This window comes from Nonomuraea sp. NPDC050227 (assembly GCF_044459705.1).
Taxonomy (GTDB): domain Bacteria; phylum Actinomycetota; class Actinomycetes; order Streptosporangiales; family Streptosporangiaceae; genus Nonomuraea.
The window spans coordinates 280,198-337,868 of the sequence record NZ_JBITJF010000002.1; the positions used below are offsets into that span (position 1 = coordinate 280,198).

The window sequence follows — 57,671 nt, forward strand, 5'->3', positions numbered from 1 at the left end:
CGCTGGCCGGCCAGCAGCGTCTCGCGGGCGTCGGCGTCGGCGCCGAGCCGCCGGTACATCGCGGCCAGCTGCTCGTAGGCGCCCGGCAGGTAACCGTCGGGGTCGGCACGCAGCCAGCGCAGCCGCCCGGCGGCCGGCAGCATGGGGTCGAGCACCTCGTACGACAGCCCGTCCATGCGCATCGCCCGCGGCCACCCGGCGGGGTCGTCACGCAGGACGCCGATCCGCGCGTACCGTAACTCCACCACCCCCTCGACCGGCGCGGCCGTGCGCAGCGCCAGCTCGCGGGCCTCCAGCCGCCAGCACTTCAGCGCCACCTCGCCGGGCGCCGACAGGGTGGCGTCGTCGAGGCACAGGCGGCTGCCGACCTGGGCGCTGGTCAGCCTGATCCGGCCGCGGGCGGAGAAGCCGTCGCAGAGGTTGAGCACCTTGCCCACCGACAGGCCGTTGGCCGACAGCGCGGCCCCGCCGGGGTTGACCAGGGTCGCGCCCTCGAAGTGCGCCGGGCCGGTGACCGTGGCGTCGAGCAGGCTGAACTCGCCCTCGGCGCGCAGCCCCCGCCAGGCCAGCAGCGAGCCGTTCACGGTGAGGCCGTCGGCGGCGACCACCACGCCGCCCGGGGCGCTCAGCCGCGCGCCCTCCAGGCCGAGGGTGCCGCCGATGACCGAGCGGCCGAGGCGCACCTGCCCCTCGGCCGTCAGCCCGGCCAGGAAGAGCCCCGCCTCGGCGTTGAGCCCGGTGGCGCGCAGCGCGAGCCCGCCCGGCCGCCGGATGCGCGAGCCGCGTAACGTGAGCGGGCCGGACACGCGGGCGAACCGCAGGCTGACCTCGCCGTCGGCCTCCACGTCCCGCGCGAACAGCCCGACCTGGACGATCACGTTGGACGCCTCCAGGGCCGTGCCGCCCGGCGCGTTGAGGCGGGCGCCGTCCAGCTCGACCGCGCCGCCGATCCGGGCGGAGGCCAGGACGAGCGTGCCGTCGCAGGCGAAGCCGTCCTGGGCGCGCAGGTGACCGGCCACGTCGAGGTGCTCGCCGTTGAGCGCCGTGCCCGCCGGATGGCTCAGGCGGGCGCAGTTGAGCACGAGGTTGCCGCTGATCCGGCCGCCGGGCAGCCGCAGCTCGCCGGTGACGTGGCTGCCCGCCAGCCGCAGGTTGCCCTCGACCTGGACGTTCGAGGCGGTCAGGCCGGGCAGCAGCGAGCCGCTGAAGCTGAGGAAGCGGGTGCGGGCGTGGTAAAGGTCGGGGGCGGCGTCGAAGGCGCAGCCCTGGAAGGTGACGGGGAAGGGGAGCTCGGCGAACGCCAGGTTGAGCGCGCCGGTGATCCGCGCCCCCGCCAGGATAAGCCGCGGCTTGGCGGCGGGCTCGTCGAACCCGCCGAGCAGCAGCCCGGCCAGCACCTCGCCCCGGACCGTGCGGCCGGGGCCCCAGGACGCGGCCGTGGCCGGGTCGTCGGCGGCAGGGTCGCCGGTGCGCAGGTCGACGGCGCGGCCGTGGGCGAGCGCGGCGGCCACGGCCCGCTCGGCGTCGTTGAGATCGGCGATCGGCACACCGCCATCATCGCCGACCCCGCCTCAGGAGCGGACCTCAAGGCCCGGGGCCTCAGGAGCTGGCCTCCAGACCCGGGGCCTCAGGAGCGGACCTCCAGGCCCAGGGCCTCGGCGATGACCGTGGCCTGGAAGGGGTCGATGACCGCCTTCTTGAGCGTGACCGTGTGCGGGTCGAGCGTGCTCAGGTCGCTGCCGCGCAGGTCGCAGCCGGTGAGGTCGGCGCCGTGCAGCCAGGCCCCCGACAGGTCGGCCCGGCGCAGCTCGGCCCCGGCGAGCCGGGCCCCGGTCAGGTCGGCCTCCCGCAGCCGGACGCCGTGGAAGGCGCTGCCGCGCAGGTCGGCGCCGGGCAGCCCGGTGTAGGACCAGTCGCCGCCGTCGACCTTCAGCAGCCCGAAGGTGCAGCCGTCGAACACGCTGCCGGTCAGCTTGCACCCCCTGAACGTGGCGTCGAACAGGGAGCACCGGCTGAACAGGCAGTTGAGGAAGCGCGCGTCCTCGTGGGTGGAGACGTTGAGCCGCACGTTCCTGAACGTGCACTCCTCGAACGACGCCCCCTGGTCGACCAGCTCGGTCAGGTCGACGCCCTGGAACAGGACCCGGTGGAAGGTCTCACCGGCGATCTCCGTCCTGTCCCAGTCGTCGGCGTGGATCGTCGTCTCGATCGGGGGCGCGGGCACCCCGTGCTTACGGTCGGCCATGCGAACAAACTAGCGGATCACGCCTTGTTCGCGATGGCCGTGATGAGCGGCTGGACGAGCTTGGCCGCCAGCGGCCCGAACGCCGCCAGGATCAGCACGTACGCCGCCGCCAGGGCCCCGAGGTCGGGATGGGCCCCGGCGCCCACCGCCAGGCCCGCGATGACGATGTTGAACTCGCCGCGCGGGATGAGGGCGATGCCCGCCCGTGCCTGACCGGCCTTGCCGATGCCCGCCCGTCTGGCCGCGTACGCGCCCGTCAGGAGCTTGGTCACCATGCTCACCAGCGCCAGCAGCGCGGCCAGCCCCGCCACCGGCAGGATCTTCGCCGGATCGGTCTGCAACCCGAAGAAGACGAAGAACACCGCCGCGAACAGGTCGCGCAGCGGCGCGAGCAGCGCCTGCGCGTCGTGCGCGAGCTGCCCCGACAGCGCGATCCCGACCAGGAACGCGCCGACCGCCGCCGAGACCTGCAGCTGCTGGGCCAGCCCGGCCACCAGCAGCGCCAGCCCGACCACCTTCAGCAGCAGCACCTCGGAGTTGGGGCTCGACACGAACGCCTCGATGAAGCGTCCGAAGCGCAGCGCCACGACGAGCACGACGCTCACCGTGCCGAGCGCGATGCCGACCGAGATCGCCCCGCTGACCAGGCTCAGGCCCGCCAGCAACGTGGTGAGGACCGGCAGGTAGACCGCCATGGTCAGGTCCTCGAACACCAGCAGGGACAGCACCGTCGGCGTCTCCCTGTTACCGATCCAGCCCAGATCGGACAGCACCTTGGCGGTGATGCCGGAGGAGGTGGCGTAGGTGACGCCCGCCATGGCCACCGCCGCGACCGGCCCCCAGCCCAGCAGCAAGGCGCAGATCGCGCCGGGGGCGGCGTTCAGCACGAGGTCGACGATGCCGGCCCGCGCGTTGCTCGTGAGGCTGGTGACCAGTTCGTCGGCGTTGTACTCCAGACCGAGCGTCAGCAGCAGCAGGACGACGCCCAGCTCCGCGCCGACCGAGATGAACTCCTCGCTGGTCGCCAGCGGCAGCACGCCTCCCGTGCCGAACGCCAGACCGGCGATGAGGTAGAGCGGGATCGGTGAGATGCCGACGCGCAACGCGAGCGCGCCCAGAACCCCCAGACCCAGAAGAACAGCACCGAACTCGAGAAAGATGACCGCGGTTTCGTGCACCCGCGGTCCTACCCGTCAGCCAGGATGCCGGCGACGTCCGCGGTGCTGTCCGCGCTTCCCACCACGACCACGACGTCGCCCTCGCGGAAGACGAAGTCGGGGCCGGGGCTGGCGAACACCTGGCCGCCGCGGACCACGGCGACGATGGAGGCGCTGGTACGGGTCCTGACCCGGGCCTCGCCCATGGCGCGCCCGGCGTAGGGGGAGCCGGACGGGATGGGGAGCTGGACGCTCACCAGCCCTTCGACCTGCTGGTGCAGCTGGTTGAGCCGCTGCACGATGCGGGGGGCGCCGAGGAGCTCGGCCAGGGCGTCGGCCTCCTCGTCGTTCAGCTTGACCGTCTGACAGGCGCGGTCGGGGTCGTCCTTGTCGTAGATCACCAGGTCGCGACGGCCGGTGCGGTGCGAGACGATGCCTACCCGCTGGCCGGCGCGGGTGGTGAAATCGTGCCGAAGCCCGATGCCCGGCAACGCTGTCTGCTCAACCTCCACCTATCCCACCCATCCCAAAAAATACGCATATTTCTGGACAACACTACCAACGGTCTCCGCCCGCTTGACCTCCTCGTATCCAGCCCTCGCATGCCGTCCGGCGGTCTCCGGCCGCCCGCGGCGTCACCCGTCCGGCCCGCGCGGGAACAGGAGGCGCGGGCGGGACGCGGGTGGGAAGATGCCGGGGACGTTGCCGCGGGAGAGGCGAGACGAAGCCATGCCGACCACTTCCTCCATCCGGCTGCTGCTCGTGGAGGACCACGCGATGGTGGCCGAGGCCATCGGCCTGGCGCTCGGCCGGGCGCCGGGCATCGAGGTCGTGGCGCAGGCGGGCACGGTCGCCGCCGCCCTCGCCGCGGCCGCCCGCCGCCGGCCCGACGTCGTGGTGCTCGACCGGCGGCTGCCCGACGGCGACGGCGTCGAGGCGATCAGCCGGTTCGCGGCGGTCGCGCCCGGGGCCCGGGTGCTGGTGCTCACCGGGGAGGCCACCGCCTCCGTCGCCGCGCGGGTGGTGGAGGCGGGCGGGGCGGGCCTGCTGGTGAAGTCGTCCAGGCTGGAGGAGCTGGAGTCGGCGGTGCGCGAGGTGGCCGCCGGCGGCGTGGTGTTCGCGCCGGGCCTGCTGCCCGGCGTGCTCGACCGGCTGACCGGCCGGGTGCGGAGCCCGGGTGCGGCGCTGACCGCGCGCGAGCGCGAGACGCTGCGGCTGCTGGCCGAAGGGGCGAGCACGGACGAGATCGGCGCGCGGCTCGGCGTGGCCCGCAACACCGCGCGCAACCACGTCCAGCACGTCCTGGAGAAGCTCGGGGCCCGGTCCAAGCTGGAGGCCGTGGCCGTGGCGCGCCGGGAAGGGCTGCTCGACTGACGCAGACGCACCAGAGGGCGCCCCTCATCCGCACCGGTAGAGGTGGTTCCACTGCGTCTCGTGATCAGTCCTTTACTGCCCGACAGTAGGAGGATGGGCAGTTTCGCTGCGCCGTACCAGGTGGACACCCAGCTGCCGGAAGAGATGGGCAGCATCACCGCGGCCCGACAGAGAGCACGTGAGGTGCTGGCCGCGTGCGGCTACCGCGGGCGCCGCGAGGACGTCCTGCTCGTGGTCTCCGAGCTGGTGACCAACGCGCTCGTGCACGGCGACGGCCCGCCCGCCTTACGCATCCGCTGCACCCCCTCCCACGTGCGGATCGAGGTGCGCGACTGCGGCCACCGCCTGCCCGAGCCGCGCGAGCCCGGGCCGGACAACGGCTGGGGCCTGCACGTCATCGAGCTGCTGTCCACCGGCTGGGGCGTCTCCCGCGCCGAGGGGGGCGGCGAAGGCGGCAAGGTGGTGTGGTGCGAGCTGGCGCCGCACGTCGTCGCGCCCGCCCAGGAGCGCTCCAGGGCATGATCGAGTTTCGGTCTGCCGCCGGGCCGTGCGAAGCTGCAGTATGCCCGGTCAAGACAGGCAGTCAGAGGACATCCAGCTGCTCGTCCGCAGCGTCGTCGACTACTCGATCTGTCTCCTCGACCCCGCGGGCCATGTGACCAGCTGGAACGCCGGCGCCGAGCGCATCAAGGGCTACCGCGCCGAGGAGATCATCGGCCGGCACTTCTCGGTGTTCTACCCGCCCGAGGACGTCGCGGCCGGTCGTCCGGAACAGCTGCTGGGCCGCGCGGCGGCGGCCGGCCGGGTGGCCGACGAGGGCTGGCGCGTCCGCAAGGACGGCGCCCGGTTCTGGGCGCGCGTGGTCATCACCGCCCTGCGCGACGAGCGGGGCCTGCTGCGCGGGTTCGGCAAGGTCACCGGCGACCTGACCGAGCGCCGCCTGGCCGAGCAGGCGATGCGCGACAGCGAGGAGCGCTTCCGCCTGCTGGTCCAGAACGTCGTCGACTACGCCATCTTCATGCTCGACGCCCAGGGCCGGATCGTCAGCTGGAACGCCGGCGCCGAGCGCATCAAGGGCTACCGCGCCGAGGAGATCATCGGCCGCCACTTCTCGGTCTTCTACCCGCCCGAGGACGTCGCGGCCGGCAAACCCGCCATGGAGCTGGAGGTCGCCGTCGCCGACGGCCGGTGGGAGGAGGAGGGCTGGCGCGTCCGCAAGGACGGCACCAGGTTCTGGGCCAGCGTGGTCATCACCGCCCTGCACGACGACCGCGGCGAGCTGCGCGGGTTCGGCAAGGTCACCCGCGACCTGACCGAGCGCCGCAACGTGGCCCGCGCCCTCGACGAACGCGGCATGCTGCTGGCCCACCTGGTCCGCGCCCAGGAGGTCGAACGCCGGCGCATCGCCTACGACGTGCACGACGACACGATCCAGTCCATGGTCGCCGTCGGCATGCGCCTGCGCGCGATGGAGAGCGGCCTCGCCGGTGAGCGGGCCGCCGAGGTGCGCGGCATCGGCGAGGCCGTCGAGGCCGCCGTCGCCCGCCTGCGCGACCTGACCTTCGAGCTGCGCCCGCCGGCCCTCCACGAGGAGGGCCTGGTCGAGGGCCTGGCCGGCTACCTGCGGCAGGTGACGGCCGGCACCGGCCTGTCGTTCGAGATCGACCACCGCCTCGACGCCGACCCGCCGCCCGAGGCCGCCGTCACCATCTTCCGGATCTGCCAGGAGGCGATCACCAACGTGCGCAAGCACGCCCGCGCCACCTCGATCAGGCTCTCGCTGGTCTCGCTCGACCGCGGCGTGCACGTGCGCGTCGCCGACGACGGCGCCGGGCTGCCGCCGGGCGCCGAGGGGCCGCTGCGCCACTTCGGGCTGATCGAGATGCGCGAACGGGCCGAGATCGCGGGCGGCTGGTGGAGCCTGACCGACCGGCCGGGGGCCGGGACCACCGTGGACTTCTGGGTCCCGGCCGTCCCGCACGCCTGACCGTCGCTCAGCTGCGGGGGAGCACCTCCAGGGACTGGCGGGCGATCTCCCACTCCTCGTCCGTGGGCACGACCAGCACCGCCACCTCCGCGCCCGGCGGCGAGACCGCCCGCTCCCCGGCCGGGCCGGCCGCGTTCAACGCGGGGTCCACGGTGATGCCGAGCCGGTCGAGCCCGGCCAGGGACTCCGCGCGGGTGGCCGCGTCGTGCTCGCCGACGCCGCCGGTGAACACGATCGCGTCCAGGCGGCCGAGCAGGGCGTAGTACGCGCCCACGTACTTGCGGATGCGCCGGGTGTAGACCTCCAGGGCCAGCCGGGCCTCCTCGTCGCCGCGGGCCCGCACCTCGCGCATGTCGAGCGTCCCGGCCAGGGCGCGCAGGCCGCCCTCGTGGCTGAGCGCGCGCTCCACCTCCTCGCCGCCCATGCCGCGCACCCGCGCCAGGTAGCCGGCGATCGCGGGGTCCACGTCGCCGGAACGGGTGCCCATCACCAGCCCCTCCAGCGGGGTCAGCCCCATGGAGGTGTCCACGCTGCGCCCGCCGGACATCGCCGTCGCGCTGGCGCCGTTGCCCAGGTGCAGCACGACCAGGTCGAGGCCGGCCAGGTCGCGGCCGAGGAGGGCGGCGGCGCGGCGGGAGACGTAGGCGCACGAGGTGCCGTGGAAGCCGTAGCGGCGCACGCCGAGCTCCCGCCAGGCCCGCGGCACCGCGTACGTGTACGCCTGCGGCGGCAGCGTGAGCTGGAACGCCGTGTCGAACACCGCCACCTGCGGCACGCCGGGGAACGCCGCCCGCGCCACCCGGATCCCGGCCAGGTTCACCGGGTTGTGCAGCGGCGCGAGCGGCGCCAGCTCCTCGATCGCGGCGATCACCTCGTCGTCGACCAGCGCCGGGCCGGTGAAGCGGGTGCCGCCGTGCACGACCCGGTGCCCGACCGCGACCGGCTCCAGCTCGGGCCCGGCCCGCGCGAACGCCTCCAGCATCGCCGCCAGCCCCTCGGCGTGCCCGGCGAACCGCTCCTCCCGCACGTACGGCGGCCCGCCGTCCGCGTGGTGCGTCAGCCGCCCCCGGTCCTCGCCGATGCGCTCCACCAGCCCGCGCGCGGGCCGCTCCCGGGTGCGCACGTCCACCAGCTCGTACTTGATGGAGGAGGAGCCGGTGTTCAGGACGAGTATTCGGCCGGCCATGTCCACGACCTGATCTCCGCCGGGTCCTCGCCGTGCTCCCTGGTGTACGCGCGGGCCCGCAGCCGCGCGTCGCTCATCCGCTGACGCAGGTGCGCGGCCTTGGAGCCGAGCCCCGGCACCCGGTCGATGACGTCGATGACCAGGTGGTAGCGGTCGATGTCGTTGAGCATGGCCATGTCGAACGGCGTGGTCGTGGTGCCCTCCTCCTTGTAGCCGCGCACGTGCATGTTGGCGTGCCCGGTGCGGCGGTAGGCGAGCTGGTGGATGAGCGAGGGGTAGCCGTGGAAGTTGAAGATGATCGGCCGGTCCACGGTGAACAGCGTGTCGAACTCGGCGTCCGGCATGCCGTGCGGATGCTCCGACCGTGGTTGCAGCCGCATCAGGTCCACCACGTTGACGACCCGCACCTTCAGCTCCGGCAGGTGCTCGCGCAGCAGCGCCGCGGCGGCCAGCGTCTCCTGGGTCGGCACGTCGCCCGCGCAGGCCAGCACGACGTCCGGCTCGCTGCCCTGGTCGGTGGAGGCCCACGGCAGGATGCCCAGGCCCCGCGTGTTGTGCGCGATCGCCTCCTCCATGGTGAACAGGTCCAGCACCGGCTGCTTGCCCGCCACGATCACGTTGACGTAGTCGCGCGAGCGCAGGCAGTGGTCGGCCACCGACAGCAGGGTGTTGGCGTCCGGCGGCAGGTAGACCCGCACGACCGACGCCTTCTTGTTGACGACCACGTCCAGGAAGCCGGGGTCCTGGTGGCTGAAGCCGTTGTGGTCCTGCCGCCACACGTGCGACGACAGCAGGTACGTCAGCGACGCCACCGGCCGCCGCCACGAGATCTTCTGCGACGACTCCAGCCACTTGGCGTGCTGGTTGAACATGGCGTCGATGATGTGGATGAACGCCTCGTAGCAGTTGAACAGGCCGTGCCGGCCGGTCAGCAGATAGCCCTCCAGCCAGCCCTGGCACAGGTGCTCGCTCAGCACCTCCATCACCCGGCCGCCCGGGGCCAGGTTCTCGTCCGTGGGCAGCAGCTCGGCCTCCCACGCCCGGTCGGTGACCTCGAACACGTCCTGCAGCCGGTTGGAGGCGGTCTCGTCGGGGCCCAGCAGCCGGAAGTTGCGCGGGTTCCCGGCGATCACGTCGCGCAGGAACCCGCCGAGCACCCGCGTCGGCTCGGTCAGCTGGGTAGCCGGGGACTTGACCTCGACCGCGTGCCGGCGGAAGTCCGGCAGCCGCAGCGGCTGCAGCAGCTCGCCGCCGTTGGCGTGCGGGTTGGCGCTCATCCGCAGCGGCCCCCGCGGCACCGTCGCCAGCACCTCCTCGACCGGCTTGCCGTCGGAGCCGAACAGCTCCTGCGGCCGGTACGAGCGCATCCACTCCTCCAGCATCGCCAGGTGCGCCGGGTTCTCCCGGACCCCGGCCAGCGGCACCTGGTGGGCCCGCCAGGTGCCCTCGACCGGCTTGCCGTCCACCTCGCGCGGACCGGTCCAGCCCTTCGGCGTGCGCAGCACGATCATCGGCAGCCGCCGGTCCTGGCCGTCCTTGTACTCGGCCAGCTCGTCGAAGACGGTGTCGAGGGTGGCGGCCATCTCCTCGTGCGAGGGGCCGACGAGGTGGGGGCGGTAGCCGTACCCCTCCATGAGCTTGAACAGGTCCTGCTCGGGGATGCGGGCGAGCACGGTGGGGTTGGCGATCTTGTAGCCGTTCAGGTGCAGGATGGGGAGGACGACGCCGTCGCGCCGGGGGTCGAGGAACTTGTTGGAGTGCCAGCTCGCGGCCAGCGGGCCGGTCTCGGCCTCGCCGTCGCCGATGACGCAGGCGACCACCAGGCCGGGGTTGTCGAACGCGGCGCCGTAGGCGTGGGCCAGGGAGTATCCCAGCTCGCCGCCCTCGTGGATGGAGCCGGGGGTCTCGGGCGCGACGTGGCTGGGGATGCCGCCGGGGAAGGAGAACTGGCGGAACAGCCGCCGCATGCCCTCGACGTCCTGCGAGACGTCCGGATAGCGCTCGGTGTAGGAGCCCTCCAGCCAGGCGTGCGCGACGGCGGCGGGCCCGCCGTGGCCGGGACCGGCGATGTAGATCATGTCCTGGTCGCGCTCGGAGATCACCCGGTTGAGGTGGGCGAAGCAGAAGTTCAGCCCCGGGGTGGTGCCCCAGTGGCCGAGCAGCCGCGGCTTGATGTGCTCGGGGCGCAGCGGCTCGGCCAGCAGCGGGTTGTCCAGCAGGTAGATCTGCCCGACGGACAGGTAGTTGGCCGCCCGCCAGTACGCGTCTATGTGGTCCATGCCCTTGCCCATTCCTCCGCAGGCGGTGCTGAATCCCCGGGCTGCCGATAATGTGCCGTCACATGGCGCTGCGCAGTTCCCTCTGGTACTCCGGTGACGACAGGAACTCCTACATCCACCGGGCCTGGATGCGCCGCGGCCTGCCGCGCGAGGCGTTCGAGGGCGAGCGGCCGCACATCGCGATCGCCAACAGCGCCTCCGACCTCGCGCCCTGCAACTCCCACCTCGACGAGGTCGCCCGCGGCGTCATGAACGGCGTGTGGGCGGCCGGGGGCGTGCCGCTCGACCTGCCGGTCCTGTCGCTGGGCGAGACGAACGTGCGCCCGACCGCCATGCTCTGGCGCAACCTGGCCGCGATGGCCGCCGAGGAGCTGCTGCGGGCCAACCCGATCGACGGCGTGGTGCTGCTCGGCGGCTGCGACAAGACCGTTCCGGCGCTGCTCATGGCCGCCGCCTCGGTCGACCTGCCGGCGCTCGTCGTGCCCGGCGGGCCCATGCTGACCGGCCACTTCCGCGGCGTGCCGCTCGGCTGCGGCACCGACGTGTGGCGGCTCAGCGAGGAGGTGCGGGCCGGCACGCTCTCCCGCGAGGCGTTCCTCGCCTCCGAGTCGTCCATGATCCGCAGCCGTGGCCACTGCAACACGATGGGCACCGCCTCCACCATGGCCTGCATGGCCGAGGCGCTCGGCATGACGCTGCCCGGCACGGCCGGCACCCCGGCCCCCGACAGCCGCCTGCTGGAACGCGCGCACGACAGCGGCCGGCTGGCCGTCGAGCTGGTACGCGCGGGCCGCCGCCCCAGCCACGTCATGACCAGGGCCTCCTTCCTCAACGCCATCGTGACGCTGGCCGCGATCGGCGGCTCGACCAACGCGGTCGTGCACCTGCTGGCCATCGCCGGGCGGCTCGGCGTCGAGCTGAGCCTCGACGACTTCGACCGGGCCGGCGCGGGCGTGCCGCTGCTGGCCGACCTCCAGCCCGCCGGCCGCCATCTGATGGACGACCTGTTCCGGGCGGGCGGCCTGACCGCCCTGCTGCGGGAGGTCGAGGACCTGCTCGACCCCGCGGCGATCACCGTCACCGGCAGGCCGCTCGTCGAGCACCTGGCCGGCGCCGAGATCTGGGACGACACCGTGATCCGGCGGCGCTCCGACCCGCTGCTGCCCGACGCGGGCATCGCCGTGCTGCGCGGCAACCTCGCGCCCGACGGCGCCGTGATCAAGCCCGCGGCCGCCTCGCCGGAGCTGCTGCGCCACCGCGGCCGGGCGATCGTCTTCGACGGCGTCGAGGACGCCCGCGCCCGGCTCGACTCGCCCGGCCTCGACGTCGACGAGACCTCGGTGCTGGTGCTGCGCGGCTGCGGCCCCAGGGGCTACCCGGGCATGCCGGAGGTCGGCAACCTGCCGCTGCCGCGCAAGCTGCTGGCCAGGGGCGTGCGCGACATGGTGCGGGTCAGCGACGCCCGGATGAGCGGCACCGCGTACGGCACGGTCGTCCTGCACGCCTCGCCGGAGGCGGCGGCCGGCGGCCCGCTGTCGCGGGTGCGCACCGGCGACCCGATCGTGCTCGACGTGGCCGCCAGGAGGCTCGACGTCGACGTCCCGGAGGCCGAGCTGGCCGCCAGGGAACCGGTCATGACCGGCCACGCCCGGCCGGTCCGCGGCTGGGAGCGCCTGTACGTCGACCACGTCACCCAGGCGCACCTCGGCGCCGACCTCGACTTCCTGACGGGCTCCTCCGGCGACGCCCCCGGCCGGGAGTCCCATTGAGAGCAAAGAGTGCCCGGCGCCGTGCGCGGAATCTTCCCCGTGGGGTACGGGGTTCCCTACGGGAGCCCGGCTCAGCGGATCTCCCGCGAGTGCGGGACGATGTGATCAGGTTTGACGACGTATGAGGAGGAAGCGGTGAACGGCGACATCAGCCAGAGCCAGGAGTGGGCGGCTCTGGGCAAGCATCACGAGGAGCTGGCGGGAAAGCAGCTTCGTGAGCTGTTCGCGGAGGACCCGGGCAGGGCCGGGCGGATGACGGTGAGCACCGGGGACCTCTACCTCGACTACGCCAAGCACCGCGCCACCCAGGAGACGATCGACCTGCTGGTGGCCCTGGCCGAGCGGGCGGGCCTGCGCGAGCGCATCGCCGCGATGTTCGGCGGCGAGCACATCAACGTGAGCGAGGACCGCGCCGTCCTGCACGTCGCGCTGCGCATGCGGGAGAACGCCAAACTGGTCGTCGACGGCCAGGACGTCGTGGCCGACGTGCACGCGGTGCTGGACAAGATGAGCGCCTTCGCCGACCGCGTCAGGTCCAAGGAGTGGAAGGGCGCCACCGGGCAGCCGATCAGGACCGTGGTCAACATCGGCATCGGCGGGTCCGACCTCGGCCCGGCCATGGCCTACGAGGCGCTGCGCGACTACGTGGACGCCGGCGTCGAGGCCAGGTTCGTCTCCAACATCGACCCCGCCGACATCCTGGGCAACCTGCGCGACCTCGACCCGGCCACCACGCTGTTCGTGGTCGCCTCCAAGACCTTCACCACGCTGGAGACGCTGACCAACGCCAGGGTCGCCCGGTCCTGGCTGGTCGGCGCGCTGGGCGAGGACGCGGTCGCCAAGCACTTCGTGGCCGTCTCCACCAACGCAGAGAAGGTCGCCGAGTTCGGCATCGACACCGACAACATGTTCGGCTTCTGGGACTGGGTGGGCGGCCGCTACTCCTACGACGGCGCCATCGGCCTGTCGCTGATGATCGCCGTGGGGCCGGACCGGTTCCGCGAGATGCTGTCCGGCTTCCACAGCATGGACCAGCACTTCCGCACCGCGCCGTTCAACGCCAACATGCCGGTCCTGATGGCCCTGCTCGGCATCTGGTACACCGACTTCTTCGGCGCCGAGACCCGCGCCGTGCTGCCCTACAGCCAGCGGCTGCACCGCTTCCCGGCCTACCTCCAGCAGCTCACCATGGAGTCCAACGGCAAGTCGGTGCGCGCCGACGGCAGCCCGGTGACCGTCCCGACCGGCGAGATCTTCTGGGGCGAGCCGGGCACCAACGGCCAGCACGCCTTCTACCAGCTCCTGCACCAGGGCACCCGGCTCGTCCCGGCCGACTTCATCGGCTTCGCCGAGCCGTTCGAGGACCGCGAGGGCATGCACGACCAGCTCACCGCCAACCTGCTCGCCCAGACCAGCGCGCTGGCCTTCGGCAAGACCGCCGAGGAGATCGCGGGCGAGGGCACGCCGCCGGAGATCGTGCCGCACAAGGTGATGCCGGGCAACCGGCCCACCTCGACGATCCTGGCGACCAAGCTCACGCCGTCCACGCTGGGCCAGCTCGTCGCGCTCTACGAGCACATCGTGTTCGTCGAGGGCACGATCTGGGGCGTCGACTCCTTCGACCAGTGGGGCGTCGAGCTGGGCAAGAAGATGGCGCTCGACGTGGCGCCCGCGCTCACCTCCGACGAGCCGCCGCAGACCTTCCCCGACTCCTCGACCGAACAACTCGTGCGCAGGTACCGCGAGCTGCGCGGAAGGCGGGCCTAGAGATGGGGCGGGCGGGCGCGCTGGTCCTGTTCGGCGTCACGGGCGACCTCGCGCGCAAGATGCTGCTCCCCGCGCTCTACCACCTGACCGCCGACGGCAGGCTCGACCTGCCGATCATCGGCGTCGCCAAGACCGACATGGACCTCGACGCGCTGCGCGAGCACGCCCGCGAGGCGTGCGGCGGCGTCCAGGACGCGGCGTTCGAGAAGCTGGCCGGCAACCTGCGGCTGGTGGCGGGCGACTACCGCGACCCCGAGACGTTCGCGAAGCTGCGGCAGGAGGTCGAGGGCAAGGGGTTCCTCGTCCACTACCTGGCGGTGCCGCCCGCGCTGTTCTCCGTCGTCGCCGAGGGGCTGGCCGGCGCCGGGCTCAACCACGAGGCCAGGCTCGTGGTGGAGAAGCCGTTCGGGCACGACCTCGACTCCGCGCGCAGGCTCAACGACGAGCTGCTGAAGTACTTCGACGAGGACCACCTGCGGCGGGTCGACCACTTCCTGGGCAAGGAGCCGGTCGAGGACCTCATGGTGTTCCGGTTCGCCAACATGCTGCTCGAACCGCTGTGGAACCGGAACTACGTGCGCAGCGTGCAGATCACCATGGCCGAGGACTTCGACGTCGCCGACCGCGGCGGCTTCTACGACGCCAACGGCACGGTCCGCGACGTGGTCCAGAACCACCTGCTGCAACTGCTGGCCATCCTGGCGATGGACCCGCCGCCGTCCATGGACGCCCGCGCCCAGCTCGACGAGAAGTGGCGGGTGCTGCGCGCCGTCCAGGCCGTCGACCCGGCCCACGTCGTGCGCGGCCAGTACGACGGCTACCTCGACACCCCCGGCGTCCGGCCCGGCTCCACCACCGAGACGTTCGTCGCCATGCGGCTCTACATCGACAGCTGGCGGTGGGCGGGCGTGCCCTGGTGCATCCGTTCTGGCAAGGCGCTGCCCACCACCGACCTGGAGATCGTGGCCGAGCTGCGCAAGCCGCCGGTGACGATGTTCCGCGGCGGCGACGTGCCGCCGGGGCCCAACCTCATCAGGTTCCGGCTGCAGCCCGACGCCGGGGTGACCTTCGACGTGCTGGCCAAGGAGCCCGGCCGGCAGCGGACGATCCCGGTGCCGGTGAGCGTCGACTTCACCAAGGTGCTCGGGCCGATGGAGGCCGCCTACGAGCGCATCCTGACCGACGCCGTCAGCGGCGACCCGCGGCGCTTCGCCCGGTTCGACCTGGTGGAGGAGTCGTGGCGGATCGTGGGCCGGCTGCTCGACCTGCCCGACCAGCCGCTGCCGTACGAGAAGGGCACCTGGGGGCCCGAACCGGCGGAGAAGATCCCGCCGGGCGGCTGGCACGAGATCTCCACCACGTTCGACTAGCGGCCGATCCGGGTGAACGATGGGCCCATGGACATCAAGGAGCTGTTGGAACAGTCGAAGGACGCCGTCACCGTCAGGCGCGTCTTCGGTGAGCCGATCCACCATGGCGACGTCCTGGTCATCCCCGTCGCCCGGGTCGCCCAGGGCGGCGGGGCCGGTCAGGGGCAGGGCCGGGACGAGAAGGGGGAGGAGCTCGGCAGCGGCGGCGGTGGCGGCTTCGGCTACAGCGCCACCCCCGCCGGGGTGTTCGTCATCAAGGACGGCGACGTGCAGTGGCGTCCGGCCGTCGACGTCAACCGGATCGTGCTCGGCGGCCAGCTCGTCGGCCTCGCCCTGGTGCTGACGATCCGGACCATCTTCAAGAAGTGGCGTCACAGGAGGTAACGGGGGCACATCATCTGACGTGCTCATCGATCTGCTCGACGCGGGGCTGCCCGGCCACGAGGCGCTGCTGCCCGGCTCCAACCTGCCGGTGCGGGTCGCCCCGCTGGGCGGCGGCACGTCGCTGGTCCGCTTCCCGCCCCGGTGGAGCCGTCCCGGCCGCGGCCACTACCTGGCGGGGGAGGAGTTCGTGCTGCTGGAGGGCGAGCTGCGGGTGTCGGGGGTGGCGTACCTGCCGGGGGAGCACGCCTGGCTGCCCGCCGGCGCCCTGCGCCACTCCGGCGCGGCGCCGGCGGGGGCGCTGGTGTGCACGTTCTTCGACGGCGAGCCCACCTGGGTGTCCAGCGACCTGGACGAGCCCGACGGGCCCAGCCTGCGCACCCCGCTGGTGAGCGTCGTCGTCCCCGAAGGCGGGCTGCCGCTCACGTCGCACTCCGTGCTGCTGGACACGCCCGTCCCGCTCGACCACCCGGCCGAGATGATCACGGTGCCGAGCTGGACGTGGGAGCTGTCCACCTTGATCCCCGAGGGCCGGGTGCTCGTAAGGTGGACGCCATGATGACCTCTTTGACGCAGTTCGTGGGGTTCGGTGCCCTGGTGCTGGTCGGGGCGATGTCGCCCGGCCCCGACTTCGCGGTCGTGGTGCGCCGCTCGGCGCTGTCCGGCCGCGGGCACGGCATGGCCGCGGCGGCCGGGATCGCCGTGGGCGTGGCCGTCTGGGTGATGGCCGCCGGCACCGGCGTGGCCGCGCTGCTGGCCGCCTCGGCCACGGCCTTCACCGTGGTCAAGATCGTCGGCGCCCTCTACCTGCTCTACCTGGGGGTCAAGGCGCTGCGCGCGGCCCTGCGCACGGGCGGCGCGCTCGACCTCGGCCTGCCCGCCCCCGCCGACCGCGGCCCGTGGGCGGCCTTCGCCGAGGGGCTGCTGACCAACGTGCTCAACCCCAAGGCCGCGCTGTTCTTCGTGGCCCTGGTGCCGAACTTCGTGAGCGAGGGGGCCGCGTTCGGCGACACGCTGCTGCTGTCGGCGGTCGCGCTGGCCGGCACGATGGTCTGGTTCCTCACGGTGGCGAACGTGGTGAGCACGCTGCGCCGGGTGTTCGCCCGGCCCGGCGTGCGCAAGGCCGTGGACGGGCTGACCGGCGCCGCGCTCATCGGCCTCGGCGTCAACCTGGCCGTCGCCGGCCGCCCTTGACCGGCCCCTCCACGGCCCGGCCATGAGCGGCGCGCGGCCGCGTCAGGAGACGGCGACGCCGAGCAGGTGGCCGAGGCCGAAGGTGACGGCGGCGGCGCCCGCGCCCAGCCCGAGCTGGCGCAGGCCGCCCAGCCACCACGGCCGCGCGGTCATCACCGCCACCGCCGCGCCGAACCCGAACAGCGCCACCATGCTCAGCGCCAGCGCCAGGAACAGCCCCGACGCCCCGAACAGGAACGGCGCCAGCGGCACCAGCGCCCCCGCGGCGAAGGCGAGGAACGACGAGCCGGCCGCCAGGTAGGGCGAGGGCAGGTCGTCGGGGTCGACGCCCAGCTCCTCGCGCACGTGCACGCGCAATGCCTGCTCCGGATCGGCCGACAGCCCTTCGGCGACCCGGCGGGCGAGGTCGGCGTCCAGGCCGCGCGACCGGTAGAGGGCGGCCAGCTCGGCCCGCTCGCCGTCGGGGTTGCGGGCCAGCTCGCGCCGCTCCACGGCGATCTCGGCCCGCATCAGCTCGGTCTGGGAGCGCACCGACGTGTACTCGCCGGCCGCCATCGAGCAGGCCCCCGCGACCAGGCCGGCGAACCCGGCGAGCACCGCGCCGCGCCCCGCGCCCGCGGCGCCCACGACGCCGGCGATGAGCGCCACGTTGGAGACCAGGCCGTCCATCGCCCCGAACACCGCCGGGCGCAACCAGCCGCCGGTGACGTCACGGTGGCTGTGGTGCTTCTCAGGAGAGTAGGGCCGGGCAAGCTCAATGGTCATGACAATCCTCCCCTTATTGGCAGTTCGTCAGGGAATCTAGGCCCTTCCGGCATGATCCGCAACGAAGGAGAGGCTAGCCTGATCTGCGGTTTTCCCGCCGCGTCACCGCCCGTGCACGCGCGACCACGTGCCCGGGGGCGGAAACGCGAACGTCCCCCCGGAGCCCGCGGCGCGCGGGAGCCGGAGGGACGCGGACGGGGTCAGGCGGGCGCCGGGCTGACGGGAGCCGGCTCAGCGGAACCGGGCTGGGCGGCACCGGACCGGGCGGCCCTCGGGCCGTTGACGATCGCGTCGCAGTCGGCGATCGCGTCCTCCAGCAGCCTGCGCAGCAGCGCGTCGGGGTCCTTGATGCACGCCTGGACGATGCCGACCACGGCGAGCTGCACCGCGTTGGGCGCCGCGTACCGGCGGAAACCCTTCTCGGTGATCTTGGCGGCCCGGCTGAAGCGCCTGGCCTGCTCGGCCGCGTGCGGCACCTGCTCCATCGCCCTGCGGCTCAGCTCGCTCAGCCGGCCGGACGGCGCGCCGTCGAGCCTGGCCAGCATCTCCTCGGCCGCCAGCACCGACACCGCGAGCGCGAGCTGGCGCTCGGCGGCGGCGACGGGCAGGGCCGTGGTCGCGCAGCGCAGCGCGATGTGCGCGTCGATCCGCAGGTCGTCGCCGGCCAGCCCGATGATGGACGGCACGAGCCCGACCAGCTGGGCGCGGCTCTCGTCGCCGGTGTTGTCGTTGACCAGGCGGGCGAGCGCGGCCAGCAGCGGATGGGTGCAGGCCGGGTGGTCGCTCCACCGCTCGCCGGCCAGGTAGGACGCCAGTTCCATGAAACAGGCGCCGCGCTTCGGGTTGCGATGCCTGCCGCGGGACAGGACCGGCATGTGATCAAGGTGATTGTCCACGGGGTGCTCCATGCTCCACGCGATCGCCGTCCAGCCAGTTTGCGCTGTCGGGCGCGTCAAAGCCAGTGATCGGGCATCTTCCACAGGAATGGTTCCCTCAGGCGATGCGATCATTCCTCAACCGCTATTCATGGTTATGGCACCAAAGAATTTAATTTATGAGGAATTTTCGGCATTTATGACGAAAACAGCGGCCGTACGGGCCGGAACCGTCAGCGTGCCGGCCGCCGGGTCGTAGGACGACCGCCTGACCACCTCGTCCGCCGACGCCGCCTGCACCGGGTGCAGCGCCACCCGGCGGCCCGGCGGCACCCCCGGCGCCCGCGTGCAGGGCGACGGGGTGGGGTTGAGCACCACGACCACCGCGTCCCAGCGCGGGTCCAGCCCCGCGGTGTCCACCCGCATCACGATCACGCCCTCGCCGCCGGCCGGGAACGACAGCCGCCGCCGCACCTCCTCCGCCGTGCCCAGCGCGAACGCCGGGGTCGAGGCCCGGATCCGCAGCAGCTCCCCGAACGCCGCGCGCGCCGCCCCGATCGCCGCGCAGCCGGGACGCAGCGCCGGGTCGGCCAGCAGCGGCCGGGCGTACGGCCAGGCGGCCTCGTTGTCCGCCCGCGGCGGCAGGCCCGCGCCGAACCCGTTGCCCGCCGAGCAGTCCCACAGCAGCCGGTTGAACCAGTCGCCGGAGTCGTAGGAGTTGCGGTCGAGCGACTTCGAGCGCAGCCGCTCGCTGCCCGCGTGCACGAACGCCGCCCCCTGCCCCAGCAGCACCGTGGCCAGCGACAGCACCTGCATGCGCACCCGGTCGGCCATCGGCGTGCCCGCGGGCAGCTTGTAGGCCAGCGCGTCGAACAGCGTCTCGTTGTCGTGCGCGTCCACGTACGACACGACGTCGTCCGGCCGGGCGGCGTAACCGGCGGCGGCGCCGTTGTGATCGACCTCCGAGCCCGCGCGGCCCGAGGGCAGCACGTAGTCGCGCAGGCCGCCGGTCAGGCCCAGCATGACCAGCTCGGTGCAGTGGCGCAGGCGTTCGCGCTGCTGCTCCGCCGAGCCGTTGGCGGGCGCGCCGTTGGGCGCGCCGGCCAGGCCGGAGCCGTACCCCTGAACGCGCGGGTCGGCGTCGAACGGGCCGCCGCCGCGCACCGCGTCCCGCAGCCGGTCGTCGAACGTGCCGATGCCGGTGCCGGCCATGTTGGCCTGCGTGGCCTGCTCGAACCTGGCGTCGCCGGCCACCTCGCCGAAGCTCCAGCCCTCGCCGTACAGGATGATCGAGCGGCCGTCCACGCCGTCGCGCTCGGGGGTGAGCGCGTCGAGGGCGGCGCGCACGGCCAGGATGTTGGCCTTCGGGTGGTGGCCCATGAGGTCGAAGCGGAAGCCGTCCACCTTGTACTGCCTGGCCCAGGTGCGCACCGAGTCGACCACCAGCCGGCCCATCATGGCGTGCTCGGGCGCGGTGTTGGCGCAGCAGGTGGAGGTCGCCAGGGAGCCGTCCTCCAGCAGGCGGTGGTAGTAGCCGGGCACGATCGGGTCCAGCACGTCCGCCGAGTGGGTGTGGTTGTAGACCACGTCCATGACCACGCGCAGCCCGGCCTCGTTCAGCGCGGCGACCATGGCGCGGAACTCCCTGATCCGCTCGTCCGGGTCGGTCGCGTACGAGCCTTCCGGGACGGTGTAGTGCAGCGGGTCGTAGCCCCAGTTGAAGGAGTCGCGGTCCGCGGTGAGCGCCACGATCTCCTGCTGCCGTTCGGAGTCGGGCGGCAGGGCGGCGAGGTCGCAGCCGGGCTCGGTCCGGTCCGACCGGCGCTCGGGGATCGTGGCCACGTCGAACACCGGCAGCAGGTGCACGTGGGTGAGCCCGTCCGCGGCCAGCGCGCGCAGCTCGCGCATGCCGTCGCCGTCGTGGCGGAAGGCCGCGTACGTGCCGCGCAGCTCCTCGGGCACGGTGGCGTCGGAGGCGGAGAAGTCGCGTACGTGCAGCTCGTAGATGACCGCGCGGTCCAGCGGGACCGGGGCGGGCTTGGCCAGCCGGTCCCAGCCGGGCGGCTTGAGCGCGGGGTCGTCCAGGCTCACCAGCCTGCTGCGCACCCCGTCGGGCGCGGCGGCCAGGCTGTAGGGGTCGGTGACTTCGTTCGTGACGACGCGGCCCGCGGCGGGGGAGTAGACGGTGACGCGGTAGGTGTAGTCCTTGCCGTACCAGGTGGGCAGGCCGCGGATCGACCACACGCCGGTCTCCTCGTCCAGCCGCATCGCGTGCCGGCGGCCGCCGAGCGCCAGCTCCACCCGCCGTGCGGTGGGGGCCCAGAGGGCCAGCCGGGGCAGCAGCCGTCCGGACGGCCCGAGCCCGGCGCGCACAGCCCCGGCGTAGACGTCGTCGAGCACGCCCGGGATCTGCACGCCGGTCGCCGCGGCCACCGCGCCCGAGCCGTCGCGGGCCACGGCCACCACCTGGCCGCGCAGCGCCTCCTTCACCAGCCCGGCGTCCTCGGGGCGCAGCTTGAGCGCGGTGCCGCCGGCCAGGTGCGGCCACGCCCGCATCCGAACCTCGTCCAGCGCGCCCGGCGTGAGCGGGACGGTCACGGCATGGCCGGTCAGTCGGCCGTCGTGGCAGGCGATGCCGCCGGCCGGGGCGCAGGCCAGCGCGTGCGTCAGCGACGGATCCACCGTCCAGACGACCGTCTCCCTGTCGATCCAGTGGGCCCGCGCCTCGCCGTCGCCGATCGCGGTCACGTAGATCATGGTGCCCGCCCGGCGGCGGCCCATGCGAGGACGCCGCGCCGGGCGGCGCAACCCGGTCAGGGGCCGGACGCAGGCCCTAGCTCTCGGTGACGTCGGTGCCGTCGGGCATCAGCATGGCCGTGCAGGCGTATTCGGCGTCCGCCCGGCCGTGGCCGCCGAAGGAGCACGCCTTGGCGGCGACGTTCCCTCCCGGGCTGAAGGCCATCGGCGATTCCAGCGCGTGCACCGCCGCGAGCACCGCGAAGGCAAGCCCCCGATGTGCGGAAATGCGGCTTCCCACAGGGGTCTGGCTGCCAGGAGAGGGCCGGATGACCCGCCTCCGTTTTCGTGACCGTTCCATTACTTTGCGTAATCAGTGACTTTGCGTGATCCTGGGCTCATGGACGGATTCCTGGACCCCACCTGCGGAGGCATGACCGAACTACGTGTGCACGGCGTCTCCGGCACCCCGCCGGCGAGCATCCTCAACCATCCCCACCCCCGCCAGATCGCCGGCGACGCCACCACCGGCTTCTACCGCCGCTGGTGGCCCGGCGGCCGGCCCGACGGCGAGCAGGACGACCTGCCCGGCGTCCGCCACCGCGAGGCCTACGCCTGGGGCGGCCTCACCTCGGGTGGCAGGACCATCGCGCTCTGGCTGCTCCTGCTGCCCTTCTCCCTGGCCAACCTGTCCTACTTCATGCTCCCCAGACCTCCGGCCGGCGCCCGTCTGCGGCACGTGGCCGAGGCGGCGCAGCGGCTGTTCGCGCTGCTGCTCACCGGCACCCTCGTGGGCGCGGTCACCCGGGCGAGCGTCGACCTCGTCGGCTGGCAGTGCACCGCGGCCGGCCGGGCCTGCGCCCGCGAGAGCGCGCCCGCCTGGGTCCACTGGATGAGCGAGTTGTGGGGCGCCGACCCGTCGCGGCGGCTGGCGGTCGCCGCGCTGGCGCCGTTCGCGGTGGTCGTGCTGCTGTGGTGGCTGGCGCGGCGCACCTGGGAGCGCGACGAGCAGACCGGCATCCCGCACGACGGCGGCTCGCGTCCCGGGCCGTTGCTGGCCCGGCCGCGGTTGTGGCACGGCGGCGCGCCCGTGTGGCGGTTGCGGGCGGTGCACGTCGCCTTCGCGCTGGGGTCGATCGGCCTGGCGGTGTCGGCGCCGTTCGTGGGCGACCCGCGGGGGCTGGCGCTGACGGCCGCCAACGCCGCCGTCCAGGTCGCCGCCGCCGTGCTGGCGGCGCTGCCCGGCATCGCCAGGCGGCTGGCCCCCGGCGAGACGGTCCCGCCCTGGCTCACCGGCGCGTGCCGGGCGCTGCGGGTGGCCGGGCCGCTGGCCTTCGTGGCCACGATCGCCGCCGCCCTGGCCGGGATGTCGCCCGCGCTGCCGGGGCGGCAGCTGCCCGGCATCGGCGTTGGAGCGTTCCAGTTCGCGCTGACTGTCGGGCTCGGGCTGTTCATCCTGGTGGCGACGTTCGTCCTGGCGCGCATGGACCGGCCGGCCGAGACCGGCGACCCGATCGAGCGGCGGGCGATGTGCGGCATGGCGGCCTGGTTCACGCTGATGGTGGCGGCCGGCAGCGCCAACGTGCTCGCCCTCGGCCTGCTGTTCTGGACCGCCACGTTCTTCGGCGTGCCCGCCTCGGTCGCCGAGCCGGGGCCGGTCGACCGCAGGCTCTACCTCGACGACCCGGTCTGGTGGACGGCCGCGCTCGTGCCGCTGCTGGTGATCGGGTTCGTCGCCGTGGCGGCCGAGCTGTGGCTGGCCCGCGGGTCGGCCGCCGCCGCGCTCACCCCGAAGCTGACCCCCTACTACGGCGCCTACGACCGTGACGTGGCCGGCAAGTGGGCGCTGGCCGCGCTCACCGACCGCGCCGGGCTCGTGCTGGCCGTGCTCACCGGCATCGGCGTGGCCGGTTCCGGCGCGGTGACCGTGATCTACCGGTTCCACCTGTTCGCCCCGGTGGGCGGGCTGGCCGGGCTGCTGGCCTCGATCGGGAGCTGGGCCATGACGGCGATCGTCGTCGGCCTGGTCCTGCTGGGCCGCCGCACGTACAGCGACACGCGGCTGCGCCGCACGGTCGGCATCCTGTGGGACGTCTCGACCTTCTGGCCCAGGGCCATCCACCCGCTGGCGCCGCCCTGCTACACCGAGCGGGTGATCCCCGAGCTGCTCGCCCGGGTCAAGACCCTGACCAGGACCGCCGACGACGAGGTGGTGCTGTCCGGCCACAGCCAGGGCAGCGTGCTCACCGCCGCGCTCGTCCTCCAGGTACGGCCCGAGCTGCGGCCCCGGGTCCGGCTGCTCACCCACGGCTCGCCGCTGCGCCGCCTGTACGCCGCCTTCTTCCCCGCCTACTTCGGCACCCCCGGCCTGTCGGCGATGCGCGACGCCGTCCGCTGGACGAACCTGTACCGGCTGAGCGACCCCATCGGGGGGCCGGTCTTCCGCCGGGTCGACCCGTTCGGGCCGCGTCCGGCGGGCGAGGGGGAGCGGACCGTCGACCGGTTCTGCTGGGACCCGCTCCAGCCGGGGCCGGGCGAGCCGCTGCCCGAGGCGCGCTGGCACTCCGACTACTGGCTCGACCCGGCCTACGAGGAGACCCTGGCCCGGCTCACCAGGTCAGATGGAGTTCCTCGGGCGCGCGGTGGATGAGCGTGGCGGCCATCACGACGTCCGCGCGGGCCAGCCGGAGGCCGGGCAGCTCGGCCACCAGCAGCTCCAGCGTCACCCGGAGCTGCTCGCGGGCCAGGAACGCGCCGGGGCAGCCGTGCACGCCGTGCCCGAACGCCAGATGGCGGGCGCGCGGCCGGGTGATGTCGAAGACGTCGGGCCGCTCGTGCACCGCCTCGTCGCGGCCGGCCGAGGCGAAGGAGACGAAGACCGTCGAGCCCTCGTCCAAGGGCGTGCCGGCCAGGGTGAGCGGCCTGGTGACGCGGCGGCGGAAGCCCTGGACGGGGGCCTCGTACCGGGCGGCCTCCTCGATCGCGGCCGGGATCAGCTCGGCCGGGCTCGCGCACAGCAGCTCCCACTGGCGGCGGTCGCGCAGCAGGCGGTGCACGACCGAGCCGAGCAGCGCGGTCGTGGTGAGGTGCCCGGCGAGCATGACGTTCTCGACGTTGGAGGCGATCTCGTCGCGCTGGGCGGCCGTCGGCTCGCCGGGGCCGGGCGCCAGGCCGCGCACCACCTCCCCGGTCAGGTCGCCGGATTCGCCTGAACGGGCGGCGTGGGCGGCCAGCAGCCGCCGCAGCGCGGCCACGTCGCGGGCGGCGGCGATCTGCTCGTCCTCGGGCATCGGGGTGAACAGCAGGTCCTCGGCCCGGAAGCCGCCCCTGATCGCGGTGGGCACGTCGGCCGGGTCCAGGCCCAGCAGGTGGCCGATCACGGCGGCGGGCAGCGGCCTGGCGTAGCGGGACATCCACTCGCCCCCGCCCGCCTTGACGAACGCGGTGACCAGGTCGGCGGCCTTGGCGGTGACGAACGGCAGGACGGCGGCCACCCGGGCGGGCGACAGGCCGCGGGTGAGCGGCCTGCGGTAGCGCCGGTGCGCCTCGCCGTCGGTGCTCAGCACCACGGGCGCGCCGCCCGGCACCCCGGCCAGCTCGGCGAAGGCCCGCGGGCTCGGGATCACGTCGGGCCGCAGGGCGCCCTGGGAGGAGAAGTCGTCCGGCCTGGACAGCACCTCGCGCACGTCGTCGTGCCGGGCCACCAGCCAGGCGTCCAGCTCCTCGACGAAGGTGAGCCCCGAGGCGGCGCGGGCGCGGGCGTAGAGCGGGTACGGGTCGCGGTAGAGCGCCTGTCGATCCACGCGTCCCATCGTCCGGCGTGGCCCGGGACGCCACAAGATCTGAAATTTTCTTTTAGTTCACTCCGAAGTCTTGAAACTTATATCCACGAACGATTGAGTTCGGTCGTGCAGACCCTCCGTTTCCTGGCCGCCGCCGCGCTCGTGTTAGGGCCGGTGGCCCTGAGCGCGCCCGCGCAGGCCGACCCCGCCCCGCCCGCCGAGGACGCGCTGAAGGCGTCCTCCTACCCGCCGCCCTCCACGCTGATCAGCCAGGCCACCGCCGGGCAGCCCCGGCTGGAGACGGCCAAGAGGACCCGGCCGGTCGCGCCGGGCCTCTCGCTGACCTCGTTCGACACCTACGACGCGCTGGGCTGGCTGCGCGCCGACGCGCTGACCGCCGACCTCGGCGGCGGCAAGGGCGGCCCCAGGGCCGACTACGTCTTCTCCGGCGAGGTGACCAAGACGGAGCCGCTGTCCGGCCCCGCCGGGCGCTCCCGCGCGGTGGCGGCGGTCAACGGCGACTTCTTCGACATCAACAACTCCGGCGCCGCCCAGGGCATCGGCGTGCAGGACGGCACGCTGGTCCAGTCGCCGGCCGCCGGGCACGACAACGCGGTCGCCGTCACCGGCGACGGCGTCGGGCGGGTGCTCAAGATGTACTTCGAGGGCACCGCCACGCCCTCCGGCGGCGCGCCGATCGCGCTCACCCAGTTCAACCAGATGGTGCAGAACGGCGGCGTCGGCCTGTTCACGCCGCTGTGGGGCTCCTACAGCCGGGCCCGCGCCGTCGAGGGCGCCGCCACGGTCGCCGAAGTCGTGCTGGTGGACGGCGTGGTCACCGAGGTGCGCAACGCCGCCGGCACCGGGCCCATCCCGGCCGGCACCACGATCCTGCTCGGCCGGGACGCCGGCGCCGCCGCCCTGTCGGCCCTGAAGGCCGGCGACCGCGTGGACGTGAAGTACCAGCCGAAGGCGTCGGACGGCGCCGCCGTCAAGGCGGCCGTCGGCGGCAACTACGTCCTGGTCAAGGACGGCGTCGTGCAGAACAGCGGTGACCCGGCCGCGCACCCGCGCACCGCCGTGGGCTTCTCCGCCGACGGCAGGAAGATGTACCTGCTGACCGTGGACGGCCGCCAGGCCGACAGCCGCGGCGTCACGCTCAACGAGCTGGCCGCCATGATGGTGGACCTGGGCGCGGCCAACGCGCTCAACCTCGACGGCGGCGGCTCCTCCACCCTGCTGGCGCGCGAGCCCGGCTCGGCCGAGGTGCAGGTGGAGAACAGCCCCTCCGACGGCGGCGAGCGCCACGTGCCCAACGGCCTGGCGCTGTACGCGCCCGAGGGCAGCGGCAAGCTCAAGGGCTTCTGGCTGGAGACCGCGAGCGACCCGGCCAAGGCGCCCGGCGTGGGCCCGGTCGCGGGCGGCCGCCCCGACCGCGTCTTCCCCGGCCTCACCAGGCGGCTGACCGCCGCCGGCTACGACGAGACGTACGGCCCCGCGGCCGGCACGCCGTCCTGGCGGGCCAACCCGGCCGTGCACGGCGTGATCAGGAACGGCAGGTTCCACGCCCTGGTGCCCGGCCAGACCACGGTCACCGCCGCGCGCGGCGGCGCCAAGGGCACGATCGGCCTGACCGTGCTCCAGCCGCTGCAGCGGCTCGGCGCCACGGCCGACCGGCTCGGCATCTCGGGCGCCGACGGCAGCGCCGCCTTCGGCGTGGTCGGTTACGACCACAACGGCAACTCCGCGCCCATCGAGCCGGACGACCTCACGCTCGACTACGACCGGAACCTGTTCGAGGTCACCCCGGCCGAGCACGGCTACTTCACCGTCAAGGCCCGGCAGGCCACCGGCTCCGGGCTGATCACCGCCAAGGTCGGCAAGATCACCACGGCCGTCCCGGTGACGGTCGGCTTCGAGTCCAAGCCGGTCGCCGACTTCGAGGACGCGGCCAAGTGGACCTTCGCCGCCGCCCGCGCCACCGGCTCGCTGTCGGCCGCGCCGGGCCAGAGCGGCGGCGGGCTCAAGCTGTCCTACGACTTCACCACCTCGACCGCCACCCGGGCCGCGTACGCCAGTCCGCCGCAGCAGATCGTGGTGGACGGGCAGCCGCAGGCGTTCGGGCTGTGGATCAACTCCACCGGCAAGGGGGAGTGGCCCAGCCTGGAGTTCTACGACGCGCTCGGCCAGTCGCAGATCCTGCGCGGGCCGTACATGACGTGGACCGGCTGGCAGTACGTCGAGTTCCCGGTGCCCGCCGGGGTCAACTACCCGCTCAAGCTCCGGCGCTTCTACGTGGCCGAGACCAGGGCCGACGCCAAGTACAGCAACGACATCCTGATCGACGGCCTGGTGGCCAAGGTGCCGCCGTCGATCACCGCGCCCGCCGTGCCCAAGATCTCCGACCCGGTGGTCAGGGCGGACGTGGCCAAGGCGCCCTGGCGGTTCGCGGTCATGTCGGACGCCCAGTTCGTGGCCAGGAACCCCGACAGCGACATCGTCAGGAACGCCCGCCGCACGCTCAAGGAGATCAAGGCCGCCAAGCCCGACTTCCTGCTGATCAACGGCGACCTGGTGGACGAGGCGTCGCCGGAGGACTTCGCGCTGGCGAAGAAGATCCTCGACGAGGAGCTGGGAGGAGAGCTGAAATATCACTACATCCCCGGCAACCATGAGGTCATGGGCGGCAAGATCGACAACTTCAAGGCCGTCTTCGGCGACACGTACGGCACCTTCGACCACAAGGGCACCCGCTTCGTCACCCTGGACACCTCCCGCCTGAACCTGCGCGGCGGCGGCTACGACCAGGTCGCGATGCTCCGCTCCGAGCTCGACAAGGCGGCGAAGGACGCCTCCGTCGGGTCGGTCGCCGTGCTGTTCCACGTGCCGCCGCGCGACCCCACGCCGGGCAAGGGCAGCCAGCTCGGGGACCGGAAGGAGGCCGCGCTGGTCGAGGGCTGGCTGGCCGGCTTCCAGCGCGACACCGGCAAGGGTGCGGCCTTCATCGGCGGGCACGTGGGCACGTTCAACGCCTCGCGCGTGGACGCGGTGCCGTACTTCATCAACGGCAACTCCGGCAAGAACCCGGCCACCGCCCCCGAGGACGGCGGCTTCACCGGCTGGTCGCTGTGGGGCGTGGACCCCGTGACGCCCGCCGAGGCCGAGCACGTACGGCGCAACTGGTTCACCGACGCGCCCACCTGGATCGGCGCGCAGGTGCGGCCGCACGTGGACGAGCTGACGCTGACCGCGCCCGCGACCGTCGCCGTCGGCGCGCCCGCGCCGGTCACGGCGGCGATCCGGCAGGACGACCGGGCCGTCCCGGCCGCCTACCCGGTCTCCGTCACCTGGTCCGGCTCGCCCAACCTGCACGTCGGCACCCGCCAGACGGCCAAGCCGTGGCACGTGGCGGTGCTCGACCCGGGCGCCGGCACGATCACGGCCCTGCGGGCGGGCCAGGTGACGGTCGCGGTCACCGTCAGCGGGGTCACCCGCCAGGCGACCGTGGCGCTCACCGCCAAGGCCGCCGCCTGAGGCCCCCGGCCGGGGAGGAGCCACCCTCCCCGGCCAAAACCCTCCCAGATACCGAAATATCGGGATGAAGGGTTAAGAATCTAGGCAGTCATGGGATTTCCCCTTCTTCCTCCGGATAGCACTCCTGACGTGCGGGGACCTGCCCCCGCGAGGCGCGGGACCGGGGGAAGGACTGGGGGTTCGTCGGTGAACGCATGGACCTTCGAGGGACAACCCGGCGCGCTGGGCGACACGGTCACGCTCGTGGAGGGCGGCTCGTTCTGCGTGTGCCAGCACGGCGGCGACATCGTCCCCGGCGGCGCGCAGGGCGTCTACCACGCCGACACCCGTCTGCTGTCCCGCTGGATGTTGCGCGTGGACGACCATCCCGTCGAGCCGCTGCAGGTCATCATGGGCGAGCCGTACCACGCCACCTTCCTCGGCAAGGCCCGGCCGCGTCCCGGATGGGCGGAGAGCACGCTGCTCGTGGTGCGCGACCGCTACGTCGGCGGCGGGCTGCGCGAGGACCTCACGCTGCGCAACATGTCCGAGGAGGCCGCGGGCTGCGTCGTGTGCGTGCAGGCCGGCGCCGACCTGGCCGACCTGTTCGAGGTGAAGTCCGAACGCAGCTGGCCCGCCGAGGACGTCGAGATGAACCCCGGCGAACGCGGCATCGCGGTCTACTCGCCCAGCCGCGCCCGCGGCGCCAGGATCGCCGTCGAACCGCCCGGCACGCCGGTCGTCACCGCGCCGGGCCTGCTCACCTTCGACGTCGTGGTGCCCGCCCGTGGCGAATGGCACGCCACCGTGCTGGTGACGCCGGTCCACGAGGGCGAGGAGTCCTCGGCCCGGTTCCCGGTCGCCCATCCCCCCCACCATGCCGAGCCGGCCCGCCGCCTGGCCGAGTGGACCGCCAGCACCCCCGTCCTGGAGAGCACGAACGCCGCCCTCGTCGAGGCCCTGACCCGCTCCCGCGAGGACCTGGGGAGCCTGCGCCTGTTCGACCGCGACCATCCCGACGAGCCGCCCGCGATCGCCGCCGGCGCGCCCTGGTTCATGACGCTGTTCGGCCGCGACTCGCTGCTGACCTCCTGGATGGCGCTGCCGCTGGACCAGACGCTCGCCCTCGGCACCTTGCGCCGGCTGGCCCGGCTCCAGGGCGCCAAGGTCGACGCCCTGTCGGAGGAGGAGCCCGGCAAGATCATGCACGAGCTGCGCTTCGGCGTCCAGGACGGCTCCTCCCCGTACGGCGGGCGGGCCTACTACGGCTCGGTGGACGCCACCCCGCTGTTCGTCATGCTGCTCGGCGAGCTGCGCCGCTGGGGCGTGCACCGCGAGGCCGTCGAGGAGCTGCTGCCGCACGCCGACGCCGCCCTGGCCTGGATCGAGGAGTACGCCAGCCGCGACGGCTTCGTCTGGTACCAGCGCAAGACCGACCGCGGCCTGGTCAACCAGGGCTGGAAGGACTCCTTCGACGGCGTCAACTTCGCCGACGGCACCATCGCCCGCCCGCCGATCGCCCTGGCCGAGGTGCAGGGCTACGTCTACGCCGCCTACCTCGCCCGCGCCCACTTCGCCTGCCAGCAGGGCGACGAGGCCGCCGAGCGGCGCTACGTGCAGCGGGCGCGCGAGATCAGGGAGGCGTTCAACGAACGGTTCTGGCTGCCCGGCCCCGGCTACTACGCCATGGGCCTGGACGGGCGCGGCCGGCCCATCGACGGCCTCGGCTCCAACATGGGCCACTGCCTGTGGGCCGGCATCGCCGACGAGGACAAGGCCCGGCAGGTGGCCCGCCACCTGCTCTCGCCGGAGATGTTCACCGGGTTCGGGGTGCGCACGCTGGCCTCGTCCATGGGGGCCTACAACCCGATGAGCTACCACAACGGCTCGGTGTGGCCGCACGACAGCGCGATCATCGCCGCCGGGCTGATGCGCTACGGCCACGTCGAGGAGGCCCAGCGCATCGCCGTCGGGCTGCTGGAGGCCGCGCACGCCTTCGGGGGGCGGCTGCCGGAGCTGTTCTGCGGGTTCGGCAAGGAGGAGTACGGGCGGCCGGTGCCGTACCCGACGTCGTGCTCGCCGCAGGCGTGGGCCGCCGCCGCGCCCATCCAGCTCCTGCGCACGCTGCTGCGGCTGGACCCGTGGGTGCCGTACGGGAAGATGTGGCTGGTCCCGGCGCTGCCCGAGGGGTTCGGAGAGGTGACGATCAAGGGCATGCCGGTGGGCGACTCCAGGGTCGGGATCCGCGTCAGGGGCGAGGACGGCACGCCGCTGGTGTCCGGCCTGCCCGACGGCGTCGAGCTGGTCACCGAACCGCGCTGCCCGATCAGCGGAGCCTGCCGCTCCGGCCCCGCCCGCAGGGCGCACGGCCTGCCGGCGTTGTGACGACCGGACCGACACGGGGGAGGTGCTGGGATGACGACGGATTCCGAGGACGACTGGGAAGGCGCGCTGCGCATCGTGATGGTCGCTCCGCCCTGGGAGGAGGTCCCGCCGCGGGCCTACGGCGGGATCGAGCAGATGCTCGCCGACCTGATCACGGGCCTGTCCGCCCGCGGCCACGAGGTGACGCTGATCGGCGCGGGCAGCACCGGTCTCCCGGCCAAGTTCCTGGTCACCTACCCCGAGGCGCCCTCGGAGCGGATCGGCGAAGGGCTGCCCGAGGTGCTGCACGCCGCCCAGGCATGGCGGGCGCTGGAAGGGCTGCCCGCCGACATCGTGCACGACCATTCGCTGGCCGGACCGCTCACCGCCCTCGGCCGGGCGACCCCGACCGTGGTCACCTGCCACGGCGATGCCGGCGGCGAGCTGGGCGAGGTGTACCGGGCGCTCGGCGAGCACGTCAACCTGATCGCCGTCTCCGACGCCCAGCGCGCCGACGCCCCCGACCTCAACTGGATCGCCACCGTGCACAACGCGCTCGACACCGCCTCCTTCCCCTTCCGGGAGCACAAGGAGGACTGGGTGCTGTGGCTGGGCCGCTTCTGCCACAGCAAGGGCCCGCACCTGGCCATCGACGCCGCCCGCGCCGCGGGCCGCCGCATCGTGCTGGCCGGCAAGCTCACCGAGCCGTGCGAGCACGTCTACTTCGACGAGCACGTACGGCCGCGGCTCGGCCCCGGCGTCACCTACCTGGGCGAGGCCGACGCCGGGCGCAAGCGCGAGCTGCTGGCCGCCGCCCGGTGCATGGTTTTCCCCATCCAGTGGGAGGAGCCGTTCGGCATGGTGGTGATCGAGGCCATGGCCTGCGGCACGCCCGTCGTCGCCATCGGCCGGGGCGCGGTGCCGGAGATCGTGGTGGACGGCGTGACGGGGTTCGTCCTGCGGGAGCCGGCCGAGCTGCCAGCGGCGATCGAGGCGGCCGGGCGGCTCGACCCGCGGGCCTGCCGCGCCCACGTCGAGCGGCACTTCGGCGTGAGCGCGATGGCCGCGGCCTACGAGGCGGTCTACCGCCGCATGCTGGCCGCCCCCCGCCCGGCGGCGCTCACCGGCGAGCCCACCGGGCGGTGACCCCGCCGGTGACCCCGCCGGTGGTGGGCGCCGGTGGCGCGGCCGCCGGTCAGCCGGCCGCCGGCACGGTGTACTTCCCGGCCAGCTCCGACACCGCCGCCTCCTTGAGGATGACGGCGCCGCCCACCGCCTGCTTGTCGGGCTTGACCACGTAGGAGGCGCGCGAGGCGGGCCGGTCGAAGACGCTGAAGTCCATCGGCGTGCCGCCCAGCCCGGCCTCCCACGACTTCTGCGACCGGTGGGCCGCGACGATGCCCGCCCGGCTGAGGTCCTTGGCCTGGCACGCCTTGCGCAGCGCGTCGCCGACGATGATCGCCGCGGTCCAGCCGGCCGCCACGCCGCTGTCCAGGGGCTGGCCGGCGTACTTGGCCTGATAGTCGGCGATGAGCTTGGCGTAGGCGGGCAGCGGCGCGCTGATCGGGGCGCCCGCGGTCACGTAGAAGAAGTCCTTCAGCAGCGCCGGCGCGGCCGGGGTGGCCAGGAGCTGCGGGCTGTAGGCCGAGTTGCTGCCGACGAACGGCACGTCCATCCCCGCGGCCAGGGCCACGCCGACCAGCGAGGCCGCCTGGCGCGGGCCGACCGACACCAGCACGGCCCGCACGCCCGCCTTCTTGAACGCCGCCACCTGCGCGGTCATGTCCTGGTCGGTCGCCTTGATCTTCTGCTCGACCAGCGTGAGCCCCAGCTCGCCGGCGGCGTACTTGGACCCGGCGAGGGCGCTCTCGCCGTAGTCGCCCTCGAAGTACAGGTGGCCGATCCGGTCGCCGGCCTTGACGCCCTTCTCCTTCACCAGGAAGTCGACGGCGTTGATCATGTCCACGTCGTAGGTGGTGCCGGTGACCTGGATGGCCTCGCTGCCGAGCAGGCCGGTGGCCCACGCCATGGGCAGGGTGAGGATCTTGTCCGCGGTGATCCGGTCCTTGAGCGCGGTGACCATCGGCGAGCCGATGAACTGCGGGATCGCGGCCGTCTTCGGGGCGACCTCGGCGTAGGCGGCCATCGCCTTCTGCGCGTCGTAACCGTGGTCGCGGACGATGGTCTCGATCTTCCTGCCGCAGACGCCGCCGCTCTGGTTGACCTGCTCGAAGTAGAGCTGCTGCGCCTGGGTGAGGCTCTTGCCCAGCGAGGCGTAGGGGCCGGTCAGGTCGGTGAGCAGGCTGAGCGTGATCGTGTCGGCGGTGACGCCGGGGCCGGTCCTGACGCCGTCGCCGCCGGCGGCGGTGGCGGTCGCCTGGCCGCCGCCGGTGGCCTTGCCGCTGGCGCAGGCGGTGGCCGCCAGCCCCAGCGCCAGCAGCGCGGCCAGGACGGCCGTGCGGTTACGGGACATGTGAGCTCCTGGTCTTCGGGGACGGATCCGGTGACGGTGAAGCGGACGGGCGGCGCCCCGGTGACCGGCGGCGCAGGGCGCGCGGCAGGCCGAGCAGGCCGCCCGGGAGGAAGAGGACGACGGCGACGACGGCGGCGCCGTACAGGATGCGGGCGGCCTCGGCGGGGGACAGGCCGCCGCCGGAGCCGGACGGCGACACCAGGGGGATGGCGTCGCCGTAACGGGTCAGCAGCTGCGGCAGCAGGGAGACGAAGACGGCGCCGAGCACCGCGCCGCCCACCGAGCCCAGGCCGCCGATGACGATCATCGCGAGGTAGTCGAGGGAGAGCAGCATGCCGAAGTAGTCGGGCACGGTCCGCTGGAAGACCAGGGCCAGCAGCACGCCGGCCAGGCCGCCGTACATGGACGACAACACGAAGACGCCGGCCCGGTAGCGGGTGACGGGCACGCCCATCACCCCGGCCGCGATCTCGTGGTCGCGGATCGTGTTCAGCGCCCTGCCGGGGCGCCCGCGCAGCACGCCGCGGGCGAACAGCGCCGCCCCCAGCAGCGCCAGGCCGCCCAGGAACCACAGCCGCTCCAGCGCGCCGAACGGCACGTCCAGGACGACCAGCTCCGGCCCGTCGGCGAAGGCGAACCCGAAGACCTCCATCGCCGGCACGGCACGCCCGTTGAACCCGCCGGTGACCGGCCCGGCGTTGAACAGCAGATGCTGCCCGCCGAAGATCAGCGCCAGCGTGGCGATGCCCAGGTAGGCGCCCTTGAGCCGGCCCGCGATCGGGCTGAACAGCCCGCCCGCGACCCCGGCCAGCGCCACCGCGAGCACCGCGGCCACCGGCGTCGGCAGGCCCAGGCCGCCCAGCGACGCGGTGGGCTCGGCGGCCAGGTAGACGTAGGCGTAGGCGCCGACGGCCAGGAAGAACGCGTGGCCCATGGACAACTGCCCGGTCGCCCCGGTCAGCAGGTTGACGCCGATCGAGCCGATCGCGGCCGCCATCGCGAACAGCCCCGCCTGCAGCCAGAACCCCTCCAGGTAGAACGGCACGGCGACGAAGACGGCCAGGGCCACCAGCGACCCGACGGTTCTAGACACGGGCCCGCTCCCGCGTCCCGAACAGCCCGGCGGGCCGCAGCAGCAGCACGACGACCATGACGAGGAACGGCGCCACGTCGCCGATCCCGCGGCCGAGGAAGGCCAGGTCGTTCTGGTAGCCGGTGGTCAGGGCCTCGGTGACGCCGACGATCAGGCCGCCGGCCAGCGCGCCCGTGGTGGAGTCCAGGCCGCCGAGTATCGCGGCGGGGAAGGCCTTCAACGCGGCCAGCGAGGAGCCGCGGTCCAGGCCCGGCGTGGGGAAGACGCACAGGAACAGCGCGGCCACCGCGGCCAGCGCCCCGGCCACGGCCCACGCGCTGACCGAGACCCGGCCCAGCCGCACGCCCATCAGCGCGGCCGTCTCGGGGTCCTCGGCGGTGGCCCGCATCGCCACCCCCCACCCGGTGTACTTGAACGCCAGCAGGAACGCCGCGATCAGCACCCCGGCCACGACCAGCGCGACGACCCGGGTCTCGGCGACCGTGACCGGCCCGAGGCGCAGCACCCGCGAGCCCCACGGGTCGCCCATGGCCAGCACCTCCGTGCCGATGCGCCGGGTGAGCTCGGTGGTCAGCACGATGTCCACGCCGATGGTGACGATGGCCAGCACGCTGTGCGAACCGGCCTTCGAGCGGCGGATGACCAGGAACTCCACCAGCGCCCCGATGACCGCCGCCGCCGCGACCCCGGCCAGCAGGGCGGGCCAGAAGCCGAGGTGCGGATGCAGCCGCGCCACCACGTACCCGCCGGCCAGCAGCAGCGAGGCGTGCGCGAAGTTCACCACCTCGGTCGCCTTGAAGATGACGACGAAGCCCAGCGCGATCAGCGCGTAGACGGCCCCCAGCGAGACCCCGTTGACGAGCAGCTCCACAAAAGTGATCACTCCGTCTCCTCCACGCCCAGATACGCGCCGATGACCGCCGGGTCGTTCTGCACCTCGGCGGGCGGCCCGTCGGCGATGCGGCGGCCGAAGTCCAGGACGGTCACCCGGTCGGCCAGCCGCATGACCATGCCCATGTCGTGCTCGACCAGCAGGACGGAGACGCCCAGGCTCTCCCGTACCGACCTGATCAGCCCGGCCATCTCCAGCCGCTCGCCGCCGTTCATCCCGGCGACGGGCTCGTCCAGCAGCAGCAGGCGTGGCTCCATGGCCAGGGCCCTGGCCAGCTCGACCCGCTTCTGCACGCCGTACGGGAGCAGCCCGACCGGCGTGTCCAGCACCGCGGCGAGCCCGGCGAAGGCCGCGATCTCGGCGACCCTGGCGGCGTGCGCGCGCTGCTCGCGGCGCGCGCCCGGCAGGCCGAGCCCGGCGGAGACGAACCCGGCCCGGGTGAGCCGGTGGCGGCCCAGCAGCAGGTTGTCCCGCACCGGCTGGTGCGGGGAGAGCGCGATGTTCTGGAACGTGCGGGCGACGCCGAGCGCGGCGATCCGGTGCGGGCGCAGCGCGGTCAGCTCGCTCGCGCCGAACCGGACGCTGCCCGAGGCGGCCCGGCAGACGCCGGACAGCACGTTGAAGCAGGTGGACTTGCCCGCGCCGTTGGGGCCGATGAGCGCGTGCACGGTGCCGGGCGCGACCGTGAAGCCGACGCCGTCCAGCGCCGTCAGTCCGGCGAACCGGACGGTCACGTCGCGCACCTCCAGGGCGGGCATACCATCCGGTTGGTATGTCGGGGTCACGCGGACCACCTCGGCAGTCCGGCCCTGGCCTGCGGGGCCGGGGTCCCGTCGGCCACGCCCAGGTAGCGGCGGCGCACCTCGTCACCGGCGGCCAGCTCGGCCGCGGGCCCGGCCAGCGCGACCGCGCCGACCTCCAGCACGTACGCGTGGGAGGCCAGCGACAGGGCCGTGGCGACGTTCTGCTCGACGAGCAGGATCGAGGTGCCGGCGGCGTTGATCGCCCTGATCGTGGCGGCGATCGCGGCGGCCGCCCGCGGGGCCAGGCCGAGCGTCGGCTCGTCCAGCAGCAGCACCGACGGCTCGGCCATCAGCGCCCGGCCGATGGCCAGCATCTGCTGCTCGCCGCCCGACAGCAGCCCGGCGCGCTGGTGCGCGCGCTCGGCCAGGACCGGGAACAGCTCGCGCACCCGCCGCCCGGCCCGGACGGCGGCCGCGCGCGGCGTGCCCAGGCCGCCGGCCCGCAGGTTCTCCTCCACCGTCATGCGGGCGAACACGCGGCGCCCCTCGGGCACGTGCGTGACGCCGCGCCGCACCACGGCCGCGGCCGGCTGCCCGTCCACCCGCGCCCCGGCCACGCTGACGCCGCCCGCCGCGATCCGGCCCCGGTGGAACCGGAGCGTTCCCGAGACCGCCCGCAGCAACGTCGTCTTCCCGGCGCCGTTCGCGCCCAGCACGGCCACCACCGCCCCGGACGGCACGCTCAGTGACACGCCGTCCAGCGCCCGGACGGGACCGTAGTCCACCACGAGACCGTCCACGCTCAGCTCGGCCATTCGTCTTCCTCACAGGACCCCATGGCGGCCCACCCAAACCGGCGGGCGGGGCCGCCGTCCAGATGCGGCGGCGAAGTCGGGCTCGCTGCCCACCGCGGCCGGGGGCCCGTTGTGCAGCCGCACAACGCGAGGTCACAAAACGCTACAGAGCCTTGTTCTGGAACGGCGGCCGGTGGCAGCCTCGGGGAATGCGTCCCCCTACGGTCGTGGACGAGGACGTCCGCCAGACGTTACGCACCGCAGCCAGGGCACTGCTCGAACGCCTGCCCGAACTGACCGGCGAGCTGGTCGCCAGGACGCGCGGCGGCGACGACGTCTACAGCGCCTGCGTCCCCTACGACGAGCACTGGAAGAGCACCCTCGAAGGCGTGCGCCTGGGCCTGACCGCGATCCTGCAGGAGCCGTCCGAGCGGCGCGACCTGGTCTTCACCCGGTCGATGGCCCAGCGCAGGGCCGAGCAGGGCCTTCCGCTGGAGTCGCTGCTGCGCATGTACCGGCTGGCCGGCCAGGTGACCTGGTCGGCGATCGTGGACCACATGGAACGCGAGCGCCCCGACCGCCTCGACGTCCTGGTCCGCGCCGCCAGCCACGTCTGGCACGCGATCGACCGGCAGTCGCTGGTGGCCTGCGACGTCTACGGCCGGCGCGAGCAGGAGATCCTCGGCCGCAGCAAGGAACGCGTCAACGCGCTGCTGGACGCCCTGCTCGACGGCACCGCCGACGCGGGGGTGGTGCGCGCCGCCGCCGACTCGCTCGGCCTGCCCGAACGCGCCCGCTACGCCGTCGTCACCGTGCGCTTTCCCGGCGGACGCCACCACGACGACGTCCGGCTGCCCGCGACTCTGGGCGCGCTGCGGCTGCTGTGGCGCATGCGCACGGGCCACGAGGTCGCGGTCGTCGCGCTCGGCCGGGCCACCCTGGACGACCTGTGCCAGGAGCTGAGCCTCATCGTCAGCGGCGTGGCCGGCGTCAGCCCCGTCGTCACCGGCCTGGACGAGCTGGGCACCGCGCACGAGCTGGCCTCCCTCGCCATGCGCACCTGCGCCGACGGCGGCCCCGAGATCGCCCGCCTGGACGAGCGCGTGCCGGCCGTGCTGATGATCAGCCGGCCCGGCGTCACCGGCCACCTCGTCGAAGGCGCGCTCGGCCGGCTGCTCGCCCTCGACCCGGCCGACCGCGACACGCTGCTGACCACCCTGGAGACCTGGCTGGCCTGCGACGGCTCGGCCGCCAGGGCCGCCGGCCGGCTGTTCTGCCACCGCAACACGATCATCAACCGGGTCCGCCGGATCGAGCAGCTCACCGGCCGCTCGCTCACCCGCCCGCGGGACATCGTGGACCTCGCGCTGGCCCTGGACGCGGTCCGCCTGCTGCCCCCGCCCCCCAGGTGACCCCCCGGCGGCGCCCGCGTTCGAGCAGTCGGGCGGCGGCACGTACGTCACGGCCGGCAAGCCCGCCCCGATGATGCGGCCATCCAGGTCCAGGCGGCCTCGGGGCGCGCGACCGCGGCGGCCCGCGCACCCCTCACCCGTTCAAGGGCGTCACCGGGCGGGGTACGGCGTCAGGCCGCCCGCGTGCACCAGCGAGATGGTCCGTTCCAGGTCGGGGGTCAGGTATCGGTCGTCGCCCAGCGGCGCGACGTACCGCCTGAGCTCGTCGTGCAGGGCGCGGGTCGCCGTCCCGAGCGGCAGGCCGGCCATCTTCGCCGCGATCAGGTCGATGCCCTGCGCCGCCATCAGGTACTGCACCGCCAGCACGATCTCCAGGCGGTCGAGGTTCGCGTGCAGGTCGCGCGCCGAGGCCATGGCCATCGTGTTGTGGTCCTCCTGGCCGTCCTTCACCGGACGCGACAACGTGCCCGCCGGATGGGCCCTGACCTGCATCTCCGGGACCACCGCCGCGGCCACCGACTGCGCCTGCACCATCCCGGAGTTCAGGCCGACGCTCCCGCCGGCCAGGTTCGCCGGCAGGCCGTAGCTCCAGCGGGGCGACAGCAGGCGTCCGGACAACTCCTGCGACAGGACGCCGAGGTCGGTGATCTCGGCGTTCAGGCTGTCGGCGAGATGGCCCATGATCGAGCCGTCCCAGTTGCCGCCCATCACGAACTCGTAGCCGGGGCCGCGCTCGCGCCGGAAGACCAGCGGGTTGGAGGTCGAGGAGTTGGCCTCGCGCGCCAGCGTCCGGCGGGTGGCGGCGAGCACCTGCCGCAGCCCGGCCATGATGTGCGGGGCCGCGCGCACCGAGACCGCGTCCTGGATGCGCGGGGTGTAGTTCGCCGGGTCGAGCCGCCTGCGGCCCTCCTCGGTCATCCAGCCCGAACCGGCGACCATGGTCCGCAGCCGGGCCGCGACCGCGTCCTCCTCCGGGATGTGCCGCTCGCGGTGCGTGCGCGCGTCCAGCGAGCCGCGCTCGGCCCTGGTGGCCTCCATGAACAGGGCGAAGGCCCCCTCCGCCTGGTCGGCGAGCACCGTGGCCCGGTGCACGGCGTGCATCAGCGTGGCGGCCAGCACCGTGCTGCCGCTGACGATCGGCAGCGCCTCACCGGCCTCGAAGGTGAAGCTCGCGGGCAGCCCGGCCCGCGGCAACATCCGCGAGGCCGGTCCGGTCTCGCCCCGGTAGTGCACCGGCGCGTCCTCGCCCAGCGCGGCCAGCCCGGCCGCCGCCTGCGGCTGCAGGTCGCCGGTGCCGAGCGAGCCGATCTGCGGCATCACCGGCACGACCCCGGCGTTCACCAGGGACAGCAGCCGCTGCGGCACCTCGGGCCGGACGCCCATCTTCCCCCTGGCCATCTGGTTGGCCTTGAGGACCAGGGCCAGCCTGACCACGTCGTCGGGGAAGGCCGGGCCGACGCCCGCAGCGTGCGAGCGCAGCACGTTGCGCTGGAACTGCTCGGCCTCCTCCGGCGAGAGCGGGCGGTCCTTCAGCGGGCCGAGCGCCTGGTTCCAGCCGTACACCCGCTGGCCGCTAAGGGCCGCCAGCGCCCCCGCCCGCGACTGCGCCATGCGGGCCCGCGCGGCGTCCGACACCCGCGCGAGCACGGGACGGCCGGCCAGGATCGCGAAGGCGTCCCGCAGCGCGAACCGGCCGCCGTCCAGCACCAGGTCCAGCACCGGCGCCCGCGCGGGCGCCGGCGCCGCGACCGGGGGCGCCACCGGGGGAGGGGCCGGGACGGCGACGGCCCGCTCCGGCACGCACACCGCCGCGAGCAGGCCGACACCGGCGGCCATTCGTCCTACTTTGCTGATCGACACGGTCCCCGGCCCCTTCACCACGAAGATCCACTCCGCTCCGTTTATAACCGGCCGGACGGACGGCGCCGGGCACGGCTCCGCACCGGGGGACGAGTGCTGACCGGCCCTAGGGCAGGCGCTTACCTCCCGCCCTGGACGCCACCGCGACGTGCGGCCGCCCGGTGATCGGATGCGGCCCCACATGGGCCAGGACGCCGAAGACCTCCTCGATGAAGGCCGGGGTCAGCACCTCCAGGGGCGGCCCCTGCCCGGCGACCCGGCCCTCGCGCAGCACGACGATCCGGTCGGCGTAGGCGGCGGCCTGGTCCAGGTCGTGCAGGGCGGCCAGCAGCGTCAGGCCGAGCGAGCGGATCAGGTCCAGCAGCAGCAGCTGGGACCCGACGTCCAGGTGGTTGCCCGGCTCGTCCAGGATCAGCAGCGGCGCCTCCTGGGCCAGCGCGCGGGCCAGCAGCACGCGCTGCCGCTCGCCGCCGGACAGCGTGGTCATCAGCCGGTCGGCCGCCCAGTCCATGCCGACCCGTTCCAGGGCCGTGGCGACCACCGCCCGGTCGTCCGCGCTCTCCCGGTCCAGCGCCCGCTTGTGGCTGTGCCGTCCGGCCGCGACGACCTCGGCCACGGAGAACCCCTCTCCGGCCGGGTTGTGCTGCGGCAGGACCGCCCGCCGCCGCGCGGCGTGCCGCGGCCGCATCCGCCACAGGTCGTCGCCGTCCAGCCGGACGACGCCGCCCGACGGGCGCAGCGACCGGTAGACCGTGCGCAGCAGCGTGGACTTGCCGCTGCCGTTCGGCCCGACCAGCGCCACGAACTCGCCGGGCCCGGCGCTCAGCGTGACGTCGGTGACGATGGGCCGCGCGTCGATGCTCGCGCTGACGCCCGCGAGGTCAAGCCGCATCGCCGCCGCCTCCCGCCCGCCGCCGGCGCAGCAGCCACAGGAAGAACGGCACGCCGAGCCCCGTGGTGAAGATGCCCACCGGCAGCTCGTTCGGACGGTCGGCGATCCGCGCCGCCAGGTCGACCAGCACCAGGAACACCGCGCCGGCCAGCAGCGAGACCGGCAGCACCCGGCGGTGGTCGGCCCCGACCACGAACCGGACCATGTGCGGGACCATCAGCCCGATGAACCCGATGCCGCCGACCACGCTGACCACCGTCGCCGTCAGCAGCGACCCGGCCGCCAGCAGCCCGATCCGCAGCGCCGCGACCGGCACGCCGATCGCGACCGCGGACTCCTCGCCGGCCAGCAGCGCGTTGAGCGCCCGCGCCTGCGAGGACAGCCAGGCCACGCAGCACACGACGAGCAGCGCGGGCACGCCCAGATCCGCCCACGACGCCCCGGCGACGCTGCCCATCAGCCAGAACATCATGCCCTGCAGCTCGGTCGGGTTGAGCTGGAGCTGCACGAACGTGGTGGCCGCCGAGCACAGGTAGCCGACGGCCACGCCGGTCAGCACCAGCCACGAGTCCAGCAGCCTGCCGGAACGCTGGGACAGGACGTACACCACCAGCGCCGACAGCAGCGCGGCGGCGAAGGCGGCCCCCGTGACGCCGAGCGCGCCGGTCAGCCCGGCCAGCGCGCCGCCCCCGAGCGCGGGCACCAGCACGGCCCCCAGCGACGCCGCCGACGACACACCCAGCACGTACGGGTCGGCGAGCGGGTTGCGGACCAGCGCCTGCAACGCGACCCCCGCCACCGACAACGCGGCCCCGGCCAGCGCGGCCAGCAGCGCCCGGGGCGTGCGGATCTCCCACACGACCTGCGCGAGCAGCGGATCGGCCTGCTCGCCCCGCCCGGTCAGGTACGCCCACACCACCCCCCACACCTGGTCCGGCGGCAGGTTCACCGACCCGGCGGAGATGCCGATCACCAGGGCCACGACCAGCGCGGCCCCGAGCCCGGCCAGCAGGAACCCGGTCGCCCGCCCGGACACCGCGTGCGGCCGCCGCGGCGAGACGGGGACGGCGCGGCGCGGCGGCGCGGTCAGCGTGTCAGCCACCGGGATGCACCACCTTGGAGATCTTCTCCACGGCCCAGGCGTTCAGCGGCCCGAGATAGACGCCGTCGGAGACGACCGTGTAGCTCCTGGACCTGGCCGCGGCCCAGTGGGGGTAGGCGGCGAACAGCTTCGCCGCCGCCTCCTCGCCCTTCTCCTCGGGCGTGAACAGCCCGACGACCAGCACGTCCACCTGGGCGGTGGCGAGCTGCTCGCGGTTGAGGGTGCGCGTCATGTCGGCGGTCTGGCCGGCGAAGGCGTTGACCCCGCCGGCCGCCCTGATGACGTCGTCGTAGATGCCGCCGGTCATCACGGCGGGCAGGCCGTTGGCGTTCATCATGGCCATGCCGGGATAGGCGATCAGCACCTTCCTGGGCGGCAGCGCGGCGACGCGGGCCCGTACCGACTCCACCCGCGCCCGCAGCCGCCCGATCAGGTCGAACGCCTCGCGCTGCACGTCGAACACCCGCCCGAGCAGGCTGAGGAACTCCAGCGAGGAGTTGATCGACTGGTTGCGGAAGGCGCGCTTCTCCTGCTCGGTGGCCTCCGGCTTGCCCATCGCGCAGTTGACCGGGTTGACCAGCGAGGTGATGCCGGCCGCGGCCAGCTGCTCGCGGGTGGCGAAGCCGCGGGCGGGGTCGAACCCGCCGGACCAGGTGGAGACCACCAGGTCCGGCTTGAGCTTGAGCACCTGCTCGGCGGGCACGTCGAAGTTCTTGTTCATGGTCAGCCCGCCGGTCGGCAGCGCCTTGATGCGGGCCGTCATGGACGGGTCGTCGGACACGCCGTAGCTCTGGGCGTTGGCCAGGATGCTGCGCTCCAGCCCGAGCAGCAGGAAGCTCTCCACCTCGCCGACGCTGGTGCCGTTCAGGATCAGGACGCGCTGCGGCGGGCGGCGGAAGGTGACCCGCGTGCCGCAGTTGTCGAAGGTGAGGGGGTAGACGGTCCGGCCGGCGGACGCGGCCGCGGTGGCCGCCTCTGTGGCCGCCTCGCCGCCGGTCGCCGCGGGCGTGCCGCAGGCGGCGGCCAGCAGCACGAGCGCGACCGCCGAGGCCCGGCGGGTACGGGAAGGTCTCATGGGTGATGTCCTCTGAGTCGAGTCCGGAGGCGCGCACGCCGGACCGGCCCCACGGCGGGGGCGGGCACGGCGGCGAGCCGGGATTGTCGTCGGAGGAACCGCGGCGGACGGGCGCGCGAAGGACCGCGGGCGCGCCTAGGCGGGCAGGCCCACGACCGTCGGACGGACCGGCCGTCGCGGCTCCGGTCCATCCGCGGGCGGCCCCCGCAGCACCAGCACGTGCCGCAGGAACAGCCGCACGCGCGCCGTGACGTCGTCGCGCCCGCCCACCGGTGTGCGCGCCGGCGCGGCCCACCCGGCCACGACGAGGAACAGCACCAGCAGCGGGCGCAGCACCCACCCGGCCAGCTCGCGGACCAGGGCGCACAGCCCCGACTCCACCCAGCGCAGCCAGACCGACGTCAGCAGCACGCTCGCCGCGTGCACGAGCAGCATCCCGAACCCCGGGGCGCCCGTGTCGTGCGCGTGGACCACGCTCGCGGGGGCGGCGACGGGCGCGGGATGGTCGCAGCTCAGGGAGAGCAGCAGGTGCAGGACGACCTGCGAGGCGCCCGTGGCGGGCACGATGGCGGGCAGCGTGCGCTCACGCCCGGTCAGCGCCAGGGCCGGCGCGAGGACCAGCAGGAACCCCGCCAGCAGCGCCCCGGGGTCGAAGCAGCCGCCGCCCGCCAGGTGGGCGAGCGCGGCCAGCGCGGCGCACGTGCCGGCGAAGCTCGCCGCACGCAGCCACCGCACCAACGACCATGGACCCATCGAGGCCAGATCCTCCCACACGCCCGGCTCGCCCGCTCCGCACGGGTGCGCGGGGTGGGCGCCGGGCTGGGGGCCGGGTGCTCAGCGGTGGGGTGTGCGGCGTGGCCGGGGCGGCGTACGCTCCGGTTGTGACCCTCCGGTTGACTGCTCCGCCGCCCGACGACCGCTCGACGACGAGGGCTCCGTGAGGAGCCGCACATGACCGGCCTCGGCCCGCGCGCGGTCCTCGTCCCCGACCTGGGCGAAGACCTGGCCCGCGCGGTGGGCGAGTTGGAGAGGCTGCTGCTGGTGCTGCGCGCCGCCGAGTCCGTGGGCTCGCCGCTGCCCGGCCCGCTGGCCGGCGGGATCGCGCTGACCGCGCTGCGCCGGCTCTGGCGCGCGATCGGCCCCACGCAGGGCAGGCGCGCCGCCGCCGCCCGCCTGGCCGGTCGCCTGTACGCCCCCGGCGGCCAGGTCGAGCACGTGCCGCTGCGCCTGGTCGACGTCGACCCGCTCGACGTGGCCACCCTGTCGGCCGCCGCGGTGGCGCTCGGCCTCGGCGCGGTCGGCAGGGGCGTGGTCCGCCAGGCCCTCGACGCCGTGTGCACCGGCCTGCCCGCCACCGAGCTGGTGTCGTCCGCCGCCCGGTTCACCGGGCTGCTCGACCTGGCCGACACCGCCGACTCCATCGTCCTGCGCGAACGGCTGGCCGCCGCCGGGCCGGGCGCCGACGTCGTCCTGACGCCGGAGGCCGAGCGCGCCTACCAGGCCACCGCCGGCCGCCTCAACACCATGTGGCCCGCCACCGGCACCGCCGCCTCTCCGTGAACCGCGCGCTTCACGGGGTCTGGGGAGCGGCGGCGGCGCGGTCGTGGGTGAAGGGCCGGGGCAGGCGCAGGCGGGCGCGCAGCGGCAGGCCCGACGGGATGAACGCCTCGGCCTGGAGCGCCGCGACGCCGATCCTGGGCAGGTCGCGGGCGTTCGGGTAGACGACGAAGCGCGGCTCCCAGATCGGCCGGAACTTGGCGTTGAACCGGTACAGCGACTCGATCTGGAACCAGTGCGACAGGAAGACCAGCACCGACCGCCAGGCCCGCAGCACCGGCCCCGCGCCGAGCCGGTCGCCGCGGGCCAGCGTCGAGCGGAACATCGCGAAGTTGAGCGACACCTGCGTGATCCCCAGCGACGGCGCGGCCTGCAGCGTCTCGGCGATCAGCAGCTCGTTCAGGCCCGGGTCGGCGTCGCGGTCGCGGCGCATCAGGTCCAGCGAGACGCCCCGGGTGCCCCACGGCACGAAGTGCAGCACGGCCTTGAGGTCGCCGTCCCGGCAGGCGGTGGCCACCAGGCACTCGGCGTCGGCGGGGTCGCCGAACCGGCCGAGCGCCATCGAGTAGCCGCGCTCGGTCTGGGTGCCGCGCCACAGCCCGGCGGCCCGGCGGATGCGCTCCTTCTCCTCCTCGGGCACGTCACGGGCGCGGCGCACCCGGCAGACGTACCCGGCGCGGCGGGTGCGGTTGACCATCTGCCGCACGTTGCGCATCGCACGGCCCTCCAGCGTGAAGCCGTCGACCTCGACGATCGCCTCGTCGCCGATCTCCAGCGCGGACAGCCCCGCGACCTTCGTCCAGACCTCGCCGCCCGTCTCGCCGCAGCCGATGACGGCGGGCACCCAGGCGTGCCGCCGCGCCTCGGCCATGAACGCGGCGATCGCGGCCGGCCACGCCTCGCGGTCGCCGATCGGGTCGCCGCTGGCCAGCATCACCCCGGAGACGACCCGGTAGGCCACGGCCGCCTTCCCCGACGGGGAGAAGATCACGCTCTTGTCCCGGCGCAGCGCGAAGTAGCCGAGCGAGTCGCGCTCGCCGTGGACGTCCAGCAGGGCGCGCAGACGGCGTTCGTCGTCGGCGGTCAGCTCGGCGGCCGGCCGTTCCGGGCGCAGCGCCAGGTAGAGCGTCGTCACGGCGGTCAGCGCGCCCAGCGCGACGAGGGAGAAGTAGACCAGGTCGGAGACGCGTTCCACGGTGAACGTGACCGGCCCCTCGATGCCCGCCAGCCCCAGCGCCACGTGCTCCAGCCGCTCGGCCACGCCCGGACGGCCCACCAGCGCGCCCGGCCGGACGCTCACGATCAGGTAGCCGAGCGCCAGGTCGATCACGCCGAGCACGAGCAGGTTCCACAACGCCCGCCAGCGCGAGCGCGGGTCGGGCAGCGCCGTGAACTCCCGCCGGCCGGCCACCAGCACGGCCAGCAGCACGACGCTGATCGCGGCGGTCACCGGCCGCAGGTGCAGCACGCCCATGACGGCGCTCACCGGCAGCAGCACCACCACCGCCCGCCAGGCCCGCACCTTCCCCCGGCGCAGCGCGTGCGCGATCATCACCAGCATGATGCCGACCACCAGCGACGTCGCCCGCGCCACGGTCGTCACCGTCCCGGGCAGCAGATCCGACCACTGGCCCATCCGCGTGTGCTCCAGCCGCGGCGCCACGGCCTTGGCGATGTCCAGCAGGCCGATGACCAGCGACGCGTATCCCGCCAGCGCGGGGATCCAAGGACGCTTCACAAATACCGATTGAAGCTCCTGCCGGTTAATCTCGCCGTTAACCACGCGCTTACGCCGGCCGGGATATTCCTGCTGTTCATGGGACTGACCTCGATCGCGCTGCTGGTGACCACCGCGGTGCTCGCGGTGGCCGGGCTCGCGGCCACCGTCTGGGTGTGGCCGCGGCTGGCCGGGCGGGGCCTGCCGCCGGTGCTGGGCCGGGCCGGCCTGCTGGCGGGCTGCCAGGCGCTCACCGTGGCGGCGCTCGCGCTGCTGGTCAACTACTACTTCGGCTTCTACGCCTCCTGGGCCGACCTGCTCGGCGCCGACACCGGCGCCGCCCAGATCACCGTCGCCGGGGCCGCGGCCGGGCTGCGGGTGCTGGACAGCCGGGCGGTGCCGGGCGGGCGGATCGAGGAGGTCGTCCTGCCGGGCGCGACCACGCGGCTGAGCGAGGAGGCGTACGTGTTCCTGCCCTCGGCCTACTTCAAGGACCCCCGGCGCAGGTTCCCCGCGATCCTCGCCCTGACCGGCTACCCCGGCGACCCGCGCAACCTCATGACCCGCCTCGACCTGCCCGGACGGCTGGCCCACGCCATCGCCCTGCACCAGGTCGAGCCGGCCGTCCTGGTCATGATGCGGCCGAGCGTGGTGCTGCCGCGCGACACCGAGTGCGTGGACGTGCCGGGCGGCCCGCAGGCGCTGACGTACTTCGCCACCGACGTCCGGCAGGCCGTGACCGCGCACTACCGGGCGGCGGCCGGCCGCGACTCCTGGGGCGTGCTCGGCGGCTCGACCGGCGGCTACTGCGCGCTGAAGCTGGCGATGAGCCGCCCCGACGCGTTCTCCGCCGCCGTCTCCCTGTCGGGCTACTACAAGACGATCGTGGACGGCACCACCGGCGACCTGTTCCACGGCGACAAGGCGCTCGCCGACCGCAACGACCTGATGTGGCGCCTGGCCCGGCTGCCCGCGCCGCCCGTGGCCGTGCTCGTCACCAGCAGCAGGAAGGGCGAGGCCGACTATCTGCCGACCGAGCGCTTCCTGAACGCCGTCAAAGCGCCCATGCGGGCCTCGTCGCTGATCCTGCCCAGCGGCGGCCACAACTTCAACACCTGGAACCGGGAGCTGCCGCAGGCGCTGCCGTGGCTGGTCCAGCAGCTCGCGGTGCCCGCCGCGGCCCCCTGATCGAGGCGCCGGATCGGGGCGGGGTGGTTCGTCCGCGCGCCCACGGGGGAGTAGATCTCTCCGTGACCGACGTGTACGCCACCGCCGCAGACCTCGACCTCGCTCCGGCCGGGTTCGTCCGGGCCATCGAGGAGCTGCCGCTGGTCGACCACCACGTCCACGGCGTGGTGCCGCGCGACCTGTCGCGCACCGCGTTCGAGGAGCTGATCACCGAGTCCGACCGGCCGGTGCCGGAGTGGATGACGCAGTTCGACTCCCAGACGGGGTACGCCATCCTGCGCCACTGCGCGCCCGTCCTCGGCCTCGAACCGCACTGCACGCCGGAGGAGTACCTGGCCAGGAGGGCCCGGCTGGGCGCCGGCGAGGTGAACCGGCTGCTGCTGGGCGCCACGAACGTGGCCCACTACCTGGTCGAGACCGGCTACCGGGGCGACGAGCTCGTGGGCCCGTCCGGCATGGCCGAGCTCACCGGCGCGCCCGCCGACGAGGTGGTGCGGCTGGAGACGGTGGCCGAGCAGGTCGCGGCCGGCGGCTGCGACGCGTCCTCCTTCGCCGACGCGTTCGCGCGGGAGCTGTGGGAGCGCACCGGCGGCGCGCGCGGGCTCAAGAGCGTCGCCGCCTACCGCCACGGCCTCGACCTCGACCCCGAGCCGCCGAGCCGGGCCGAGGTCGCCGAGGCGGCCGGGCGCTGGCTCCGGTCCGGCGGCGGTAAGCTGACGGAGCCTGTGCTGCTGCGGCACGTGATCTGGGCCGGGATCGAGCGAGGGTTGCCGATCCAGTTCCACACCGGCCTCGGCGATCCCGACCTCGACCTGCGCCGGGCCGATCCGCTGCTGCTGCGCGGCCTCGTCGAGCGCGCGGAGCCGACCGGGGTGCCGCTGGTGCTGCTGCACTGCTACCCCTTCCAGCGGCACGCGGGGTTCCTCGCGCAGGCCTATCCCAACGTCTACTTCGACGTGGGGCTCGGCGTGACCTACACCGGGGCCCGCAGCGTGGCGCTGGTGGCCGAGAGCCTGGAGCTGGCGCCGTTCGCCAAGATCATGTTCTCGTCCGACGGATGGGGACCGGCCGAGCTGCACCACCTCGGCGCGGTGTTGTGGCGGCGGGCGATGGCGCGGGTGCTCGGCCGGCTCGTGGTGGACGGCGAGTGGTCGGCCGGGCAGGCGATGCGGGTGGCGGCGATGGTCGGGGCGGACAACGCGCGACGCGTCTACGGACTGGGAACACGGGAGGAGAGCACGGGGTGAACGACTTCGGGGGCCGTACGATCAACAGGCCCGTCGACGGAGCCGTCATCGGGACCGGCGGCGTGGAGAGCGCCGCCTACGCGGCGCTGCGGGAGGGCCTGCTGCGGGAGCTGCCCGCGGCGCAGGCGCTGCGCCGCCAGCTGCACGCGGAGCCCTGCCTGTCCGGGCAGGAGGGCCCGACGCGGGACCGGCTGCTCGGCGCGCTGCCCGCCGGGGAGGTCGAGCACGTCGCAGGCACGGGCGCGGTCCTGCGCATCGGCGGTCCCGGCCCGGCGGTCGGCGTACGCGGCGAGCTCGACGCCCTGCCGCTGACCGAGCGCACCGGCGTCGAGTGGGCCGCCCCCGAGGGCGCGATGCACGCCTGCGGCCACGACGTGCACATGGCGGCCGTGGTCGCCCTGGCCAGGACCCTCGACCGGCTCGGCGCCGATCCGCCCCTGCTGGTCGTGCTGCAACCGCGCGAGGAGGGCTTCCCCTCCGGCGCCTCCGACGTCGTGGGGTCGGGCGCGCTGCACCGCCACAAGGTCGGCGCCATGATCGGCGCGCACGTGCAACCCCTGCTGGCGGAGGGCACGGTCGCCTCCGTGCCGGGGGCGGTCAACGCCTCCTCCGACGAGTTCAGGGTGGTCGTCAGGGGAGCGGAGGGCCACGCCGCCTACCCCCACCTCACCAGGGACCCGGTGGTGGCCATGGCGCAGGTCATCGTCACCGCCCAGCAGGTCGTCAGCCGGGTCGCCGACCCGATGACGCCCACCGTGGTCACCTTCGGCACGGTCAACGCCGGCACCGCGCCCAACGCCGTCCCGGGCGAGGCCGTGGCCAGGGGGACCCTCCGGGCCATGTCCGAGAACTGGCGCCAGGAGCTGCACGAACGTTTCACCCAGGTGGTCGAGGACGTCGCCAGGGCGTGCGGCTGCGTGGCCGAGGTGACGATCCTGCCGGGCGAGCCGGTGCTGGTCAACGACACCGGGCTGGCCGTGCGCGCCGGCGGGCTGCTGCGCGGCCACGGCTGGGCCGTGGACGGCGGGCTGCGCTCGTGCGGGGCCGACGACTTCTCCCACTACGCCTCGGTGGCGCCGTCGCTCATGATGTTCGTCGGCGTGGACACCGCCGCCGGCCTGCACACCCCCGAGTTCCTGCCCGGCGACGCGGCCGTGGGCGCGGTGGCCGAGAGCCTGCTGGCCGGCTACCTCGCGGCCGCCTCCGCGCTGCCCGGCCCGGCCGGCGCGAACGGGATCCTGTTCTCCAGGAACGCCTGAGACCGGGCCCTGCCGGCGCCATTCCTCCAACAACCACGGCAGGGAAGTCCAAGCACCCCAGACGGGGCACCGCTGACGGAACCACCATCAACCCCTACTGTCGGAAGGGATGGATCTCGAAACCTTCGCCCCCGGTTCGGGCCGTCTCGAACCCCGCGCGGCACTCCGCTCCGACGCCCCCGCCCTCCACCTCGGCGGCCTGTGGCGCTTCCGCCTCTCACCCGTGGCCGACGTGCCCGACGACTTCGCCAGGCCAGGCTTCGACGACTCCGCCTGGGACGAGCTGCCGGTGCCGGCCCACTGGCCCCTGCACGGCCAAGGCGCCCCCGCCTACACCAACGTCTCCTACCCCTTCCCCGTGGACCCGCCGCACGTCCCGGACGAGAACCCGACCGGCGACTACCGGCGCGCCTTCGACCTGCCGGACGGCTGGCGCGGCGGCAGGCTTCGCTTCGAAGGCGTCGACTCCTTCGCCAGGGTCTGGCTGAACGGCCACGAGCTGGGCTTCTCCACCGGCAGCAGGCTGCCCGTCGAGTTCGACGCCGGGCCGTGGCTGCGTCCAGGACGCAACGTGCTGGCCGTGCGCGTGCACCAGTGGTCGGCCGCCAGCTACCTGGAGGACCAGGACATGTGGTGGCTGCCCGGCATCTTCCGGGACGTCACCCTCACCCGGTCGGCCGCCGACGTGTTCGTGCACGCCGCCCACGACGGCCGGCTGTCCTTCGAGGCCGCCGAGGGCCTGCTGAGCATCCCCGAGCTCGGCGTGCGCGACCTGGCGCCCGGCGTCGAGATCACCGTCGAGGCCGAGCCGTGGACCGCCGAGACGCCCCGCCTGTACGAGGCCGTCCTCACCACCCCGCACGAGACCGTACGGCTGCGCGTCGGCTTCCGCACCGTCTCCGTCGAGGACGGCGTGCTCCTGGCCAACGGCCGCCCGCTGCTGCTCAAGGGCGTCAACCGGCACGAGTTCCATCCGGACCACGGCCGCGCGGTCCCGTACGAGACCATGCGCGAGGACGTGCTGCTCATGAAGCGGCACAACGTCAACGCCGTCAGGACCAGCCACTACCCGCCGCACCCCGCCTTCCTGGACCTGTGCGACGAGCTGGGCCTGTGGGTCGTCGACGAATGCGACCTGGAGACGCACGGCTTCGGCCAGGTCGGCTGGCGGCGCAACCCCACCGACGACCCGCGCTGGGCCGACGCCCTGCTCGACCGCATGCGCCGCATGGTCGAACGGGACAAGAACCACCCCAGCGTCATCATGTGGTCGCTCGGCAACGAGGCGGGCGTCGGCCGCAACCTCGCCGTCATGGCCGGCTGGACGCGCGAGCGCGACCCGTCCAGGCCGCTGCACTACGAGGGTGACTGGTCGTGCGCCCACACCGACGTCTACTCGCGCATGTACGCCACCCACGCCGAGGTCGAGGCCATCGGCCGCGGCGAGGAGGACCCGCTCGACGACCCCGCCCTGGACGCGCGGCGGCGCGCGATGCCGTTCCTGCAGTGCGAGTACGCCCACGCGATGGGCAACGGGCCCGGTGGCCTGGCCGAGTACCAGGAGCTGTTCGAACGGTTCCCGAGGCTGGCCGGCGGGTTCGTGTGGGAGTGGATCGACCACGGCCTGACCGATCCCCGCCACGAGTACGCCTACGGCGGCGACTACGGCGAATCCGTCCATGACGGAAATTTCGTCATCGACGGCCTGGTGTTCCCCGACCGCACGCCCTCACCCGGCCTGCTGGACCTGAAGAAGGTCTTCGAGCCGGTGCGGTTCGAGTTCGGCGACGGCGTCGTGCGGGTGGTCAACCGGCACGACTTCCGCGACCTGGCCCACCTCGCCTTCGAGGCCGTCGTCGAGGACGACGGGCTCGAAGTCGCGCGGTTCCCGCTGGCGGTGCCGCCGTCCGGCGGCGAGGTGAAGCTGCCCGCCCTGCCCCCGCCGCCGGACGGCGCCGGGGAACGTTGGCTCACCGTCCGCGCCACCCTGACCGGCGACCAGCCGTGGGCCGCCGCGGGCCACGAGCTCGCCTGGTCCCAGACCCGCCTGCCGAGCCCCGCCCTTCCCGCCGCCGCCGGTGCGGGGGTCCGGCCGCAGACCTCCGGCGGGCGGCTGCGGCTGGGCGGCGGCGAGTTCGACCCGCGCACCGGCCGCCTGCTGCGCCTGTTCGGCCTGGACGTCGAAGGGCCGCGGCTCGACCTGTACCGCGCGCCCACCGACAACGACCGCTACGGCGGGCTGGACCGGAAGTGGCGCCAGCTCGGGCTGCATCGCCTCACCCACCGCGTGGCCGGGATCGAGACGGGCGACGGCATCACCGTCCGCACCAGGGTCGCTCCCGCCGCCACCGACCTCGGCATGCTCGTCACCTGGGCGTGGACCGCCACGTCCGGCTCACTGAACCTGTCCGTGGACGTCGAGCCGGAGGGCGAGTGGCCCGCGCCGATCCCGCGGCTGGGCCTGCACCTGCTGCTGCCCGGCGAGCTCGGCCACGTCACCTGGTTCGGCCGGGGGCCGGGGGAGGCGTACCCGGACACCGGGATGGCCGCCCGCGTCGGCCGCTGGCACGCCGCGATCGACGACCTCCAGACGCCGTACGTCCACCCCCAGGAGAACGGGCACCGGGCCGACGTGCGCTGGGCCCAGTTCGGCGGGACCGGGACGGGCGGCTTCAGGGTCCACGGCGACCCGATGTTCGGCCTGACCGCCCGCCGGTGGAGCACCGCCGAGCTGGCGGCCGCCCGGCACCGCCCCGACCTGGTGCCCGGCGACCACGTCCACCTCCACCTGGACCTCGCCCACCAGGGCATCGGCACCGCCACCTGCGGCCCCGGCGCCCTGCCCCGCTACGACCTGCACGCCGCCCCGGCCGCCCTGCGCCTGCGCTTCACCCGGTCCTGACCCCGCAGGGCACCGGCCGGGGTCCCGCGACCCCGGCCGGGCCGCCCTCCAGGACGGGCGCCCTACAGCGGGATCCACTCCGTGGCGGTGGTGACCTCGTCCAGCACGGACGGGATCGGCTCGACGCCGAGCCCCGGCCCCGTCGGCACCTCCAGATGGCCGTCCACCAGCTCGAACGGCTCGGTCACGTCGGTCGCGAAGTAGCGGCGCGACCCCGAGGTGTCGCCCGGCAGCGTGAACCCGGGCAGCGCCGCGAGCGCCACGTTGGCGGCCCGGCCGAGACCGGTCTCCAGCATGCCGCCGCACCACACCGCGATGCCGTTGGCCCGGCACAGATCGTGGATGCGCCGCGCCTCCAGGTAGCCGCCGATGCGGCCCGGCTTGATGTTGATGATCGAGCACGAGCCGAGCGCGATGGCGGCCGCCGCGTGCTCGGCCGACTCGATGGACTCGTCCAGGCAGATCGGGGTGCGCAACTGGCGGGCCAGCCGGGCGTGCTGGACGAGGTCGTCGTTGGCCAGCGGCTGCTCGATCAGCAGCAGGTCGAACGCGTCGAGCCGGGCCAGCCGGCGGGCGTCGGCCAGCGAGTACGCCGCGTTCGCGTCCACCTGGAGCAGCAGGTCGTCGCCGAAGCGCTCGCGCACCGCGCGCACCGGCTCGACGTCCCAGCCGGGCTCGATCTTCAGCTTGATGCGGACGTACCCCTCCTCGACGAAGCCCGCCACGGCGTCGAGGAGCTGCGGGATCGAGTCCATGATGCCCACCGACACCCCGCACGGCACCCGGTCGCGGGCCGCGCCCAGGAAATGGCCGAACGACTCGCCGGAGGCCCGCAGCTGCGCGTCCAGCACGGCGGTCTCCAGCGCCGCCTTGGCCATGCGGTGGCCCTTGATCGGTTCGAGCGCGCGGCCGACGCCGTACGCGTCCAGGGTCGCCGGCAGGGAGGGCAGCAGGAACCGGCGGATCACCTCGGCGGCGCCGTCGACGTACTCGCTGGAGTAGAGCGGCTCGGACATGGCCACGCACTCGCCCCACCCCTCGGCGTCGGGGGTCACCACCCTGACCAGCAGGACGTCCCGGGCGGTCTCGGTGCCGAACGACGTGCGGAACGGCGCCACCAACGGCATCGCGATCCGGCGCAGCTCTACTCCTGTGATCTTCACACTCTCTCCAACTCGGTCGGCGCGCAGGTGCTCCCTGGCGACCGTACGACATGCGGCGACACCAGGGTTCGTGCCGGGCCACCAAAGGCCGGCGGTTCTTCGTCGCCGAGCCCCACAGCCCCGGGACGGCCTCAGACGACGATGCCGGGGGTGCGCGCGATCCGGATCCGGCACGGCGTGTCCTCGCTGAGCCGCACCGCCTCCAGCGGCACCGTCACCTCCGGCGTGCGGTACCGGCCGCCGGAGAACGCCGCCGCCAGGCGGGCCCGTACGGACTCGGCCGGCATCTGCCCGTCGATGGAGCTGGTGCCGTCGCGCCCGATCTCCGCCACGCACGCGCCCGGCTGCGTGGCCAGCGCCAGACCGGCGACCGTCGCCCCCGCCAGGGCGGACACGTCGCGCCTGGTCCAGCCGTAGTGCCACATGCCGGCCGCCACCACGGGCGCGGCCGGGCAGGCGGGCTCGGTGATCACCACGTCGAGCCCCTGGAGCAGCGCGGCGGCGATCTGTTCGGCGCCCCTGAGCGCCCCGGACCCGATTCGCAGGCCGGGCAGCTCGGGCAGCGGGCCGCCGAGCGTGTAGATCAGCTTGATGCCGGTGGTGAAGGGGCCAGGACCGCTGTCGTGCCAGCCACAGGCCACGACGCCGACCGACGGGGCGGCGCCCAGCGTGCCGATCCGCAGCATAAGGAAATGACTACCCTCTGCGGCCCCCGATCACACACCGTCATCCCCCCGGGCGGCGGATCCGGGCTGGTCAGCGCATGCTCCGGGCGTCGAGGGCGCGCAGCACCCGGGAGACCACCTGGGGGTCGGCCCGCGGGTCGCGGCGGGCGTCCAGCACGGCCTGCCGGGCGGCCGACATCATCTCCTCCTGCACCCGCCGCACCAGCCGGGCCCGCCGCGCCCGCTGCTCGAACGCCTCGCGCCGCTCGTCGTCGGCGGCCTCGGGGCTGATCCGCAGCCCGAGGTCCATCATGCGCCGGCCCAGCAGCTCGACCACCTCCTCGGGCAGGTCCTCGGCCTCGTCGATCTCCCGCAGCCGCCGCTTGGCCGCGTGGGCGGCCCGGATCGCCAGGCGCTTCTCCAGGTCGCGCTCGGCCGCCGTGTCGGCCTTGACGCCGAGCCGCGCCACCAGCCACGGCAGCGTCAGACCCTGCACCACCAGCGTCACCAGGATGACCGCGAACGCGATGAACACGATCACCGGCCGCTGCGGGAACGGCCGCCCGTCGTGGATCCGCAGCGGGATGGCCAGCGCCAGCGCCACGGACGCCACGCCACGCATGCCCGCCCACCACATGACGACGGTCTCGCGCCAGCTCATCGGCACCTCGGTGTCCTCGCGCCGGCCCTTCTTGGCCAGCCACGCGGCCGGCAGCAGCCACAGCAGCCGCACGACCACGACGACGCCCACCACGGCGGCGCTCCACCACAGCACCTCGCCGAACCGCCCGTGGACCGTGCCGAACACCGCGTGCAGCTCCAGCCCGATCAGCCCGAACGCGATCCCGGTCACCAGCGTGTCCACCACCTGCCAGAACGTGGAGGAGGCGAACCTGCCGAACACGTCGTCGGCGTCCCACATGCGGTCGCTGAGGTAGAAGGCGGTGGTCAGCACGGCCAGCACACCGGACCCGCGCAGCTCGTCGGCCACCGCGTAGCTCACGAACGGCACCACCAGCGACAGGCCCACCTGCAGCGTCGCGTCGCCCAGCAGCGCCATCAGCTTCCCGGCCGCCCAGCCCAGCGCGAACCCCGCCGCCACGGCCACCACGGCCGACAACACGAACTCGCCCAGCGCCCCCGGCCAGGAGAACACGCCGGTGACGACCGCCGCGACCGCCACGTGGTAGAGCACGATCGCGGTCACGTCGTTGAACAGGCCCTCGCCCTCCAGCAGCGACACCATGCGCCGCGGCAGGCCCAGCCGCCCGGCCACCGCCGTGGCCGCCACCGGGTCGGGCGGCGCGACCAGCGCGCCCAGCGCCACCGCCGCCGCCAGCGGCAGGCCGGGGACGAGCGCGTGCGCCGTGGCCGCCACGGCCGCCGTCGTCACGAACACCAGCGCCACCGCGAGCAGGAAGATCGGCTGCCAGTTCGCCGCGAACTGCCGCCAGGACGTACGCCGCGCCGCCGCGTACAACAACGGCGGCAGCAGCAGCGGCAGCACGATGGCCGGCGGGATGTCCACGTTCGGCACGAACGGCAGCACCGCCAGCAGGATGCCCAGCAGCGTCATCAGCACCGGCGCGGGCAGCCCCAGCCGATCGCCCAGCGGAACCGTGACCAGCGCGCCCAGCAGCACCAGCATGAGCAGCACGAACTGGTCCACGACGCCCCCCGGTGATCGTCGTCACCCAGCGTAAGCGCAGGCCGCCTCAGCGGTCGAGGACGTGCAGGGGGTGCGGCCGCGTGCCCAGCGGCACCGGCTCGGCAGCCGTGCAGGCCACCACGTCGGCCACCCGGGCGCCGAACAGGTCGGGCACGTAGATGGCCGGCTCCAGGCAGACCGTCATCCCGGGGGCGAACACCGCGTCCTCGCCGGCCCGCGGTCCCTCGTCGTGGCCGAGGCCCACGCCGCGGCCCACGTGCGGGGCGGCGAAGCGGCCGTACCCGCTGGCGTCGATGACCTCGTGCACCGTCCTGGCCAGCTCCGCGAACGGCACGGACGGCCGCAGCGCCGCCAGCGCCGCGCGGTGGGCGGCCAGCACCACCGAGTACATCGCCTCGTAGTCCTCCGGCGGCTCGGCGACGGCGAACACCCGGCCCGCCTCGGCGCAGTAGCCGTCCCAGCGGCCGCACACCGACACCAGCAGCGCGTCGCCCGGGTTGATCACGCGCCCGCCGGGCACGTGCTCGGGCCGCGCGGTGTGCTCGCCCGCCGACACGCGCAGCGAGATCACCTCCTCGCAGCCCGACTCCACGGCCAGCAGCCGCAGCCGGCGCGCCATCGCCCGCTCGGTCGCGCCGAACCAGGCCAGCTCGGCCGCCTGCGCCAGCACCGCCTCCGCCGCCGCGACCGCCCGGCCGAGCGCCGTCAGCTCGGCCGGGTCCTTGCGCAGCCGCAACGGCGCCAGCACCGCGGAGGCGGGCACCAGCTCGGCGGCGATCGCCAGCCGGAACAGCTCGCTCGCCCGCATCTCCGGGTCCACCCCGACCCGGCGCGCGGAGGCGGGCACCAGGCCCGCCGGGTCGCGGGTCTCGACGATCGCGTCGGCCGTCACCACGAGGAACACGCCCGGCCCGACGCCGCCGTCCGGCGCGGCGCCCTCCGGCAGGACGGCCTCAGGCAGGACGCCCTCAGGGAAGGCGCCTTCGGGGAGCGGGCCTTCGGGGGAGGCGCTCAGGAACCGGAAGTCGGGCGAGGGCCGCAACACCAGCACGTCAATGCCCTCCTGGGCCATCGCCCGCCGCACGGCCGCCACCCGCGCGGCGTGCCGCCGGCTCACGCCGGCTCGTGCAGCCAGCAGGCGACCGGCCCGAAGTCCGGCTCCTTCTCGCGGCACACCTCCATCACCAGCGGGCAACGCGGGTTGAACCGGCACCCGCCCGGCGG

The 57,671-nt window shown here is 74.1% G+C and carries 46 protein-coding genes (2 of these 46 only partly in view); 19 read left to right on the forward strand and 27 right to left on the reverse strand.

Annotation, left to right across the window (positions count from 1 at the left end):
- The 4 genes from ACIBK9_RS08515 to ACIBK9_RS08530 all read right to left on the reverse strand — a co-directional run.
- Positions 1-1,547: the 5' portion of a hypothetical protein gene (locus ACIBK9_RS08515; protein ID WP_397156341.1), read on the reverse strand. The gene continues 358 nt to the left of window position 1, outside the view; only the first 1,547 of its 1,905 coding nucleotides appear in the window; the start codon lies at positions 1,545-1,547; its stop codon lies off the left edge, out of view.
- 80 nt (positions 1,548-1,627) lie between these two features.
- Positions 1,628-2,245, reverse strand: coding sequence for a pentapeptide repeat-containing protein (locus ACIBK9_RS08520; protein ID WP_364337576.1), 618 nt, complete (start codon positions 2,243-2,245; stop codon positions 1,628-1,630).
- 17 nt (positions 2,246-2,262) lie between these two features.
- Positions 2,263-3,423, reverse strand: coding sequence for a cation:proton antiporter (locus ACIBK9_RS08525; protein WP_358286270.1), 1,161 nt, complete (start codon positions 3,421-3,423; stop codon positions 2,263-2,265).
- A gap of 8 nt (positions 3,424-3,431) precedes the next feature.
- Positions 3,432-3,914: a cation:proton antiporter regulatory subunit gene (locus ACIBK9_RS08530; RefSeq protein ID WP_358286272.1), complete on the reverse strand. Its 483-nt coding sequence runs from the start codon at positions 3,912-3,914 to the stop codon at positions 3,432-3,434.
- A 217-nt stretch (positions 3,915-4,131) separates the two neighbouring features.
- Between ACIBK9_RS08530 and ACIBK9_RS08535 the strand changes: the two genes are divergently transcribed.
- From ACIBK9_RS08535 to ACIBK9_RS08545, 3 genes are all read left to right on the forward strand, one after another.
- A complete protein-coding gene (locus ACIBK9_RS08535; RefSeq protein WP_358286274.1) occupies positions 4,132-4,776 on the forward strand; it encodes a response regulator transcription factor in 645 nt (214 codons plus the stop codon).
- Positions 4,777-4,869: 93 nt separating this feature from the next.
- Positions 4,870-5,298, forward strand: coding sequence for an ATP-binding protein (locus ACIBK9_RS08540; RefSeq protein WP_397156344.1), 429 nt, complete (start codon positions 4,870-4,872; stop codon positions 5,296-5,298).
- A 40-nt stretch (positions 5,299-5,338) separates the two neighbouring features.
- Entirely contained in the window at positions 5,339-6,763 is a 1,425-nt protein-coding gene (locus ACIBK9_RS08545) for a PAS domain S-box protein (protein ID WP_397156346.1), read from the forward strand.
- A 7-nt stretch (positions 6,764-6,770) separates the two neighbouring features.
- Here the strand turns inward: ACIBK9_RS08545 and ACIBK9_RS08550 are convergent, their stop codons facing one another.
- Both ACIBK9_RS08550 and ACIBK9_RS08555 read right to left on the reverse strand, forming a co-directional pair.
- Positions 6,771-7,949 carry an acetate/propionate family kinase gene (locus ACIBK9_RS08550; RefSeq protein ID WP_397156348.1) on the reverse strand — a complete coding sequence of 393 codons (1,179 nt, stop codon included), beginning with the start codon at positions 7,947-7,949 and terminating at the stop codon, positions 6,771-6,773.
- A complete protein-coding gene (locus tag ACIBK9_RS08555) occupies positions 7,925-10,228 on the reverse strand; it encodes a phosphoketolase (RefSeq protein ID WP_397156350.1) in 2,304 nt (767 codons plus the stop codon). The genes ACIBK9_RS08550 and ACIBK9_RS08555 overlap by 25 nt, the downstream gene beginning before the upstream one ends.
- A gap of 62 nt (positions 10,229-10,290) precedes the next feature.
- Here ACIBK9_RS08555 and ACIBK9_RS08560 point away from each other — a divergent pair, with 62 nt between their 5' ends.
- The 6 genes from ACIBK9_RS08560 to ACIBK9_RS08585 all read left to right on the forward strand — a co-directional run bounded on the left by ACIBK9_RS08560 (position 10,291) and on the right by ACIBK9_RS08585 (position 16,709).
- The gene (locus ACIBK9_RS08560) at positions 10,291-11,997 is read left to right on the forward strand and encodes an IlvD/Edd family dehydratase (RefSeq protein ID WP_397156352.1); all 1,707 of its coding nucleotides are present in this window, start codon (positions 10,291-10,293) and stop codon (positions 11,995-11,997) included.
- Positions 11,998-12,132: 135 nt separating this feature from the next.
- A complete protein-coding gene (gene pgi / locus ACIBK9_RS08565; protein WP_397156354.1) occupies positions 12,133-13,764 on the forward strand; it encodes a glucose-6-phosphate isomerase in 1,632 nt (543 codons plus the stop codon).
- A gap of 2 nt (positions 13,765-13,766) precedes the next feature.
- Positions 13,767-15,134: a glucose-6-phosphate dehydrogenase gene (gene zwf, locus ACIBK9_RS08570; RefSeq protein ID WP_387669435.1), complete on the forward strand. Its 1,368-nt coding sequence runs from the start codon at positions 13,767-13,769 to the stop codon at positions 15,132-15,134.
- 27 nt (positions 15,135-15,161) lie between these two features.
- Complete coding sequence (locus ACIBK9_RS08575; RefSeq protein ID WP_387669433.1) at positions 15,162-15,518, forward strand: GerW family sporulation protein; 357 nt, start codon at positions 15,162-15,164, stop codon at positions 15,516-15,518.
- Positions 15,519-15,537: 19 nt separating this feature from the next.
- Positions 15,538-16,074, forward strand: a complete 537-nt coding sequence (locus ACIBK9_RS08580; RefSeq protein ID WP_364337566.1) for a hypothetical protein — start codon at positions 15,538-15,540, stop codon at positions 16,072-16,074.
- Positions 16,071-16,709 (forward strand): LysE family translocator, encoded by a 639-nt coding sequence (locus tag ACIBK9_RS08585; RefSeq protein WP_397156357.1) that lies wholly within the window; start codon positions 16,071-16,073, stop codon positions 16,707-16,709. Before ACIBK9_RS08580 ends, ACIBK9_RS08585 begins: the two co-directional genes overlap by 4 nt.
- 42 nt (positions 16,710-16,751) lie before the next feature.
- On the opposite strand, the gene ACIBK9_RS08590 is transcribed toward ACIBK9_RS08585, so the two are convergent.
- From ACIBK9_RS08590 to ACIBK9_RS08605, 4 genes are all read right to left on the reverse strand, one after another.
- Positions 16,752-17,474, reverse strand: a complete 723-nt coding sequence (locus ACIBK9_RS08590) for a VIT1/CCC1 transporter family protein (protein WP_358010508.1) — start codon at positions 17,472-17,474, stop codon at positions 16,752-16,754.
- 200 nt (positions 17,475-17,674) lie between these two features.
- A complete protein-coding gene (locus ACIBK9_RS08595; RefSeq protein ID WP_397156358.1) occupies positions 17,675-18,370 on the reverse strand; it encodes a hypothetical protein in 696 nt (231 codons plus the stop codon).
- A 156-nt stretch (positions 18,371-18,526) separates the two neighbouring features.
- Entirely contained in the window at positions 18,527-21,097 is a 2,571-nt protein-coding gene (gene pulA / locus ACIBK9_RS08600) for a pullulanase-type alpha-1,6-glucosidase (RefSeq protein WP_397156359.1), read from the reverse strand.
- A gap of 85 nt (positions 21,098-21,182) precedes the next feature.
- Positions 21,183-21,386 (reverse strand): hypothetical protein, encoded by a 204-nt coding sequence (locus ACIBK9_RS08605; protein WP_397156360.1) that lies wholly within the window; start codon positions 21,384-21,386, stop codon positions 21,183-21,185.
- Between the two features lie 132 nt (positions 21,387-21,518).
- Between ACIBK9_RS08605 and ACIBK9_RS08610 the strand changes: the two genes are divergently transcribed.
- Complete coding sequence (locus ACIBK9_RS08610; protein ID WP_397156362.1) at positions 21,519-23,735, forward strand: hypothetical protein; 2,217 nt, start codon at positions 21,519-21,521, stop codon at positions 23,733-23,735.
- Here the strand turns inward: ACIBK9_RS08610 and ACIBK9_RS08615 are convergent.
- The gene (locus ACIBK9_RS08615) at positions 23,695-24,888 is read right to left on the reverse strand and encodes a cytochrome P450 (RefSeq protein WP_397156364.1); all 1,194 of its coding nucleotides are present in this window, start codon (positions 24,886-24,888) and stop codon (positions 23,695-23,697) included. The two genes, ACIBK9_RS08610 and ACIBK9_RS08615, sit on opposite strands and share 41 nt — an antisense overlap.
- Before the next feature lie 105 nt (positions 24,889-24,993).
- Here ACIBK9_RS08615 and ACIBK9_RS08620 point away from each other — a divergent pair, with 105 nt between their 5' ends.
- The 3 genes from ACIBK9_RS08620 (at position 24,994) to ACIBK9_RS08630 (ending at position 31,890) form a co-directional block, all read left to right on the forward strand.
- Entirely contained in the window at positions 24,994-28,401 is a 3,408-nt protein-coding gene (locus tag ACIBK9_RS08620; RefSeq protein WP_397156366.1) for a phosphodiester glycosidase family protein, read from the forward strand.
- Positions 28,402-28,587: 186 nt separating this feature from the next.
- Entirely contained in the window at positions 28,588-30,765 is a 2,178-nt protein-coding gene (locus tag ACIBK9_RS08625) for a glycogen debranching N-terminal domain-containing protein (RefSeq protein WP_397156368.1), read from the forward strand.
- Positions 30,766-30,795: 30 nt separating this feature from the next.
- The gene (locus ACIBK9_RS08630) at positions 30,796-31,890 is read left to right on the forward strand and encodes a glycosyltransferase family 4 protein (RefSeq protein WP_397156370.1); all 1,095 of its coding nucleotides are present in this window, start codon (positions 30,796-30,798) and stop codon (positions 31,888-31,890) included.
- A 49-nt stretch (positions 31,891-31,939) separates the two neighbouring features.
- On the opposite strand, the gene ACIBK9_RS08635 is transcribed toward ACIBK9_RS08630, so the two are convergent.
- Genes ACIBK9_RS08635 through ACIBK9_RS08655 form a run of 5 tightly spaced genes read right to left on the reverse strand, consistent with a single transcriptional unit; the run spans position 31,940 to position 36,760 of the window.
- Positions 31,940-33,217 carry an ABC transporter substrate-binding protein gene (locus ACIBK9_RS08635; protein WP_358286310.1) on the reverse strand — a complete coding sequence of 426 codons (1,278 nt, stop codon included), beginning with the start codon at positions 33,215-33,217 and terminating at the stop codon, positions 31,940-31,942.
- On the reverse strand, positions 33,207-34,310 hold the full coding sequence (locus ACIBK9_RS08640) for a branched-chain amino acid ABC transporter permease (protein ID WP_397156373.1): 1,104 nt from the start codon (positions 34,308-34,310) through the stop codon (positions 33,207-33,209). Before ACIBK9_RS08640 ends, ACIBK9_RS08635 begins: the two co-directional genes overlap by 11 nt.
- Positions 34,303-35,193: a branched-chain amino acid ABC transporter permease gene (locus ACIBK9_RS08645; RefSeq protein WP_358286314.1), complete on the reverse strand. Its 891-nt coding sequence runs from the start codon at positions 35,191-35,193 to the stop codon at positions 34,303-34,305. The genes ACIBK9_RS08640 and ACIBK9_RS08645 overlap by 8 nt, the downstream gene beginning before the upstream one ends.
- Positions 35,190-35,960, reverse strand: coding sequence for an ABC transporter ATP-binding protein (locus tag ACIBK9_RS08650; RefSeq protein ID WP_397157559.1), 771 nt, complete (start codon positions 35,958-35,960; stop codon positions 35,190-35,192). The genes ACIBK9_RS08645 and ACIBK9_RS08650 overlap by 4 nt, the downstream gene beginning before the upstream one ends.
- Before the next feature lie 23 nt (positions 35,961-35,983).
- The gene (locus ACIBK9_RS08655) at positions 35,984-36,760 is read right to left on the reverse strand and encodes an ABC transporter ATP-binding protein (RefSeq protein WP_397156375.1); all 777 of its coding nucleotides are present in this window, start codon (positions 36,758-36,760) and stop codon (positions 35,984-35,986) included.
- Positions 36,761-36,948: 188 nt separating this feature from the next.
- On the opposite strand from ACIBK9_RS08655, the gene ACIBK9_RS08660 reads away from it, so the two are divergent.
- Positions 36,949-38,151, forward strand: a complete 1,203-nt coding sequence (locus tag ACIBK9_RS08660; RefSeq protein WP_397156377.1) for a PucR family transcriptional regulator — start codon at positions 36,949-36,951, stop codon at positions 38,149-38,151.
- Between the two features lie 150 nt (positions 38,152-38,301).
- Here ACIBK9_RS08660 and hutH read toward each other — a convergent pair whose 3' ends face one another.
- From hutH to ACIBK9_RS08685, 5 genes are all read right to left on the reverse strand, one after another.
- The gene (gene hutH, locus ACIBK9_RS08665; RefSeq protein ID WP_397156379.1) at positions 38,302-39,987 is read right to left on the reverse strand and encodes a histidine ammonia-lyase; all 1,686 of its coding nucleotides are present in this window, start codon (positions 39,985-39,987) and stop codon (positions 38,302-38,304) included.
- Between the two features lie 130 nt (positions 39,988-40,117).
- A complete protein-coding gene (locus tag ACIBK9_RS08670) occupies positions 40,118-40,903 on the reverse strand; it encodes an ABC transporter ATP-binding protein (RefSeq protein ID WP_397156381.1) in 786 nt (261 codons plus the stop codon).
- Entirely contained in the window at positions 40,893-42,005 is a 1,113-nt protein-coding gene (locus ACIBK9_RS08675; protein ID WP_397156383.1) for a FecCD family ABC transporter permease, read from the reverse strand. Before ACIBK9_RS08675 ends, ACIBK9_RS08670 begins: the two co-directional genes overlap by 11 nt.
- Positions 41,998-43,080: an ABC transporter substrate-binding protein gene (locus tag ACIBK9_RS08680; RefSeq protein ID WP_397156385.1), complete on the reverse strand. Its 1,083-nt coding sequence runs from the start codon at positions 43,078-43,080 to the stop codon at positions 41,998-42,000. Before ACIBK9_RS08680 ends, ACIBK9_RS08675 begins: the two co-directional genes overlap by 8 nt.
- 135 nt (positions 43,081-43,215) lie before the next feature.
- Positions 43,216-43,833 carry a hypothetical protein gene (locus tag ACIBK9_RS08685; protein ID WP_397156387.1) on the reverse strand — a complete coding sequence of 206 codons (618 nt, stop codon included), beginning with the start codon at positions 43,831-43,833 and terminating at the stop codon, positions 43,216-43,218.
- Positions 43,834-44,031: 198 nt separating this feature from the next.
- Here ACIBK9_RS08685 and ACIBK9_RS08690 point away from each other — a divergent pair, with 198 nt between their 5' ends.
- Entirely contained in the window at positions 44,032-44,640 is a 609-nt protein-coding gene (locus ACIBK9_RS08690) for a hypothetical protein (protein ID WP_387669403.1), read from the forward strand.
- 10 nt (positions 44,641-44,650) lie between these two features.
- Here the strand turns inward: ACIBK9_RS08690 and ACIBK9_RS08695 are convergent, their stop codons facing one another.
- Positions 44,651-46,375, reverse strand: a complete 1,725-nt coding sequence (locus ACIBK9_RS08695; protein ID WP_397156389.1) for a phosphatidylglycerol lysyltransferase domain-containing protein — start codon at positions 46,373-46,375, stop codon at positions 44,651-44,653.
- Positions 46,376-46,453: 78 nt separating this feature from the next.
- Between ACIBK9_RS08695 and ACIBK9_RS08700 the strand changes: the two genes are divergently transcribed.
- The 4 genes from ACIBK9_RS08700 (at position 46,454) to ACIBK9_RS08715 (ending at position 52,950) form a co-directional block, all read left to right on the forward strand.
- Positions 46,454-47,542, forward strand: coding sequence for an alpha/beta hydrolase (locus ACIBK9_RS08700; protein ID WP_397156391.1), 1,089 nt, complete (start codon positions 46,454-46,456; stop codon positions 47,540-47,542).
- Positions 47,543-47,604: 62 nt separating this feature from the next.
- Positions 47,605-48,789 carry an amidohydrolase family protein gene (locus ACIBK9_RS08705; protein ID WP_397156393.1) on the forward strand — a complete coding sequence of 395 codons (1,185 nt, stop codon included), beginning with the start codon at positions 47,605-47,607 and terminating at the stop codon, positions 48,787-48,789.
- Complete coding sequence (locus tag ACIBK9_RS08710) at positions 48,786-50,048, forward strand: M20 family metallopeptidase (protein ID WP_397156395.1); 1,263 nt, start codon at positions 48,786-48,788, stop codon at positions 50,046-50,048. Before ACIBK9_RS08705 ends, ACIBK9_RS08710 begins: the two co-directional genes overlap by 4 nt.
- A 109-nt stretch (positions 50,049-50,157) precedes the next feature.
- On the forward strand, positions 50,158-52,950 hold the full coding sequence (locus ACIBK9_RS08715) for a glycoside hydrolase family 2 TIM barrel-domain containing protein (protein ID WP_397156397.1): 2,793 nt from the start codon (positions 50,158-50,160) through the stop codon (positions 52,948-52,950).
- A gap of 62 nt (positions 52,951-53,012) precedes the next feature.
- Here the strand turns inward: ACIBK9_RS08715 and menC are convergent, their stop codons facing one another.
- From menC to ACIBK9_RS08740, 5 genes are all read right to left on the reverse strand, one after another.
- Complete coding sequence (menC, locus tag ACIBK9_RS08720; protein WP_397156399.1) at positions 53,013-54,113, reverse strand: o-succinylbenzoate synthase; 1,101 nt, start codon at positions 54,111-54,113, stop codon at positions 53,013-53,015.
- 131 nt (positions 54,114-54,244) lie between these two features.
- Positions 54,245-54,799, reverse strand: coding sequence for an acyclic terpene utilization AtuA family protein (locus ACIBK9_RS08725; protein WP_357976614.1), 555 nt, complete (start codon positions 54,797-54,799; stop codon positions 54,245-54,247).
- Positions 54,800-54,869: 70 nt separating this feature from the next.
- Entirely contained in the window at positions 54,870-56,447 is a 1,578-nt protein-coding gene (locus ACIBK9_RS08730) for a Na+/H+ antiporter (protein ID WP_397156401.1), read from the reverse strand.
- Positions 56,448-56,493: 46 nt separating this feature from the next.
- A complete protein-coding gene (locus ACIBK9_RS08735) occupies positions 56,494-57,564 on the reverse strand; it encodes a M24 family metallopeptidase (RefSeq protein ID WP_397156403.1) in 1,071 nt (356 codons plus the stop codon).
- Positions 57,561-57,671 carry the final stretch of an ABC transporter ATP-binding protein gene (locus tag ACIBK9_RS08740; RefSeq protein ID WP_397156405.1) on the reverse strand. The gene runs 792 nt beyond the window's last position, so the window shows 111 of its 903 coding nt (coding positions 793-903); the start codon falls outside the window, past its right edge; it ends in the stop codon at positions 57,561-57,563. The genes ACIBK9_RS08735 and ACIBK9_RS08740 overlap by 4 nt, the downstream gene beginning before the upstream one ends.

Coding starts and splice junctions, on each gene's coding strand:
- ACIBK9_RS08520 (WP_364337576.1), bottom strand. CDS start 2,245: ATGGCCGACCGTAAGCACGGGGTGCCCGCGCCCCCGATCGAGACGACG.
- ACIBK9_RS08535 (WP_358286274.1), top strand. CDS start 4,132: ATGCCGACCACTTCCTCCATCCGGCTGCTGCTCGTGGAGGACCACGCG.
- ACIBK9_RS08540 (WP_397156344.1), top strand. CDS start 4,870: ATGGGCAGTTTCGCTGCGCCGTACCAGGTGGACACCCAGCTGCCGGAA.
- ACIBK9_RS08545 (WP_397156346.1), top strand. CDS start 5,339: ATGCCCGGTCAAGACAGGCAGTCAGAGGACATCCAGCTGCTCGTCCGC.
- ACIBK9_RS08550 (WP_397156348.1), bottom strand. CDS start 7,949: ATGGCCGGCCGAATACTCGTCCTGAACACCGGCTCCTCCTCCATCAAG.
- ACIBK9_RS08555 (WP_397156350.1), bottom strand. CDS start 10,228: ATGGACCACATAGACGCGTACTGGCGGGCGGCCAACTACCTGTCCGTC.
- ACIBK9_RS08560 (WP_397156352.1), top strand. CDS start 10,291: ATGGCGCTGCGCAGTTCCCTCTGGTACTCCGGTGACGACAGGAACTCC.
- zwf (WP_387669435.1), top strand. CDS start 13,767: ATGGGGCGGGCGGGCGCGCTGGTCCTGTTCGGCGTCACGGGCGACCTC.
- ACIBK9_RS08575 (WP_387669433.1), top strand. CDS start 15,162: ATGGACATCAAGGAGCTGTTGGAACAGTCGAAGGACGCCGTCACCGTC.
- ACIBK9_RS08585 (WP_397156357.1), top strand. CDS start 16,071: ATGATGACCTCTTTGACGCAGTTCGTGGGGTTCGGTGCCCTGGTGCTG.
- ACIBK9_RS08590 (WP_358010508.1), bottom strand. CDS start 17,474: ATGACCATTGAGCTTGCCCGGCCCTACTCTCCTGAGAAGCACCACAGC.
- ACIBK9_RS08610 (WP_397156362.1), top strand. CDS start 21,519: ATGACCGAACTACGTGTGCACGGCGTCTCCGGCACCCCGCCGGCGAGC.
- ACIBK9_RS08630 (WP_397156370.1), top strand. CDS start 30,796: ATGACGACGGATTCCGAGGACGACTGGGAAGGCGCGCTGCGCATCGTG.
- ACIBK9_RS08635 (WP_358286310.1), bottom strand. CDS start 33,217: ATGTCCCGTAACCGCACGGCCGTCCTGGCCGCGCTGCTGGCGCTGGGG.
- ACIBK9_RS08650 (WP_397157559.1), bottom strand. CDS start 35,960: ATGCCCGCCCTGGAGGTGCGCGACGTGACCGTCCGGTTCGCCGGACTG.
- ACIBK9_RS08655 (WP_397156375.1), bottom strand. CDS start 36,760: ATGGCCGAGCTGAGCGTGGACGGTCTCGTGGTGGACTACGGTCCCGTC.
- ACIBK9_RS08660 (WP_397156377.1), top strand. CDS start 36,949: ATGCGTCCCCCTACGGTCGTGGACGAGGACGTCCGCCAGACGTTACGC.
- hutH (WP_397156379.1), bottom strand. CDS start 39,987: ATGGCCGCCGGTGTCGGCCTGCTCGCGGCGGTGTGCGTGCCGGAGCGG.
- ACIBK9_RS08670 (WP_397156381.1), bottom strand. CDS start 40,903: ATGCGGCTTGACCTCGCGGGCGTCAGCGCGAGCATCGACGCGCGGCCC.
- ACIBK9_RS08680 (WP_397156385.1), bottom strand. CDS start 43,080: ATGAGACCTTCCCGTACCCGCCGGGCCTCGGCGGTCGCGCTCGTGCTG.
- ACIBK9_RS08685 (WP_397156387.1), bottom strand. CDS start 43,833: ATGGGTCCATGGTCGTTGGTGCGGTGGCTGCGTGCGGCGAGCTTCGCC.
- ACIBK9_RS08690 (WP_387669403.1), top strand. CDS start 44,032: ATGACCGGCCTCGGCCCGCGCGCGGTCCTCGTCCCCGACCTGGGCGAA.
- ACIBK9_RS08700 (WP_397156391.1), top strand. CDS start 46,454: ATGGGACTGACCTCGATCGCGCTGCTGGTGACCACCGCGGTGCTCGCG.
- ACIBK9_RS08715 (WP_397156397.1), top strand. CDS start 50,158: ATGGATCTCGAAACCTTCGCCCCCGGTTCGGGCCGTCTCGAACCCCGC.
- ACIBK9_RS08725 (WP_357976614.1), bottom strand. CDS start 54,799: ATGCTGCGGATCGGCACGCTGGGCGCCGCCCCGTCGGTCGGCGTCGTG.